Source organism: Streptomyces sp. NPDC059003, assembly GCF_042740445.1.
Taxonomy (GTDB): Bacteria; Actinomycetota; Actinomycetes; order Streptomycetales; family Streptomycetaceae; genus Streptomyces.
The window spans coordinates 1-57671 of the sequence record NZ_JBHYJH010000010.1 but is presented as its reverse complement, the minus strand read 5'-3'; the positions used below and the strand labels follow the sequence as shown (position 1 = coordinate 57671).

The window sequence follows — 57671 nt, the reverse complement described above, 5'->3', positions numbered from 1 at the left end:
CGGGATCTGCACCGCCTCTACGCGGCAGGCGGGGACGCGTCCGCGGCACCCCGGAGTCCCGAGTACCGCGACTTCCTGGTGTGGCTGTCCGGACAGGACCGGGACGCCGCCGCCCAGGCGTGGGCCGAGGAGCTCGCGGGAGTGACGGAGCCGACGCTCCTCGCTCCCGTCGTCACGGCGGGGACGGCCGGGGCCGCTCCCGCAGCCGTGGAGCCCACGTCCGAGGTGCCCGACCCGACGGATCCCACGCCCAACGGTTTCGGCGAGATCAAGGTGCCCCTGACCGACGACACCGTACGCGCCCTGTCCCGGCAGGCCGACGCCCTCGATGTCACGCCGGACACCCTGGTGCAGGGAGCCTGGGCGCTCCTCCTCGGCGGCCTGACCGGGCGGCAGGACGTGGTCTTCGGCGTGACCGTGCCCGGACGCCCGGACGCGGTGGCGGACGCCGACGCGATGGCCGGACTCTTCGTCAACACGCTCCCCGCGCGGGTGCGCCTCGCGCCCACGGACACCGTCGCGGACGTACTGCGCGGTCTGCGGGAGCGGCGACAGGCGCTGCACGACCGATGTTGCGGCCTCACCGACATCCACCGGGCCATGGGCACGAGCCAGCTCTTCGACACCCTGGTGACGTCCGAGAGCTACACGGCGGAGCACGGCGACACCAGCGGCTCAGGCTTCGAGGTCACCGGTGTCCGCCCGTTCGTGGGCACCCACTACCCGCTCACCGTGGCCGTCACCGCCGCGCCGCACCTCCACGTGACCCTGCAGCACCGGCCCCACCTCGTCGGCCGCGAGGCCGCCCAGGACGTCGCGGAGCGGCTCGCGCACCTCCTGCGACAGATCGCCGCCGACTCCGGCACCACCGTCGGCCGCCTCGACCTGCTCACGCCCGCCGAGCGCGCGCACCTCCTCAACCAGCACGACGACAGCACCCCGCCGGTCGAACCGGACACCTTCCCCGGCCTGTTCGAGCAGCGGGCCGGCACGGCGCCCGACGCGGTGACGCTCGAATACGGCGACCAGTCGCTGACGTACGCGGACGTGGACGCCCGCGCCAACCGGCTCGCGCGCGAACTGCTGCGGCGCGGCGTGACCGCGGAGACCGCGGTGGCCGTGTCGCTGCGCCGCTCGCCCGACCTGGTGGTGGCGCTGCTCGCCGTGATGAAGGCCGGCGGCGTCTATCTGCCCGTGGACTCCGGGTATCCGGCGGACCGGATCGGCTACATGCTGGCCGACTCCGGCGCCCTGCTCGTCGTGGCGGACGCCGCCACCGCGGCGGAACTGCCCGACCTGACCGTGCCCGTCCTGCGCCTCGACGACCCGGCCGTCACCGAGACGGTGGCCCGGCACGACAGCGGCCCGGTGACCGACGAGGAGCGCGGCGGCCCCCTGCGCGTCGCGCAGACCGCGTACGTCATGTACACCTCGGGCTCGACCGGGCGCCCCAAGGGCGTGGCCGTCACCCACTGCGGCGTCGCCGCACTCACCGCGACCCAGCTCGACCGCCTCGGCCTGACCGCGGACAGCCGCGTGCTGTGGTTCGCGTCGCCGAGCTTCGACGCCTCGGTCCACGAGCTGTGCACGGCGCTGTTCACGGACGCCACGCTGGTCCTCGTCCCGGAGGAGCACCTGGTGCCGGGCGCCCCCCTGACCGGCACGCTCACCGAGCGGCGCATCACGCACTCCTTCCTGCCGCCCGCCGTGCTCGGCACGCTGCCGACCGGCTCGCTGCCCACCGTGACCAACCTGGTGGTCGGCGGCGACGCGGTCACCCCCGAGCTCGTGGCGGCCTGGTCCACGGACCGGGAGATGGTCAACGCCTACGGCCCGACCGAGGCCACGGTGTTCGTGACCTTCAGCGACCCGCTGATGTCCGACGGCCGCACGCCGCCCCTCGGCCGCCCCGTCGCCCACACCGACCTGTACGTCCTCGACGACGCGCTGCGCCCCGTCCCCACGGGCGCGGCGGGCGACCTCTACCTGGCGGGCGACTCCCTGGCGCGCGGCTACCTGGGCCGCCCGGGCCTGACCTCCGAACGCTTCGTGGCCTGCCCGTACGGCGAGCCCGGCCGCCGCATGTACCGCACCGGCGACGTCGTCACCCGGGGCCGCGGCGGGCGGCTCTCCTTCCACGGACGCGCCGACGACCAGGTCAAGATCCGCGGTCAGCGCGTCGAACTCGGCGAAGTGCAGGCCGCGCTGAGCGAGCACCCGGCCGTGGCCCAGGCCGTCGTCGTCAGCGACGAGCACGACGGCGGCCGCCGCCTCGTCGGCTATGTGGTGCCCGAGCCGGGCGTCACCGCGCCGGCCTCCCGGGACCTGCGCGCGTTCGTCGCCGCACGGCTGCCCGCCGCCATGGTGCCGTCGGTGGTCGTGCCCCTCACCGAGGTGCCGCTGAACCCGAACGGCAAGCTCGACCGGCGGGCGCTGCCCGCACCCGACCGCGCCGGCGCGGGCACGGGACGGGCGCCGCGCACCGCACGCGAGGAAGTCCTGTGCGCGCTGTTCGCCGAGGTGCTCGGGGTCGAGAGCGTCGGGATCGACGACGGCTTCCTCGACCTGGGCGGACATTCGCTCCTGGTCACGCGCCTGGTGAACCGGATGCGTGCGACGTTGGGCGTGGACGTCCCGATCGGGGCGGTCTTCGAGGCGCCCACCGTCGCGGGCCTCGCCGAGCACATGGGCACGGACGCCCGGGCGGCGCGCGCCGCGCTGCGCCGGGCCGATGTCCGGCCCGCGCGCGTGCCCCTGTCGTTCGCCCAGCACCGCCTGTGGTTCCTGCACCGCTACGAAGGCCTGTCGGCCACGTACAACCTGTCGTACGTCCTGCCCCTGAACGGCGAACTGGACGTGGCGGCCCTCGCGTCGGCGGTGCGGGACGTCGTGGTGCGGCACGAGAGCCTGCGCACGCTGTTCGTCGCCGACGACCACGGCGTCGCCGCGCAGGCCGTCGTGGCGGAGCACGACCTGGTCCTCGACGTGCCGGTGCGGGACGTGGCGCCGCAGGCCGTGGCCGCCGCCGTGGCGGAGGAGGCCGCGTACCGGTTCGACCTGTCGGCGGAACTGCCGCTGCGCGCGTGCGTCCTGCGCCACGGCCCGGACGAGCACGTGCTTGTGCTCCTGATCCACCACATCGCGGCCGACGGCGAATCCATGGGCCCCCTGGCCCGCGACCTGACCACCGCCTACACCGCCCGACAGCGGGGCGAGGCGCCGCAGTGGGACGAACTGCCGGTCCAGTACGTCGACTACACGCTCTGGCAGCGGCGGCTGCTCGGCGACGAGAACGACCCGGAAAGCCTCCTCGCCGACCAACTGGCCTACTGGCGCGACGAGTTGGCCGACGTGCGCCAACCCCTGCCGCTCCCGCTCGACCGGCCGCGTCCCCCCGTGGCGGGCCACCGGGGCGACACCGTCGAGTTTGTCCTCGACCCGGACCTCTTGGCGGCCGTCGACGAGGTGGCGCGCGCCCAGGGCGCCACCGTGCCGATGGTGCTCCAGTCCGCCCTCGCGGTGCTGCTGCACCTGATGAGCGGCGCCGACGACCTGACCGTGGGCGTGCCGATCGCCGGACGGACCGACGAGGAGCTCCGCGACCTCGTCGGGTTCTTCGTCAACACCTGGGTGCTGCGGGCCGACCTGTCGGGCAACCCGTCCTTCGAGGACGTGGTGCGGCAGGTGCGGGACAAGGCCGTGCGCGCGTACGACCACCAGGACATCCCCTTCGAGCGCCTCGTGGAGGCGCTGAACCCGGAGCGGTCCACCGCCTACCACCCGCTGTTCCAGGTGATGTTCGGCTGGCGCGGCACCGGCGACCAGGTCTTCGACGTGCCGGGGCTCCGGTCGGCCTTCGACCTCGTCCCGACCGGCACCGCGAAGTTCGACCTCGCGTTCGCCCTCGCCGACACCCCCGGGCGGGGCGTCGTGGGCGGCGTGGAGTACGCCACCGACCTGTTCGACCGGAGCACCGCCGAGGCCCTCGCGGACCGGTACGTGCGCCTCGTACGGGAGTTGACGACGACCCCGCGGGCGCGCCTGCGCACCGTGGAGGTGCTGGCGCCCGCGGAGCGCGACCGGCTCCTGCACACCTTCAACGCCACGGACGCCACCACACCGGACCTGACGATCCCCGCGCTCTTCGAACAGCGCGCCGCAGCGACCCCCGACGCCCCCGCGGTGGTGCACGGCGCCACCTCGCTGACGTACCGGGAGCTGAACGCCCGCGCCAACCGGCTCGCCCGCACCCTGGTGGCGCGCGGCCTCGGCCCCGACGCCCTCGTGGCCGTCGCCCTGCCGCACTCGGCCGACCTGGTCGTGGCGCTCCTCGGCGTACTGAAGGCCGGTGCGGGCTATGTGCCCGTCGACCCCCGCTACCCGAGCGGCCGCGTGGGACTCGTCCTTGCGGACGCGGACCCGCGGCTCGTCCTGACCGACACGGCGACGCGCGGCACGCTCCCCGCACACGGAACCGAAGAGGTCCTCCTCGACCGCACGGACCTCACCACCGGCGACGGCTCCGACCTGACGGACGCGGACCGCACCGCCCCCCTGTCGCCGCGGCACCTCGCCTACGTGATGCACACCTCCGGCTCCACCGGCACCCCCAAGGGCGTCGCGGTCACCCACCAGGGCGTGGTGAGCTTCGCCCTCGACCGCTGCTTCCCCGGCGACGCCCACGAGCGCGTCCTGTTCCACTCGACGCAGGCCTTCGACACCTCCACGTACGAGCTGTACGTGCCGCTCCTGTCCGGCGGCGCCATCGTGGTGAGTCCGACGGGCTCCTACGCACCGGCCGACCTGGCCGCGGTGATCACCGAACACCGGGTCACCGGCATCCTGATGACGGCCGGGCTCTTCCGGGCCGTCGCGGAGGAGCGGCCCGAGGCGTTCAGGGGCCTGCGCGAGGCCTGGTCGGGCGGCGACGTCGTGCCCCCGTCGGCGATCGCGCGCGTCCTGGCCGCCTGCCCGGGCATCACGGTCGTCAACGGCTACGGGCCCACGGAGACCACCGTGGCCGCGTCCGCCCACAAGATGCGCGAGGCGGTCGACACCGACGCGGTCGTGCCGATCGGGCGGCCCCTCGACAACACCCGCGCCTACGTCCTCGACACGGCGCTGCGGCCGGTGCCCACGGGAGTGCCGGGGGAGCTGTACGTCGCCGGCGACCAGCTGGCCCGCGGCTACCTGAACCGCACCGCGCTGACCGCGGAGCGCTTCGTCGCCTGCCCGTTCGGCGCGCCCGGAGAGCGCATGTACCGCACCGGCGACCTCGTGACCTGGACGCAGGACGGCGACCTCGTCTACCGGGGCCGCACGGACGCGCAGGTGAAGATCCGCGGGTTCCGGATCGAGCCCGGCGAGATCGAGGCCGCGCTGACCGCGCACCCCGGTGTGGCGCAGTCCGTCGTGGTCGTGCGGGACGGCGCGGGCGGCGCACGGCAGCTCGTGGCGTACGTCGTGCCCGTCGCCGACGGCGGCATCGCGGGCAGCGGCGACATCGACTTCCACGTCGGCGCGTCCGCCGCGGAGCTGCGCCGGTTCGTCGCGGACCGCCTTCCGGAGTTCATGGTCCCGGCGGCGTACGTCCTCCTCGACCGGCTGCCGCTGGCACCCAACGGCAAGCTCGACCTGGCGGCGCTGCCCGAGCCCGAGTTCGCCACCGGCACCTACCGGGCGCCCCGGACCCCGCAGGAACAGGTCCTCGCGGACGTGTACGCCGAGGTCCTCGGCCTGGACCGGGTCGGCGTCGACGACGACTTCTTCGCCTCCGGCGGCGACAGCATCCGCTCCATCCAGGTGGTCTCGCGCGCCCGCACGCGCGGCGTCGAGGTCACCGCGCGCCAGGTCTTCCAGCACCGGACGGTGGCCGAACTGGCCCGCCTCGCCCGCGCCGAACACAGCGACGACGCCGAGAGCGCGGTCCTCGCCGAGCTCGACGGCGGCGGCACCGGCCCGCTGCCGCTCACGCCCCTCGCCCGCCACATCCGCGAGCGCGGCGGCGACATCGACCGGTTCTCCATGTCGGTCCTGCTCGACCTGCCCGAGGGCATCGACCGGGCCGGTCTGATCGCCACGCTGGACGCGGTCGTCGACCGCCACGACGTGCTGCGCGCACGGCTCGTGGCCGACGGCGACGGCGGACTCTTCGTGGGCGCCCCGGGCTCGGTGGACACCGAGGCGCTGCTGCGCCGCGTGGACTGCGGGCCCGGGCGCGCCGCGGACGCCGGGCCGTGGGGCGAGCAAGGGCGGCGGGCGGTGGCGGTCGAGCGGGCCGCCGCGACGGACCTGCTCGACCCGGCGGCCGGGGTGATGGCGCGGTTCGTCTGGTTCGACCCGGGCCCGACCGGCGGCGCGGGACGGCTCCTGGTCGTCCTGCACCACCTGGTCGTGGACGGCGTGTCGTGGCGCATCCTGCTGCCGGACCTCGCGGCCGCGTGGGACGCGGTGCGCGCGGGCCGGACACCGCACCTGCCCGCCGTGGGCACCTCGTTCCGGCGGTGGGCGCACGCCCTCGTCGCGGAGGCGCAGAGCGAGCGCAGGGCGGCCGAGCTTCCCCAGTGGCTCGCGATCGTCGACGGGCCCGACCCGGCGCTCGGCGCCCGCCGGTTCGACCCCGCGGTGGACGTCCGCTCCACGGTGGACACCGTGCGCCTGCGGCTGCCCGCGGCGGTCACCGAAGCACTCCTGACGGCCGTGCCCAGGGCCTTCCACTGCGGCGTGAACGACGGCCTACTCACCGGCCTCGCCCTCGCCGTCGCCCGCTGGCGCCGCGCCCAGGGCGCCCACGCGTCCTCGCTCCTCGTCGGCCTCGAAGGCCACGGCCGCGCGGAAGCAGCGATTCCGGGCGCCGATCTGTCGCGCACCCTCGGCTGGTTCACCAGCATGTACCCCGTCCGCCTCGACGTGGCCGGATGCGACACCGACGAGGCCTTCGCGGGCGGTGCCGCGGCGGGCGGCGCGATCAAGGCCGTCAAGGAACAGCTCCTCGCCGTGCCCGACGACGGCATCGGCTACGGCCTCCTGCGCGAGCTCAACCCGGAGACCGCCGCCGTGCTGCGCGCACACCCCACCGGCCAGATCGGCTTCAACTACCTCGGCCGGTTCACCCCCACCGACATGCCGGAACAGCACCGCGGCCTCGGCTTCACCCAGGTCACCGGCCTGGGCGAGCTTGCCGGTGACACGGCGGGAGACATGCCCGCGCTCACCGCGCTGCAGATCGACTCGATGGTCGTCGACACCGCGGACGGGCCCTGCCTCGACGCGGAGTTCGAGTTCGCCACCGGCACGGTGTCCCGCGCGCAGGTGCAGGAGCTCGCCGACCTGTGGGCCGCCGCCCTGGACGGCCTGGCCCGGCACGCCGACCGGCCGGACGCGGGCGGCCTCACGCCCTCGGACGTGCCCCTCGTACCCGTCGGCCAGCGCGACATCGAAGCGTGGGAGCGCCGCTACCCGGGGCTCACGGAGGTATGGCCGCTCACCCCGCTCCAGTCCGGGCTGCTGTTCCACGCGCTGTACGCCGGCACGGAGCCGGACGCGTACCACGTGCAGTTCGTCCTGCGCCTGCGCGGGCAGGTGGAGGCCGCACGGATGCGGGCGGCCGGACAGGCGCTCCTCGACCGGTACGCGAACCTGCGGGCGGCGTTCGTCGCGGACGCCGACGGGGGCTCGGTGCAGGTCGTGGTGGACGGCGTCGAACTGCCGTGGCGCGAGGTCGACATGGCGGGAGAGGCGGGAGCCACCGGCGACGGCGGTACTGAGGGCGGCACTCAGGACAGTGCGGCCTCCGATTCCTCTGATGCTTTCGAGGCCTTCCTGGCCGAGGACCTGCGCGACCACTTCGACGTGGCGCGGCCGCCCCTGCTGCGCATGGCCCTGGTCAAGCGGGGCCCCGACCGCTTCGAGCTGGTCCTGACCGCCCATCACCTGCTGTTCGACGGCTGGTCGCTGCCGGTGGTCACCCAGGAACTGCTGCGGCTCTACGGGGCCGGGGGCGACGCCTCCGCGCTGCCGGGGGCACCCCGGTACCGGGACTTCCTGACGTGGCTGGCCGGACAGGACCAGGAGTCGGCGGCTCAGGCGTGGGCGGAAGAGCTGGCGGGAGTGACGGAGCCGACGCTCCTCGCCCCCGTCGTGACGGCAGGCCCGGGCGCGGCGGAGCCCGATCGCGGCTCGGCGCCGACGGGGCCCGATGCCGAAGGGTTCGGCCAGGTCGACGTGCCCGTCTCCGTGGAGCTCGCCCGCGGCCTCGCCGCGCGGGCCGCCGAGGTGGGCGTCACCCTGAACACCGTGGTCCAGGGCGCCTGGGCGCTGCTGGTCGGCGGCCTGACGGGCCGCGACGACGTGGTGTTCGGCGCCACGGTGTCCGGCCGCCCGGCCGCGGTGCCCGACGTCGACGCGATGGTCGGCCTGTTCATCAACACGCTGCCCGTGCGGGTCCGATGTCGGCCCGGCCAGAGTCTCGCGGAGGTCCTCACCGACCTCCAGGACCGCCAGGTGGCGCTGCTCGACCACCACCACTACGGCCTCGCCGAGATCCACCGGGCCACCGGCACGAGCGTGCTGTTCGACAGCCTCGTCGCCTTCGAGTCGTACCCGGTCGACCGGGAGGGCTTCGGCGAGGCGACCGCGGCCGCGGGCGTCGAGGTCACCGGAATCCGCCCGCAGTCCGGCTCGCACTACCCGCTCACCGTCCTCGCCTCGGCCGACCCCCACCTGCGCCTCGCGCTCCAGCACCAGCGGAACGTGCTCGACGCCGCCACGGTCGGCGGCATCGCGGACCGGTTCCAGCGGGTCCTCGCCCACCTCGCCGCCGGCACCGACGTGCCGGTGAGCACGGTGGAGGTACTGGCCCCCGAGGAGCGGGAGCGGGTCCTTCGTACGCTCAACGCCACGCACACGGCCGTGCCGGACGCGACGATCCCGGAACTCTTCCAGCGGCAGGCCGCGCGGACCCCGGACGCGGTCGCGGTGGTGTGCGGCGACGTCGCCCACACCTACGCCGATCTCGACGCCCGCAGCGACCGCCTCGCACGGGCCCTCGCCGGGCGCGGCGTCGGCCCCGAGAGCCTGGTGGCCCTCGCGCTGCCGCGCACCGCGCACCTGGTCGTGGGCGTCCTGGGCATCCTGAAGGCGGGCGGCGCGTACCTGCCGATCGACCCGGACCACCCGGGCACCCGCCTCGGCCACATCCTGGCCGACGCCGCGCCGCGCCTGCTGCTCACCGACGCCGACACCCTCCCGAAGCTGCCCGCGACGAACGCCCCGGTCCTTCTCCTCGACGAGGTGGACCTGGAAGCCGTACAGGCCGACACGGCGGTTCGCGAAGCCGACGAGACGGACCGCGAGGCCGAAGCCCGCGACCCGCGCCCGGAGCACCTGGCCTACGTGATCTACACGTCCGGCTCCACCGGCCGCCCCAAGGGCGTGGCCCTCACCCACGCCAACATCGTCAACGGCCTGGACGGTCTCGTCCGGCGGGTCGGCCTCGCACCCGGCCGGCGCATGCTGAGCGGCACGTCCATCGGCTTCGACGTCGCCGCCTTCGAGCTGTTCGCCACGCTCACCACCGGCGGGTGCGTCGAGCTCGTCCGCGACGTCCTCGCCCTGGCCGAACGCGACAGCTGGGACCTGGACGTCATCAGCTCGGTGCCCTCCGCCTTCGCCGAACTCGTCGCCGAGCTCGGCGACCGCGTCCGGCCGGCCTCGCTGGTCTTCGCCGGAGAGGCGCTGCCCGCGTCGCTGGTGGCCCGCGCCCGCGAGGCACTGCCGGGCGTCCGGGTCGTCAACGCCTACGGCCAGACCGAGTCGTTCTACGCGACGACGTTTGCGCTCCCCGCCGACCAGGAGTGGGACGGCCGGGCCAGTGCCCCGATCGGCACCCCCCTCGGCAACATGCGCGCCTACGTCCTCGGCCCCGGCCTGACCCCGCTGGCCGAGGGCGCCGTCGGCGAGCTGTACGTGGCGGGCGCCGTCAGCCGCGGCTACTTCGGCCGCCCGGACCTGACGGCGGCCCGCTTCGTGGCGGACCCCTTCGGCCCGGCCGGAGCCCGGATGTACCGCACGGGCGACCTGGCCCGCTGGAACGCCCGCGGCGAACTGGAGTACTTCGGCCGCGCCGACGAACAGGTCAAGATCCGCGGCCATCGCGTCGAACCCGGCGAGATCCAGGCCGCTCTCACCGCCCACGCACACGTCGACCAGGCGGCCGTGGTGGCCCAAGGTGCCGCCGAGAGCCGCCGGTTGATCGCCTACGTCGTCCCCGCCGACAGCGGCGTCGGCGGAGGTGCCGGTGGTGCCAGTGGCCCCGGCGGTACCGGTGGTGCCGACCTCGACCTCGCCGACCTGCGGGCGTTCGTCGCCGAGCGGCTGCCCGCGTACATGGTCCCCGCCGCCTTCGTCCCGCTGGACCGGCTGCCGCTGTCCCCCCACGGCAAGCTCGACCGCAAGGCGCTCCCGAGCCCCGAGCTCACCGCCACCACCGCCTACCGCGCACCCCGCAGCCCCCAGGAGGAGGCGCTGTGCGGGCTGTTCGCGGAGGTGCTCGGGGTCGAGAGCGTCGGCGCCGACGACGGGTTCTTCGACCTGGGCGGGCATTCGCTGCTCGCCACCCGTCTGGTGAACCGGATGCGTGCGACGCTGGGCGTGGACGTCCCGATCCAGGCGGTCTTCGACGCGCCCACCGCGGCGCGCCTCGCCGAGCGCGTCGGCACCCACCGCCGGTCCGCGCGCCCGGCGCTGCGCCGGGCCGACGTGCGGCCCGGGCGGATGCCGCTGTCCTTCGCCCAGCAGCGCGTCAAGTTCCTCGACGAGCTGGAGCCGCTGCCGACGTACCACCTGCCGTTCGTGGTCCGGCTCCGCGGGGATCTCGACGCGGTCGCGCTGGCGTCGGCCCTGCGGGACGTCGTGGTGCGGCACGAGAGCCTGCGCACGCTGTTCGTCGCCGACGAGCAGGGCGTCACGGCACAGGTCGTCGTGCCGGAGGAGGACGTCGCCCTCGACGTGCCCGTGCGGGACGTCACGCCGGACGGGGTGAGCGCCGCGGTGTCCGCGGAGGTGAGCCGCGGCTTCGACCTGTCCGTGGAGCTGCCGGTGCGGGCCCGCGTCCTGCGCTGTGCGCCCGACGAGCACGTCCTGCTGCTGCTCATGCACCACATCGCCACCGACGGCGAATCCATGGGCCCCCTGACCCGCGACCTGGCCACCGCCTACTCCGCCCGGCGGCAGGGCGAGGCACCGCAGTGGGACGAACTGCCCGTGCGGTACACCGACTACGCGCTCTGGCAGCGGGAGCTCCTCGGCGACGAGGACGACCCCGACAGCATCCTGGCGTCCCATCTGGCGTACTGGCGCAAGGAGCTGGACGGCGTGCCGCAGCCCCTGCGGCTCCCGCTCGACCGGCCGCGCCCGCCCGTGGCGGGCCACCGGGGCGACACCGTCGCCTTCGCCCTCGACGCCGACGTCCTGACCGCGGTCGAGGAGGTGGCACGCGCCCAGGGCGCCACCGTGCCGATGGTGCTCCAGTCCGCCCTCGCGGTGCTGCTGCACGTCATGGGCGGCGGCGACGACCTCCCCATCGGCTCGCCCGTCGCCGGACGCACCGACGACGCCCTGGCGGACCTCGTGGGCTTCTTCGTCAACACCTGGGTGCTGCGGGCCGACCTGTCGGCGGACCCGTCGTTCGAGGACCTGGTCCGGCAGGTGCGGGACAAGGCCCTGAACGCCTACGACCGCCAGGACGTGCCCTTCGAGCGGCTCGTCGAAGCGCTCAACCCGGAGCGGTCCACCGCCCACCACCCGCTGTTCCAGGTGGCGTTCTTCTGGCAGAAGAGCATCGGCGACCTCGCCCTGGACGGGGTGCGGGCCACGGAGGAACCGGTCGCGACCGGCACCGCCAAGTTCGACCTGCTCTTCCAGGTCGAAGAGGTCACCCAGGACAAGCGCCGGGCCGGGCAGGGGCTCTCCGGGCTCGTCGAGTACGCCACCGACCTGTTCGACCGCGCCACGGTCACCGCCCTGGCCGACCGGTTCGCGCGCCTCGTACGGGAACTCGCGACGCGTCCGCGGACGCGGCTGCACGCCGTGGACGCGCTGACGCCCGCCGAGCGGCACCTGCTGCACGACGTCAACGACACCGCCGCGCCCGCACCGCCGGTGACGGTCTCCGCGCTCTTCGAGTGGCGGGCCGCCGGGACGCCGGACGCCGTCGCGCTGGTGCGGGGCGCCGAGTCGCTGACCTACCGGGAGCTGAACACCCGCGCCAACCGGCTCGCCCGCGCCCTGGTGCGCCGCGGTGTCGGCCAGGAGTCGCCGGTGGCCGTGGCCGTGCCCCGGTCGCCGGAGTACGTGATGACGGTCCTCGCCGTCCTGAAGGCCGGGGGCGTGTACGTGCCGCTGGCCCACGACGACCCGGCGCAGCGCCTGGAGTCGATGCTGCGCGACGCCCGACCTGCGCTCCTCGTGACCACCTCCGGCGCCGCGGCCGGCCTGCCCGCGACCGACTGCCCCCGCCTGGTCCTCGACGACCCGGGCACCGCGGCGGCCGTGGCCCGCGAACCGGGCGACGACCTCGCGGACCCCGGACGGCCGGACCGGCTCGCGTACGTCATCTACACCTCGGGGTCCACCGGCGTGCCCAAGGGCACCGGGGTCAGCCACCGCGCCGTGGTGGACCTCGCGGCGGACCGGGACTGGGCGGGCGGCGCCCACGAACGGGTCCTCGTGCACTCCGCGTCGACGTTCGACGTCTCCGGCTACGACATGTGGGTGCCGCTCCTGGCCGGCGGCACCGCCGTGGTCGCCCCGCCCGGGAAGCTCGACGTCGACACGTTCGCCGCGCTCATCGCGGAGCACCGGGTGACCGCGGTGTGCATGTCCGCGGGCCTCTTCGCCGTGATCGCCGAGGAGCGCCCGGAGACCTTCGCGGGCGTGGGCGAGGCCCTGACCTGCGGCGAGCCGGTGCCCCCGGAGGCGGTGGCGCGCGTGCTGCGCGCCTGCCCCGGCACCACCGTCGTCAACGCGTACGGGCCGACGGAGGCGACGATCTTCGCCACCTGCCACCGGGTCGCCGACGCCGACCAGGTCGGTGCGGTGGTCCCCATCGGGCGGCCGATGGACAACACGCGCGCCTACGTCCTTGACGACCTGCTGCGGCCCGTCCTGCCCGGCGTGGAGGGCGAGTTGTACCTGGCGGGCTCGGGCCTGGCGCGTGGCTACGCGCACCGGCACGGGATCACCGCCGGGCGGTTCGTGGCCTGCCCGTTCGGCCCGCCCGGCGAGCGCATGTACCGGACCGGGGACGTCGTGACGTGGACGCCGGAGGGGGAGCTCGTGTTCAAGGCGCGCGCCGACGACCAGCTGAAGGTCCGCGGCTTCCGGGTCGAGCCCGGCGAGGTGGAGGCGGCCCTCATGGCGCATCCCGGGGTGGGCAGGGCGACCGTGGTCGCGCGGGACACTCCCGGCGCCGGAGGACAGCGCCTCGTCGCCTACGTCGTCCCGGCGGCGGACGGCGGGGGAGGGGAGGCCGGTGACGGGGCGCCCGCGCCCGATGAACTGCGCGCCCACGTGGCGCGGCACGTGCCGCCGTACATGGTGCCCGCCGCCTTCGTCACGCTCGACACCTTCCCGCTCACCCGCCACGGCAAGGTGGACCGCCGCGCCCTGCCGCAGCCGCCGAGCCCGGAGACCCGGCACGGGGCCGCGCTGACGCGGCCGAGCACGGCCAGCGAGCGGGCCGTCGCCGCGGTCTGGGCCGAACTGCTCGGCCGGGACGAGATCGACGTGCACGAGAAGTTCTTCGAGGCCGGCGGCACCTCCCTCTCGCTGCTCACCCTGAGCCGCCGCCTGACCGGACTCGGCGCACAGCAGGTGCCCCTGGGCGCCCTGTTCGAGCACACCACGATCGAGGCGATGGCCCGCCTGGTCGACGGCGGGACCGACCACGCAACCCCTGACGAAACGAGGTACGAGCTATGACGCACCCGAGCCGATCCGGCCGGGCACCCGTGGCGGTCACCGGCGTGGCCCGCGCCCGCCACGCGGTCGGGGCGTGCACCGGACCCGGCACCGAAGGGGGCCGCTGAATGCCTCCGGTGACGGCCATCAAGGCCATGGCCTGCTACCAGCCCGACAGCGTGCTGCCCGTGCCCGAACTGCCGGGCCTCGCCGGCCTCGACGACGCCGAGCGGGAGACCTGCGCACAGCTCGGCATCGACGAGGTCCGCGCCGACGACTCGCTGAGCGCCTTCGACCTCGCGGCCCGCGCCGCGAGCCGGGCCCTTGCGGAAGCACAGCTCGCCGCGGAGGACGTCGACGCGCTCGTCCTCATCGACGCCCGCGCGCCCGAGACGCTGATGACGTCGGCGGCCACCCGGCTCCAGGCGCTGCTCGGCGCGGACCGCGCGCTGACGTTCTCGGTGGGCGGCCTCGGCTGTGTCTCCCTCACCCCGGCGCTGCTCACGGCCCGCGGACTGCTCGCCGCCGACGGCGACCTGGAGCACGTCCTGGTCGTCCACGGCAGCAAGCCGCCGACCCCGCTGCGCTACCGGCACCCGGTGACGGTCAGCGGCGACGGCGGCGCCGCCGCGGTGATCGCGCGCGGCGGCCCGGTCCGGATCGTCGACGTCGTCCAGGAGACCAACGGCAGCCACTGGGACCTGTTCCGCGTCGACTACCGCGACCGGCCCACCCAGGAGTGGCGCGAGGAGTGCCGCGACATCCCCTCGTACTCCTTCCGCCTCGCCGTGGAGACCCGCAACCGCCTGCGCGCCCTGTACGCGCGCCTCCTCGAGCGCAACGACCTCGCGCCCGCGGACATCTCCCGCCACCTCAGCCACAACCTGTCCGAGGGCGCCTTCCGCTTCACCGAGGAGACCCTCGACGTCAAGATCAGTACGTCGTGCTTCGACAACCTGCGGCAGTACGGCCACCTCGGCCCGAACGACGTGCTCCTGAACCTGCGCACGGAGCTCGACCGCGGCGGCATCGAGGACGGGCAGTACGCCGTGCTGCTCAGCGCGAGCCCGGTCGCCGCGTGGAGCCTGCTGCTCGTACAGATCGGCGACGGCACCGCCGCGCCGCACTACCTGTGAGCACGGCCCGTCACGAACAGCACCACCCGTTGTGAACCACCCATGTGAACCACCGTTGTGAGGAGCAGGGCCCGAATGGAAACACCGAACCGCACGGACACGGCCACCGAGACGGACGTGACCCAGGAGCTCAGCGCATACCTGACCGGGAACCTCGGGCAGGAACTGGGCCCGGACGACGACTACTTCGCCCTCGGCCTGGTCAACTCCCTGTTCGCGATGGAGCTGGTGAACTTCGTCGAGCAGCGGTACGGCATCGAGGTCGACGTCGCCGACCTCGACCTGGACAACTTCCGCACCCTCGGCAGGCTGCGGGACTTCGTCCTGAGGAAGACCGCGACCCGCGGCACGGCGGCATGACGAGCGCCCTCGCACCGGACCCCACCACCCTGGGGGCGGACTTCGCCGACTCCGTCCGCGAGGACGCCGCGGGCTGGGACGCGCGCGGCGAACTGCCCGCCGACGTCAGGCTCGCGGCGGCGCGGGCCGGCCTGTTCGGCGCGGACCTGCCCGCCCGCTACGGCGGGCTCGGCGCCACGCCCGCCCAGCTCGGCGAGGCGTGCGCCCGCGTCGGCGGCGTGTGCAGCGCGCTGCGCGGCCTGGTCACCGTGCAGAGCATGGTGGGCGCGGCACTGCTGCGCTGGGGCACCGCCGAGCAGCGCGAGCGGTGGCTGCCGGCCCTGACCCGGGGCGAGGTGCTCGCCGCGTTCGCCGCGACGGAGTCGGAGGCGGGCAGCGACCTGGCCGCGGTCACCACGAGGGTCGACGAACAGGACGACGCGTACACCGTCACCGGCGAGAAGCGCTGGATCACCTTCGGCGAGGTCGCGGACGTCTTCCTGGTCCTCGGCCGTGCGGGCGGACGCCCGGCCGCGGTGCTCGTCGAGGCGGACCGGCCCGGCGTCGAGCGGGAGCCGGTGCGCGGCCAGCTCGGCATGCGCGCCGCCCAGTTGGCGCACGTGCGGTTCGACCGGGTGCGGGTGCCGCGCGAGAACGCGGTGGCGCCGCCCGGCTTCGGCCTGTCGCATGTGGTGGGCACCGCGCTCGACCACGGGCGGTTCACGGTCGCGTGGGGCTGCGTCGGGATGGCCGAGGCGTGCCTGCACGCGGCCGCGGCGCACGCCGTGCGGCGCGACCAGCAAGGCGTCGTCCTCGCCGAGCACCAGCTGGTGCGCTCGCTGTTGGGGCGCGCGGCGGTGGACAGCAGGGCGGCCCGCGAGCTGTGCCTGCGCGCGGCCCGGCTGCGCGAAGCGGGCGACCCGGACGCCATCGCGGAGACCGTCGCCGCCAAGTACGCGGCGGCGCGCGCTGCCACCTCCGTGTCCGCGGACGCCGTCCAGATCCTGGGCGCGGCGGGCTGCGCCCCGGACAGCCTGGTGGGCCGGTGCTACCGGGACGCCAAGGTCATGGAGATCATCGAGGGTTCGGCGCAGGTGTCCGAACTGCACATCGCCGACCACCTGCTGCGCGCCCACGGACACCGGCCGCGCGCACGGCGCCCGGAGCGAGAGGAAGGACCGCGATGAGCGGACGAGCGAGCGGGCAGCCGGGCGCGACGGCGGCGGACGACGCCGCGGCACCGACGGTGAAGTGCCTGGTCTGGGACCTCGACGACACCCTGTGGGACGGCGTCGTCCTCGAAGGCGACGCGCCCGTCCCCTTCGACGCGGCGGTGAAGACCCTGCACGCCCTGGACCAGCGGGGCATCCTGCACGCGGTGGCCAGCCGCGGCGAGTACGACGTCGCCGCGGCCCACCTGGCCGCGCACGGGCTCGACGACCTGTTCACCGTCCTGGAGGTGGGCTGGGGCGCCAAGTCCGGGGCCGTCGAACGGATCGCCGCCGAGCTGAACATCGGCATCGACACGGTCGCGTTCATCGACAACGACGCGGTGGAGCGGGCCGAGGTCGCCGCCGCGCACCCGTCCGTACGCTGCTATCCCGCGACCGAGGCCGAACAGCTCGTGGCGTACGAGGAGTTCACGCCGGAGTTCATCACGGACGAGTCCGCCCAGCGGCGCGGGCTCTACCGCACCGAGCGGCGGCGCAAGGCCGCGGAGACCGAGCACACGGGCCCGCCCGCGGAGTTCCTCGCCTCACTCGACCTGGTCCTCACCGTCCGGCGCGCGACCGAGGCCGACCTCGCCCGCGCCCACGAACTGACGGTGCGCACCCACCAGCTCAACACCACCGGCCGCACCTTCGGCCTGGACGAGCTGCGGCAGCTGTGCGCCGACCCGGGGCACGAGGTGATCGTCGCGAGCCTGGAGGACCGCTTCGGCTCCTACGGCACCATCGGGCTCGCGGTCACCGCGCTGCGGGACGACGCGACCGTGCTCGAACTGCTCCTCATGTCCTGCCGGGTGATGTCGCGCGGCGTCGGCGCGGTGCTCATCGACCACATCGTGGCCGAGACCCTCGCCGCGGGCCGCCGCCCGGTCGCGGAGTTCGTCGCCACCGACGTCAACCGGCAGATGCTGGTCACCCTGCGCTTCGGCGGCTTCGCGGTGGTCGAGGACAGCGGCGGCCGGACGACCCTCGCCATCGACCCGGCGAACCCGCCGCGTCCCCGCACGCACCCGGTGCGGGTGGTCACCGGATGACCGGCGCACACCACCGCGACCCGGACCGGGACGCCCACGGCCCACGCGACGCCCACGACAACCGCACCCACGACGCGCACGACGCGCACACGGAGACCCTCATGCACCAGGACAGCGCCGACACCGGCGTCATCGGCGTGGTCGGCGCCGGAACGATGGGCGTCGGCATCGCCCAGTGCCTCGCCGAGGCCGGGCACCACGTGGTGGCCGTCGACCCCGAGGAGAGCGCGCTCGCCGGCGCACCGGCCCGGCTCCGCACCGGCATCAGGCTCGCCACGATGTTCCGCAAGGGGCCCGGCGCCGTGCCCATGGCCCAGGCCCTGGAGGCGGTCACCTGGACCACGCGGCTGGCGGACCTCGCCTCCGCACGGTTCGTCCTCGACTGCGCGCCGGAGCGCATCCCGCTGAAGGAGAAGCTGTTCCGCGAACTCGACGACGTGTGCCCGCCCCAGGCGGTGTTCGCGACGGTCACCTCGGCGATCCCGGTGGACCGGCTCGCCGCGCAGACGGCGCGGCCGGGGCAGGTCATCGGCACGCACTTCATGAACCCGGCGCCCCTGAAGGACACCGTCGAGGTCATCCGCGGCCCGCGGACCACCGACGCCACCCTGGACACCACCCTCGCCCTCCTCGCGGACCTCGGCAAGAAGGGCATCGTCGTCGCGGACGCGCCCGGCTTCGTCTCCAACCGGGTCCTGATGCTCACGGTCAACGAAGCCGCCACCGTGGTGCAGCAGGGCACCGCCGACCCGGTCGCCGTCGACCGCATCTTCCAGGAGTGCTTCGGGCACACCATGGGCCCGCTCGCCACCGGCGACCTGATCGGTCTGGACACCATCGTCGACACCCTGTACGTCCTGCTCGAATGCACCGGGGACGAGCGCTTCCAGCCCTGCGAGAAGCTGCGCCAGCTGGTCGCCGACGGCCACGTGGGCCGCAAGAGCGGACAGGGCTTCCACCGCTATGCGTGAGCGGCCGGCCGGCGACGCAATCGGAGAGAACGACGGAAAGTGGGGGAACGAGCTGTGACGCGCTCTGACAACGGGCCGGCAGTGGCTGGGCACGAGCCGGTGGCGGCTGAGCACGGGTCCACGGTGGCCGAGTACGAGCCGGTGGCGGCCGAGCAGAAGCCGCCGGCCGCTGCGCACGAGCCGGTGGCGATCGTCGGAGTGGCGCTCGCGCTGCCGGACGCCGGCGACCTGGACGCCCTGCACGAGAACCTGGCCGAGAGCCGCGTCAGCGTCGGTCCGCCGACCCGGGACCGGATCCACCACACCGGCGCGTCCGCCGACGCCGACTACGTCGCTCTCGGGTATCTGGACCGCATCGACCTGTTCGACCACCAGTTCTTCGGCCTGTCGCTGCGGGAAGCGGAGTTGATGGATCCGCACCAGCGGATCGCCCTCCAGCTGGCCCACCGCGCCATCGAGAACGCGGGCTACGCCCCGGCGGCGCTGCGCGGCTCGAACACCGCCGTCGTCCTCAGCGCGCCCACACCCGGCTACGCGAGCCTGTACACGGACGACGACCCGCAGCAGCTCCTCGGCTCCCTGCCGTCCGCCACGGCCGCGCGCGTCTCCTACTTCTTCGACTTCACCGGCCCCACGTCCGTGGTGGACACCGCGTGCAGCGGCAGCCTCACCGCGCTCGCCACGGCCGTGGAGAACCTGCGTGCCGGCCGCGCCGACCTCGCGGTCGCGGGCGGTCTGAACGTCTTCTCGGTGCCGGTGACCCGGCAGGCCCACCAGCCGCTCCAGGGCCTGGAGTCGCCGGACGGCGTCTGCCGCCCCTTCGACGCCGAGGCCAACGGCACGACGGCCGGTGAGGGCGGCGGGCTCGTGCTGCTCAAGCGGCTCTCCGACGCGCTGTCCGACGGGGACCACATCCACGGGGTGCTCACCGGGATCGCCGTCAACCACAACGGGTTCCGGGCGACCAACATGGGTGCGCCGAGCGCCCAGGGCCAGGCCCAGGTGATCGTGGAGGCCTGGCGGCAGGCCGGCGCCGACGCGATCGACCTCGTCGAGTGCCACGGCTCCGCCACACCGCTCGGCGACGTGGTGGAGGCAGGCGGCCTGCAGCTCGCGTTCGCGGACGCGGGCCTCGCAGGACCGTGCGGAATCGGCGGGATCAAGGGCAATGTCGGCCATCTCGACCAGGCCGCGGGCATGGCGGGCCTCTTCAAGGTGCTCGCGGGACTGCGCCACGGAGTGCGGTATCCGAACCCCAACTTCCGCTCGCCGAACCCGCTGATCGACGTGTCGGGACCCGTCCAGGTGGAGGCCGCGCTCACGCCGTGGACGCCGACGTCGGGCGTCCGCCGGGCCGGACTGAGCTCCTTCGGCCTGACCGGCACCAACGTCCACGCGGTGATCGAGCAGCCCCCGAACGACCGCGCCGAAGGGGCCACTCCCGAGGCGGACGGCACCACCACCGAACTCGTCACCCTGTCGGCTAAGTCGGCGTCCGCCCTGTCCGCCTCCGCCGCACGCGTCGCCGCGTTCCTCGAACAGACGGATCTCGACCTGCCCGCCGTCGCGCACGTGCTCAACCGGGGCCGCGACGACCACGCGTTCCGCTGGTCCGGTGTCGCCCAGGACACCGGAGAGCTCGCCGCGTCCCTGCGCAAGGCCGAGTTCGCCGCGGCACCCCGTTCCGCCAAGGTCGTGCTGCTGTTCTCCGGCGACGGCGAGCTGGGCGACGCCACGTGGGACCGGCTCTCCGCGTCGTTCGCCGGGCTCGACGGCGTGGGCGGGACCGGTTCGGCGGGCGAGCGCCTTGCCGACCGGCTGTGTGCCGCGTACGAACTGGTGCGGTCCCTGGGCGTGAGCGAACTCCAGATGGTGGGTTCGGGCGTCGGCAACCTCGCGGTGCGGCGGCTGCGCGGTCAGGACGTGGACGCCCGTGAGGCGCCGATCACCGACGAGGTCAACGAGGCGGGCCTGCGGCGGGCGGTGGCGGAGTTCACCGACCAGGGCGCGATCATGGTCGAACTGGGCGCCGACGGGACCCTGTCACGCGCGATCAACCGCGTGGCCCCGGACCTGCCGGTGGTGCGGCTGTTCTCCGACCCGTCCCGGGACGGCGTGCTCCGGGCCCTGGGCGAGCTGTACGCGCTGGGCGTGGACATCGAGTGGGACCGCTTCTACGCGGGGCGGCACCTGTCGCGCGTCGAAGTGCCGACGTACCCGTTCGAGGAGGTCTCCTGCTGGTGCCTGCCGCCGGGCGGCCCCGCACCGGTCGCGGCACCGAGCGGCACACGGGACACCGCGCCCGCGCTCTCGGCCAGGGCGCCCGAACTGGAGCTCGCGGACGTGTGGCGGCAGGTCCTGAACGCCGAGGACGTGAGCCCGGACGCGAACTACTTCGAGCTGGGCGGCACGTCCATCGCGGGCATCTCGGTGATCCGGGAGGTCGAGCGGCGGTTCGGGGTGCGCCTGACGTTCGCGGACCTGTACCGATGTCCGACCATCCGCGACCTCGCGGCCCTGGTCGAATCGGCCCGCGTCGCGCCCGAGGCGGACAGCTGGACGATCCCGGCGATACCGCGCGGCGGCCGGCTGCCGCTGTCCTTCAACCAGGAACAGCTGTGGTACCTGGACAAGCTCAACCCGAACAGCCCGCTCTACAACCTCCCGACCAGGGCCCGCTACAGCGGCCCGTTCGACCTCGACGCCTTCCGGGACGCCCTCGGTGACCTGATGCGGCGGCACGAGATCCTGCGCTCCCGCATCCTCGACGAGGACGGCGCCCCGTACGTGCTCGCGGACCTCACCGAACCCGAGGTGGAGGTCATCGATCTCGGCGGCCGACCGGACACGGACCTGGCCCGGGTGATCGAGGAGACCCAGACCCGGCCGTTCGACCTGACCCAGGGCCCGCTGCTGCGCACCACGGTCGTCCGGCTCGCCGACGATGAGCACATGGTGCTCTACACCTGGCACCACATCATCTTCGACGGCTGGGTACCGGCCGTCTTCTACCGCGAGATCGCCGAGCTCTACACGGCCCGGCGCGAGGGCCGGGCGCCGGACCTGCCCGAACTCCCCATCCAGTACGCGGACTACGCCGCCTGGCAGCGGTCCTGGCTCGACGACGACCGGATGGCGAGCGGCCTGGAGTTCTGGCGCGGCCAACTGCGCGACCTGACCCCGACGGAACTTCCGCTCGACCGCCCGCGCCCCCTGGCCCAGTCCTACGTCGGCGACCTGCTGACCTTCGAGCTGCGCCCGGACGTCGTGCGGGACCTGCGGGACTTCAGCGTGCGCGAGAACGTGACGACGTTCGTCACCATGCTCGCCGTGGTCGACGCGCTGCTGCACCTGTGGGCCGGACAGCGGGACGTGGTGGTCGGTGTGGCCACCTCCGGCCGCACGAACCCCGCCACGCACGGTCTCATCGGCTACTTCAACAACGTCCTGCCCTTCAGGACCCCGGTCGCGCCGGGCCTGAGCTTCCGTGACCTCGTCCACCGGTGCATGAGCACCGTCACCGGCGTCCTCGACCACGAGGAGATGCCGTTCGGCAAGCTCGTCGCCGCGCTCGGCGGCCACCGCGACCCGTCGCGGCACCCCGTGTTCACCGTGGCGTACACGCACCAGAACAACGAGGCGCCCACCGAGGAACTCGCGGGGATGACGGTCTCCCACGACGCCGACGACATCGCCGGGATCGCCCCCGGCACGGCCAAGTGCGATCTGACCTTCGGGGTGTTCGACCAGGACGGCGGCCCGATGGAGGGCTTCCTGGAGTACGCGGTCGACCTCTTCGACGCCGCCACCATGCGGCGCGTCGCCGACATGTTCCAGGAGATCGCCGCCGCCGCGATGGCCGACCCCGACCGTCCGCTGCGCGACCTCCTCGCCATGAACTCCGCGGACTCCGTGGGTTCCGCGGATGCGGCAGGCTCGGCCGAGGCGACGGCCCACGACACCGTCAACGACACCGCGGCCCCGATCCCCGAGATCTCGCTCCCCGAACTGTTCGAGCGGCAGGTCGCGATCACCCCGGACGCCGTCGCCGTCGCCTCCGGCGCCGAGCGGCTCACCTACCGCGAACTCCACACCCGGGCCGACCGCCTCGCGCGCGCACTCAGCGCGCGGGAGATCGGGCCGGAATCGGTGGTGGCGGTCGCCATGGAGCGCTCACCGCGCTACGTGGAAGCCATCCTGGCCGTGGTGCGGACCGGCGGCGCCTACCTGCCCGTCGACCCCGGCCAGCCCGCCGAGCGGATCCGGCTCCTGATCGACGACGCCCGGCCCGCACTGGTGCTCACCGACGGCTCGGGCACCCTGCCCGACCTGCCCTGCCCCGTGATGGACGTACAGACACCGGCTCAGGACTCACCGCAGGACGTCTCCGCGGCCGAGCACCGGCCGCACCGCTACCACCCGGAGCAGCTGGCGTACGTGATGTACACGTCCGGCTCGACCGGGGCGCCGAAGGGCGTCGGCATCACCCACCGGGACGTCGTCGCCTTCGCCGTCGACCGCAGGTGGACCGCCGCCACGCAGGACCGGGTCCTGTGCCACACGCCCCTGACCTTCGACCCCTCGGTGTACGAGCTGTGGGTGCCCCTGCTGCGCGGCGGCCGCGTGGTGATGGCCCCTCCGGGCCGGCTGAGCGCCGACACCCTGGCCAGGCTCGTCGCCGACGAGGGCATCACGTCGGTCTTCCTGACCACCGGCCTGTTCAACGTCCTGGTGGAGGAGGACGTGACGTGCATGGCGGGCGTGCGCGAGGTGTGGACCGGCGGCGAGCGCGCGCAGCCCTCGACGTTCCGCAAGGCACTGGAGGCCTGCCCGCGCACCACGTTCAAGCACGGCTACGGGCCGACCGAGACGACGGTCTGCGCGATCGCCCGCTCCACGGACGCCGACGAGGACATCGACGCCGACATCCCCATCGGGCGGCCGATGGACAACATGCGCGCCTACGTCCTGGACGAGGCGCTGCGCCCGGTGCCCTCCGGCACCGCGGGTGAGCTCTACCTCGCGGGCGAGGGGCTCGCGCGCGGGTACCGCGGCCGGCAGCAGGCGACGGCGGAGCGGTTCGTGGCCTGTCCGTTCGGGCTTCCGGGCGAGCGGATGTACCGCACGGGCGACGTCGTGCGCTGGACCCCGGACGGCGAGCTGGTCTTCCAGGGCCGCGCCGACGACCAGGTCAAGATCCGCGGATTCCGGATCGAACTGGGCGAGATCCAGACCGTTCTGAGCGCCCACCCGGCGGCCGTCGAGGCCGCGGTGGTGGCCCGCGAGGACCAGGACAAGGGCAAGTACCTCCTGGGCTACGTGGTCACGCGCGACGGCGTCACGGCGGAGGAGTTCCGCGCGTTCCTCTCGGGACGCCTGCCGGAGTTCATGGTGCCGTCGGCGATCGTGGTGCTCGACCGGATGCCGTGGACGCCGACCGGGAAGCTCGACAAGGCCGCCCTGCCCGAGCCCGAGGCCGCCGCCCTGGCGTACCGGGCGCCCCGCGACGAGTCCGAGAAGGTCCTGTGCGGGCTCTTCGCGGACATCCTCGGCGTGGAGCGGGTCGGCATCGACGACGGCTTCTTCCAGCTCGGCGGGCACTCGCTCCTCGCGACCCGCCTCGTCAGCCGGATCCGCACCGCGCTGAACGCCGAAGTCCCCATCCAGGCGGTCTTCGAGGCGCCCACCGTCGCCGAGCTGGCCCAGCGTCTCCAGGCCGGAAACCCGGTCCGGCCGCCCCTGCGGCGAGCCGCGCGCCGGCCCGACCGGGTGCCGCTGTCGTTCGCCCAGCGCCGGCTGTGGTTCCTCGACCGGTTCGAAGGAGCGTCGGCCGCCTGGAACATCCCGCTGACCCTCCGGCTGACCGGCACGCTCGACGTGGCGGCGCTGGCGCAGGCCGTGCGGGACGTCGTGGGACGGCACGAGAGCCTGCGCACCGTGGTCGCCGAGGAGGACGGCGTGCCCTTCCAGCGGGTGCTGCCCGCGGACGAGGTCCCGCTCGACCTGCCGGTCGTGGACGTGGCGCCGGACGCCCTGGCCGGCGCCCTGGCGGTGGCCGTGGGCCGGCCGTTCGACCTGTCCGCGGAGATCCCGGTGCGGACCTCACTGTTCCGCTCCGGCCCGGACGAGCACGTCCTGGTCCTTCTCGTGCACCACATCGCGGCCGACGGAGAGTCGGCGGCACCGCTGGCACGCGACCTGAGCGCCGCCTACGCCGCCCGGTGCGGCGGCACCCGCCCGCAGTGGGCCGAACTGCCCGTGCAGTACACGGACTTCACCCTGTGGCAGCGGGACCTGCTGGCCGACGGGAACGGCCTCCTGGCACGCCAGGTCGCCTACTGGCGCACCGAGCTGGCCGGAGTACGGCCCGTGCGGCTTCCCGTCGACCGCCCGCGGCCGCCGGTGGCCAGCCACCGCGGTGACGCCGTGGAACTCCGCCTCGATCCCGGCCTGCTCGACGCCGTGGGCGAGCTGGCCCGCGCGCGGGGCGCGACCGTCCCGATGGTGTTGCAGGCGGCCCTCGCCGTGCTGCTCCACCAGCTCGGCGGCGGCGAGGACATCACGATCGGCTCGCCCATCGCGGGCCGGGTGGACGCCGCACTCGCCGACTCCGTCGGGTTCTTCCTCAACACCTGGGTCCTGCGGGCCGACCTGTCGGGCAACCCGTCGTTCGAGACCGTCGTGGACCGCGTGCGGGGCAAGGCCCTGGCCGCGTACGACCAGCAGGACGTCCCGTTCGAGAAGCTCGTGGAGATCCTCAACCCGGAACGCTCCACCGCCTACGCCCCGCTGTTCCAGGTCCTGTTCGGCTGGCGGACGGCGGCGGGCCCCGGCTTCACCCTGGCCGGGCTCGACGCCGCGCTCGAACCGGTGCCGACCACGACGGCCAGGACCGACCTGTTCTTCAACCTGACCGACATCCCGGGCCAGGGCGTCCACGGCCTCCTGGAGTACGCCACCGACCTGTTCGACCGCGCCACCGCCGAGGCCGTCGTCGCCCGCTACGAAGCCGTCCTGCGGCAGGTGGTGGCCGACCCCCGGCGCCGCACCGTGGACGTGCTGATGCCGGGCGAGCGCGCGCGCCTGCTCGGGGAGAGCACCACCCCCGTGACCGAGACGCCCGACGTGACGGTGCCGGAGCTCTTCGAACGGCAGGCCGCGACCGCGCCGGACGCCATCGCGGTGTCGTACGACGGTGCCTCGCTGACCTACGGCGAGCTGAACGCGCGCGCCAACCGACTGGCCCGCGCGCTGGCGGAACGGGGCGCGCGGCCGGAGGCGCTGGTGGGCCTCGCGCTGCCGCGGTCGCTCGACCTCGTCGTCGCCATGCTGGGCATCTGGAAGTCCGGTGCCGGCTACGTCCCGATCGATCCGCGACACCCCAGCGGCCGAGCCGACGCCGTGCGGTCCGAAGCGCGACCGGAGTTCGTCCTGACGGACCTGGACGGCCTCGACCTCACGGCCGGCGACGGCGGGAACCTCGACAGCGGAGTGCGGCCCGGGAACACCGCGTACGTGATGTACACCTCGGGCTCGACGGGCGTGCCCAAGGGCGCGGTGATCACCCACGGGTGCGTGGTCCACGACGTGGCGCGGCTGGTCGAGCTGATCGGCCTGCGGCCGGGCCGGCGGGTCCTCGCGTCGACGTCGGTGGCCTTCGACGTGTCGGTCTTCGAGGTCCTGGCCGCACTGAGCACGGGCGCCACCCTCGAAGTGGTCCAGGACGTCGTCGAGTGCGGCGCCTGGTCGGGCGACGTCGTCAGCGCGGTGCCGTCGGTCCTGGCCCAGGTCGGCGACGCGATCACGGCCGACACCGTGGTGCTCGCCGGTGAACCCCTGACGGCAGGCCTGGTCGACCGGGTGCGGGCGGCGCTGCCCGCGGCACGCCTGATCAACGCCTACGGGCAGAGCGAGTCCTTCTACGCCACCGCGTTCCGGCTTCCCGAGAAGACGGAACCGGGCGTGGTGCCGATCGGTACGCCGCTGGGGAACGTGCGCGCGTACGTGCTGGGCCCCGGCCTCGGCCTGGTGCCGTCCGGCGTGGTCGGGGAGCTGTACGTGGCCGGTGAGGTGGGCCGCGGCTATCTCGGCCGGGCGGGCATGACCGCGGAGCGGTTCGTGGCGGACCCGTTCGGTCCCGCCGGATCGCGGATGTACCGCACGGGCGACCTGGCCCGCTGGAACCGCGACGGCGAGCTGGAGTGCGTGGGCCGCGCCGACGCGCAGCTGAAGGTGCACGGCGTGCGGATCGAACCGGGCGAAGTGGAGGCCGCGCTCCTGGCGTGCCCGGGCGTGGCCCAGGCGGCGGTGGCGGCGGTCGAAGGGGACCGGGGCCCACGCCTCGTCGGGTACGTCGTGGCGGCCACGGGATCCGGATACGACGTCGACCTCGGCGTCGACGTCGCCGCCGTACGGCGGTCCGTGGCCGAGCGGTTGCCGGAATTCATGGTGCCGTCGCAGGTCGTGACCCTGGACCGGCTTCCGCTGACGCCCAGCGGGAAGGTGGACCGGGGCGCGCTGCCGGACCCGGGCTTCACCGCGGCGGCGTACCGGGCCCCGGGCACGCCCGTCGAAGAGGTCCTCGCAGAGGTGTACGCCGAAGTCCTCGGCCGGGAATGGATCGGTGCCGACGACGACTTCTTCGCCGTCGGCGGGGACAGCATCCGGTCCATCCAGGTGGTGTCGCGGGCGCGGGCGCTGGGCGTCGGGATCACTCCCCAGCAGATCTTCGCCTGCCGCACCGTGGCCGAACTGGCCGCCGTGGCGAGCACGGGCGACGACGGTGTGGTCCTCGCCGAACTCGACGGCGGTGGGGCAGGCTGGATGCCGCTGCCTCCGATCGCACGGCACGTGGGCAGCCGGTTCCCGCGGTTCTCGATGGCGGCGACGGTGCACCTTCCGCCGGACATCGACGAGAGGCTGCTGGTCGCGACGCTGAGCGCCGTGATCGACCACCAGGACGTGCTGCGCTCGCGGCTCCTGCCCGACGACGGCGGCCTCGTGGTGGGCGCGCCGGGCACGGTCGACGTCGCCGGACTGCTGCGGCGGGCCGGCGGGGAGCGGGATGCCGCGGCGGAGCTGGACGCGGCCGTGGGCCGGCTGGACCCGGAGGCCGGGGTGATGGCCCAGTTCGTGTGGTTCGCCACCGCCACCGCCACCGACGCCGAGGCCGACACCGCCACCGGCGCTGACGCCGCGACAGCGGGCCGGTTGCTGATCGTGCTGCACCACCTCGTGGCCGACGGGGTGTCGTGGCGGATCCTGCTGCCGGACCTGGCCGCCGCATGGGCGCAGGTGCGCGAGGGCAGGACCCCCGCGCTGCCGCCGGTGGGGACGTCCGCCCGGCGCTGGGCGCACGCCCTCGCGGCCGAAGCGGAAACCCCGGCCAGGGCGGCGGAGCTGCCGTACTGGAAGGACGTCCTCGACGGCCCCGACCCGATGCTCGGATCCCGCAGGCTGGACCCCGGCGTCGACACCGTGGCCACCCTGGACAGCATCCAGGTGGACCTGCCCGACGAGGCGACGGAGGCCCTGCTGTCCACGCTCCCGGCGACGTTCCGGTGCGGGACACAGGACGGCCTGCTCACCGGTCTCGCGCTGGCACTGGCCCAGTGGCGCGGCGAGCGCGGCGTGGCCGAGTCGTCCTGCCTGATCGCCCTGGAAGGACACGGCCGCGAGGAGGCCGTGGTGCCCGGATCGGATCTGTCGCGCACCGTCGGCTGGTTCACCAGCGTGTTCCCGGCGCGCCTCGACGTCGCCGGGTGCGCCCTGGACGAGGCGTTCGCGGGCGGACCCGCCGCCGGTGGCGCGCTGAAGACGGTCAAGGAGCAGCTGCGGTCCGTCCCGGACAAGGGCATCGGCTACGGGCTGCTGCGCTACCTGAACCCCGAGACGGGCGCGGACCTGGGTGCGTACGCCGCACCGCAGATCTCGTTCAACTACCTGGGCCGGTTCTCCCAGGCCGACATGCCCGGGGACCTGAGGGGCCTCGGCTGGACCCCGGTCGCCGACGCGGACAGCATGGACATCACCCCCGACGCCGACATGCCCGCGCTGGCGGAGATACAGGTCAGCGTGGTCGTCGTCGACGGCGACGACGGCCCGCGGCCCCAGGCCACGCTGTACTTCGCCACGGGTGTGCTGGACCGCTCCGACGTGGCGGACCTGGCACGGTACTGGTGCGACGCGCTGACGGGCCTGGCCCGGCACGCGAAGCGGCCGGGCGCGGGCGGCCTGACGCCGTCGGACCTCCCGTTGGCGGCCATGACCCAGCACGACATCGAGACGTGGGAGCGCCGCTACGGACGCCTGGCCGACGTCTGGCCCCTCACGCACGAGCAGTCCTCGATGCTCCGGCACACCATGCGCCCCGGCCAGGCGCACGACCCCTACCACGTGCAGATGGCCTTCCAGGTCACCGGGCAGGTGGACGCGGCGCGGCTGCGCGCCGCGGGCCAGGCGCTCCTCGACCGCCACGCCACCTTGCGGGTGGCGGTGGCCAGGTGTGCCACCGGCGAGCCCGTCCAGGTCGTGATCGACGGCGTCGCACTGCCGTGGCACGAGAGCGACCTGAGCGGACTCGGCGAGGAGGAGCGGACCCGCGCACTCCAGGAGCTGCGCCTCAAGGACCAGGCGGCCCACTTCGACCCGGCGACACCGCCCCTGGTGCGGATGACGCTGGTACGCCTGGGACAGGACCGCTCGGAACTCCTCCTGACGGCCAGTCATCTGGTGTTCGACGGCTGGTCCGTTCCGCTGCTGCTGCAGGATCTGCTGCGGTTGTACGGCGCGGGCGCCGACCCGTCCGTCCTGCCGAAGGTGCGTCCGTACAAGGACTTCCTGGTGTGGCTGACGGAGCAGGACCGCGAGGCCGCGGAACGCGTGTGGGCGGACGAACTCGACGGCCACCGGCCGACCTTGCTCGCCGCGCCGTCCGATGCCGACCCCGTCGGCGTCGACACGGTCGAGGTCCCCGTGAGCGCGGAGACCGCGGAAGCGCTGTCCCGGCGGGCCGCGGAGCTGAGCGTGACCCTGAACACGGTCGTGCAGGGCGCGTGGGCCTCGGTCCTCGCGGACGTGACCGGGCGCGACGACGTGGTGTTCGGCGCGACGGTGTCCGGCCGGCCCGCGGAGGTCGTCGGGGTGGACACGATGGTGGGCCTGTTCGTGAACACCGTGCCCGTCCGCGTACGCCGCTCCCCGGACCGGACCTGGGACGAGCTCCTCACCGAACTCCACGGTCGGCAGGGGCGGTTGCTCGAACACCATCAGTTCGGGCACGCCGACGGCCGCCAGGCCGACACCCAGGTCGTCTTCCAGTCCTTCCCGATGGGCCGGGCGGGCATCAGCGAGGCGAACACCGCCGCCGGAATCGCGATCACCGGCGTCACCACGGTCAACGGCACCCGCTACCCGCTGGTCGTCGGCGTGACCGTCGACCCGCGGCTGAGCGTGACCCTGTCCTACCAGCGCCACCTGTTCGACCACGACACCGTGGCCGAGCTGGCGGAACGGCTGTCGGGAACGTTCGCGCGGCTCGGAGGGCGGTGACCTCTTCCTCCGTCCCTGACCCCGTCTCTGCCCCGGCTGCCCGTCGCAGCCGGGCCAGAGACGGGGGATAACCCCAGTACACACCCGGGGCTTGAGTCCATGGTCCGCCCCGCAGTGCGCTGATTGGCTTGTCCGCGGCAAGGAGAACAGACCTCGCCGACAGGACGGCCGACCCCATGAGGGTGGCCTGGGCAGCAGGAGGACGAACGATGCACGTGCACCGGCGAGCGGGCCGTTGGATGAGGGAGCGCCGGACGGGTGCCGCGGCCCTGGCCACGGTCGTTGTCGCGGCCGCGGTCGCGGCGCTGCCGCACGTGAGCGCCGCCGACTCGGGCGCGAGCGACCACGGCCGCTACGGCCGCGGCACGCTCCAGGCGGACGTACGCGCGGTGCGGGCGGCGGCCGGAGACGCCCGCGTCCTGGCCGAGGTGAACACGGGCCACGGTGCCCTGCGCGCCCGGTCGGGCAGCGGAAAGCAAGCGGTGCCCTGGAAGGCCCAGTTCCGCGTGGCGAGTACGACCAAGACGTTCACGGCCACCGCCGCGCTGCAACTGGTCGCCGACGGCAAGCTGTCGTTGACGGACACGGTCGAGAAGTGGCTGCCCGGCGTCGTGTCGAGCCACGGCAACGACGGATCGAAGATCACGGTCCGGGACCTGCTCCAGCAGACCAGCGGCCTGTTCGACTACGTGGACGACCCGGATCTCGCCCGCTCCCTCACCGAGGACTTCGACAAGCACCGCTACGACGCGACGCCGCCGCAGGAGTGGGTGAAGGTGGCGATGCGGCACCGCCCGCTCTTCACGCCCGACCCCAAGAGCCCCCGCTGGGCGTACTCCAACACCAACTACCTCCTCGCCGCGATGGTCATCGAGAAGGCGGGCGGGCTCAGCTGGCGGGAGCAGGTCGAGCACCGCATCATCGCCCCGCTCGGACTGCGGCACACCTACGTCGCGGGCGCGAACCCGTTCCTGCCCGGCCCCCACGCACGCGTGTACCTGCGCACCCCTGAGGGGACGCGCCTCGACGTCACCGAGCAGAGCCTGCAGCACACCGCCGACTCGGCCGTCGTGAGCACCACCGCGGACCTGAACACCTTCTTCCGCGCCCTGGCCACCGGCCGGCTCCTTCCGCCCGCCCAACTGGCCCAGATGCAGCACACCGTGGCCCGCACCGGCGACACGGAGGACCTCGCCGAGTGGCCCCGGGGCGGGTACGGCCTCGGGCTGCGCTGGGTCCCCCTGTCCTGCGGCGGCGGTTACTGGCATCACGAGGGCGACGGCTTCGGGTCCTACACCCGCACCGGCGTCACCCCGGACGGCAGCCGCTCCGTCGCCGTATCGATCACCAGCACCGGCAGCCGCCCCGACCCCACCGCCCTCAACACCGCCGCCCGCAAGCTCGTGGACCACGCCTTGTGCGCGGACGACCGCCGCTAGACCGGCCCGGCTGCTGACCCGACGTGCCCGACGCCGCGTCGGGGGCCGACCCGCTCGGCGATGCGCCGCCGGTAGTTCGGGCACTGGGAGATGTCCTCGTACGCGCAGTTCAGGCCGCCCTCGATGAGCTCCAACGAGGCACGGGCCGCCGCGATGGCCGAGCGGAGCTCCGCGGCCTCGTGACGCAGGGTCTCCTGCCGGGCGGCACGGTCGACGCTGACGGTCAGGCGCCGGATGGCGTCCAGACCGAGACCGGCCTCCTTGTACATGAGGATCACCGCCACGCGGTCGAGGTCGTCCGCGGTGTAGCGGCGGCGCCCGCCCGCGTCCCGTCCGGGATGCAGCAGGCCCACCGACTCCCAGTGCCGCAGGACGTGCGTGGCCAGGCCGAACCGTGCCGCGAGGGCACCGATGCTCATCGTGTCGGCGCCGCTGCTGTCACTTGACCTCATGCCGACATTAAGTCGCACCCTGGCGTCCATGTCCAAGAACCAGGAAGCGGTGCAAGAGCTCCGCGACACCGAGACCCTGTTGGCCGTCCTCGACGCGGCGGACCGGATGCCGGGCGCCGCCCGGCTGCGGGCCCGCTCCTACGAACTGCTGTCCTCCGTCCCGGACTCGACCGTCGTGGACGTCGGCTGCGGCGGCGGACGCGCCGTCGCCGAGCTGGCCGAACGCGGGGTCCACGCGGTGGGCGTGGACCCCGACCCGCGGATGCTGACGGCGGCCCGGGAACGGTGGCCGGCGGCCGAGTTCCGCGAGGCGGGCGCGGAGGACCTGCCGTTCGCCGACGGAAGCGTGCGCGGCTACCGCGCCGACAAGGTCTTCCACGTGCTGCAGGAGCCGGGGCGCGCGGTGGCGGAGGCGCGGCGCGTCCTCTGCCCGGGCGGCAGGATCGTCCTGGTCGGCCAGGACTGGGACGCCATCATGATCGACTCGGACGATCCGACGCTCACCCGCACCATCGTGCACGCCCGCGCCGACCTCCTGGGCACGCCCCGCGCCGGCCGCCAGTACCGCAACCTCCTCCTGGACGGCGGCTTCGACGACGTCACCGTCGAGGCACACACCACCGTGTTCACCGACCCCGCGATGCTCCCGCTGCTCACCAGGCTCGCGGAAGCGGCCTGCACGAGCGACGCCATCGCCCGAGCCCAGGCCGACGAGTGGCTCACCGCTCAACACCACCGAGCCGAGACCGACCGCTTCCTGATCGCCATCCCGTTCTTCGTGGCCGCGGCCTCGGCTTAGGAGCCGCCCGGCCACCCCCCGACACCCTCGTCCGTGGCCGGCCCACGACTTATCGGCTGAGGGGGGCGAAGCCCGCGGGGCACGCCCGGAGGCAGTGCCTTGCTCCTACGGCGCTTGCCCGGCAGCAACGGCTATGGCTGCCGCCCGACGGATGGCGGCCATAGCCGTTATCCCTGGCACAGGGTGTTCGAAGCGCTCCTTGACGGCGAAGGCCCGGCCAACGTCAAACCCCGAGTGAGTCGGGACGAACAGCTGGCCAACATCCGCTCCATCTACGGCCCCGAAAAGGAAGCCCCCGGCGCCTTGGTCATTGAGATCAAGCGCATGGTGGCTCAAGCCCGCCCTCGAATCCATGACCCTGCTGGTCGCGGCCGCCGTCGTCCACGACAAGAATTCGTGGAAACCACGGAGAGCGCCGTTCTTCACCACCTCAATGATGGGCCGCAGGTCTCCCTTGACTGCTGGGCACAGGAGAGCACTACCTCTGGAGGGCCTCGGCTTGCTCAGGCCGGCAGATCGAACTGCTTGAGCCAATCCGGATCGGCGTTTCCCACCGTCGCGACTAGGCCGCCGCAGAGCATCACCATGCACAGGGTGAAACTGATCGGGTCGTTCCCATAGCGCTCGATCGCCTCGTTGAGCGTCACATTCGGGGCATCCGGGTGCCCGATGAACCCTGCTGCCTGGACGAGGTCATCGTGTTTGATTCCCAGGCTGCCGGATACCCACCTGACGGCGTCGCGCGCCTGCTCCTCGGTGAGAGGAGTGGAAACTGCCCAGAAAGGTGAGCGACCCTCTGCCGACGCCGGCTGAATCCTGCCCGCAGCGGAGCCTGCGGTGTCCTTCAGGTGGTCCGGCAAGCTTTGACCAGCAATCGCAAGACAGCGAGGGCTGCTTCTGACGCCGAGTCGGCCTACAACGGCAGCACACACACCGCCACCGGCGCCGTGAACGGCTCGCCCGTGGGGGTGAGTTCGCCCGTGTCGGCGTCGACGTGGAAGACGCTCACCGAACCCGATCGCTGGTTGGCGGTGAACAGGAGGCGTTGGGACGGGGAGAGGGCGAGGTGGCGGGGGAAGTCGCCGGAGACCGGGACCGTGTCGAGGAGGCGGAGACGGGCGCCGGACGCCTCGACGGCGTAGCGGGCGAGGGTGTTGTCGCCCCGGTTGGCGAGGTACGCGAAGCGGCCGTCGCGGGTCACGACGAGCTGCGCCGGATAGCTGGTGACGCCGGGTTTCGTGCCCGTGGACTGCGGCTCGCCCGGCGTGAGGCGCCCGCTCGCCGGGTCGTACGCGCAGACCACGACCGTGTTGTCCACCTCGTTGGCGAGGTAGGCGTGGCGCCCCGACGGATGGAAGGTGAGGTGGCGTGGTCCGGCGCCGGGCCGTAGTGCCGCGTACGAGACCGGGCGCAGCCGTCCCGCCTTCGGGTCGAGGCGATAGGTGTAGACGGTGTCGGTGCCGAGGTCGACGGCGAGGATGTGGCGGCCGTCCGGGGTGGTGACGATCTGGTGGGCGTGCGGGCCCTCCTGCCCCGGACCCGGCGGCGGGGTGGAGTGCCGGACCAGGTCGGTGCGCTCGCCGAGCGCTCCGGACGCCTCGACGGGGTGCACGGCCACGCTGCCGGAGGTGTAGTTGGCGCTCAACAGCCAGCGCCCGCTGGGATGCACGGACACATGGCACGGCCCGGCGCCGCCGGTGTCCCGCGTGCCGAGCACCCGGTGGGCGCCGTCGGGGGAGAGCGCGATCGCGGTCACGCCGCCCTGTTGCCGCTCGTTCACGCAGTAGAGCGTCCGCCCCGACGGGTGCAGCGCCAGGTACGACGGGTCGGGCACCCCGACCAGCGTGCCGGTGCGGGTGACACGGCCCGACTCCTCGTCGTACGTGGCCAGGCCGATGCCCGTGCCGCCGCCGGGCTGTGAGGTGTACGTACCGAGGAAAAGGGGCCGGGCGCGCCGGGGGTGGCGCGGGGGCGTGGCCGCGGTGGCCAGGGGCGCCGAGACGGCCCCGGTGGTGATCGCGGTGGCCGTGGCGAGCGTCGTACCGATGAACCGCCGTCTGTCCATGGTGCACCTCACGTCCCAGTGGTGTCGGTGTGGCAGACACATTGACCCCAGAAGTCACACCAGGCAATACCCGCAACATGAGTTGCATGATGTGCAACGCGCGGACGGGGGTGCCGTCTCGGGCGAGCGTCAGCTGGTGAAGCCCATCCACCATGGGCTTCAGCCAATCCATGCGAAGCCTTGACGACTGTCGGCTGCTCCTTATAGAACTCCGTACTCAATGACGGCGTACGGTCCAGCGGAACCCGCGCCGTGCTCCCGACCGACCGACTGACCGGAGGAGGCAGGGCCATGCGGTGCTCGTCCGGCCTTCGGGTCAGCCTGGTGGCGCGTCGCCACGTCGACCTGGCGAGGATCGCCAGCGCGCTCTGTCTGCGCACTTCCTGAACACATCCCCTTCCCCGACCACGCCGGGGCCGCCCCGGCGACACCGGGCACGCGCGTCGCTGCGCCGTGCCCCGTTCAGGAGCGCACCATGTCGTCTTCCGCATCCCCTTCGGACTCCGCATCCCCTTCGGGCTCCGTGTCCTCTTCGGACTCTGTATCGCCTTCCGGCTCCGCGTCGCCTTCCGGCTCCGCGCTGTCCCGCCGTGCCTTCGGCACAGTCGTCGGGGCCTCGGCCGTCGCCGCGGCCGGTCTGCCCGCCGCCGAGGCGCACGCGGCGCCCGCCGCCACGGCGGAGCGGCCGTTCCGCGCCGCCGCCCCCGGACGGCACTCGCGACGGCCGAACATCCTGTTCATCCTCGCCGACGACTTGGGCTGGGCCGACCTGTCCTCCTACGGCTCGCCCCACATCAAGACCCCCCACCTGGACCGGCTCGCCCGGCAGGGCGTCCGGTTCACCGACGCGTACGCCGGGTCCGCCACCTGCTCGCCCACCCGGCTCAGCCTCTACACCGGCCGCTACCCCGGCCGGATCAGGGCCGGCCTCGACGAGCCGATCCTCGAGGACGCCACCGTCGGCCTCGACCCGACGCACCCCACGCTCGCCTCCCTGCTGCGGGACAGCGGCTACGCCACCGCGCTGATCGGCAAGTGGCACTGCGGCTTCCTGCCCGACTACTCCCCGACGAAGTCCGGCTGGGACGAGTTCTTCGGGAACTTCGCGGGCGCCCTGGAGTCCTACTCGAAACTCACCGGCGTCGGTGACTACGACCTCTACGAGGGCGACGTCCCGTACAAGGACCTGCGCTACTACACGCGCATCCTCACCGAACGGGCGGGCGAGTACATCCGGCGCGACCACGACCGGCCCTGGCTGCTCAACCTCAACTTCACCACTCCGCACTGGCCCTGGACCGCCGAGGGCGACGTCGAGGAGGCGGCGCGCCTCGAACGGCTGGTCAAGGCGGGCGGGCCCGAGGGCAGGCTGGCGCTCGTCCATCTGGACGGCGGCTCCCTCGACACGTACCGGCGGATGGTGGAGGGCCTGGACGGGGCGATCGGCAAGGTGCTCGCCGCGCTCAGGGCGTCGGGGCAGGAACGCGACACCGTCGTCGTGTTCTCCAGCGACAACGGCGGCGAACGCTTCTCGTACTCCTGGCCGCTGTCCGGCGCCAAGTCCCAGCTCCAGGAGGGCGGCATCCGCGTACCGACGATCGTCCGCTGGCCCGCCCGCATCGACCCGGGGCAGGTCAGCCACGTCCCCGTCGTGACCCCGGACTGGACCGCCACCCTCCTCGACATCGCGGGCACCCGCCCTGGACCGACCCACCCCTTGGACGGCGCCAGCCTCACCGGCTACCTGCTGCGTGGCGAGAAGCCGCCCGCACGCGACCTGTTCTGGCGGGTACGCGGCGAGCGTGCGCTGCGCCGCGGCGCGTGGAAGTACCACCGCGCCACCAAGGCCAAGCACCCGCTCCTCAACGGCAAGGACCTGCTCTTCAACGTGGAGCAGGACCCCCGGGAGTGGAGCGACCGCTCGTCCCGGCACCCCGCCCTGCTCGCCGAGTTGAAGGCGGAGTGGGAGCGGATCGACGCCGGGCTGCTGCCCTACCCCGCGTAGCCGCGCGCCCCGCCCGCGCGCTACGGGGCCTCAGGAGGCGGACGGCTCGATCTCCCCGGCGAAGACGATGATCTGGTCGATGAGGCTCCGCCGCAGATGGACGACGTCCGTGCCCGCCAGGCGCGGGCCGCCGTCCGGCGTGGTGAAGACCCACTGGTAGCGGGCCCACTCGTCCGGCATGTCCACCGCCGAGCAGCGCACCATCGTGCCGGTCCCCGCCGGGTGGCGCCGGATGTCGAGCACGAACCGCTCGACCGCCTCGATGCCCTCACTGCGGCCCAGCGGCCCCCAGAAGACCACGTCCGAAGTGAGGGCCTGGGAGAGCAGATCGGTCACATAGGCGTCGGCCGAGGCGTTGAACGCGGAGATGAACGTGTCGATCGCGGACCGCGCGGTCTCTTCCTGCATGCACCAGTAATACCAGGCGCATCGCGGACCACGCTCGTCCGTGCTTGTCCGTGAGCCGACTGCCGGTCGCGCCGCGGTCGATGGACGAGTTCAGGCGGCCGCGGTGCGGGACTCCCGGCGATAGCCGCCGGGGGCCCGGCCGTACTCGCGCTTGAAGGCTTTGGCGAAGGCGTACTCCGAGCCGTAGCCCGTGCGGGCGGCGACCGTGGTGAGGGGGGCCTCGGACTCGCGCAGGAGGCGGGCCGCGGTTGTCATGCGCCAGCGCGTCAGATAGGCCATGGGCGGTTCGCCGACCAGCGTCGTGAAGCGGCGGGCGAAGGCCGCGCGGGACAGGCCCGCGCGGTGGGCCAGGGACTCGACGGTCCACTGCGCGGCCGGTTCCGCGTGGATCGCGGTGAGGGCCGGGGCCACCGCCGAGTCGCCGAGGGCGGCCGCCCAGCCCGTGGCGGTCGCCGGCGGCTGGTCCTCGAGCCAGGCCCGCAGGATGTACAGGAGCAGCGAGTCGATCAGCGCGGGCACGATGCCGGCCGACCCGATGCGGGGGTTCTCCAGCTCCGCGCCCAGGAGGTGGACGGCGGCGCTCAGTTCGGGGTGGCGGCCGTTCCCCGTGGAGAGGTGGACGATCTCGGGGAGCTGGTGCACCAGGGGGTGCGGACGGCCCTGGTCCAGGTGGTAGTTGCCGCACAGCAGGCTGGTGCGCGGGCCGTCGCCGCCGAGCGTCACCGTGCCGATCGGCGAGCCCGGGCTGAACTGGTCGGGCCGCTCGACCTCGGCCGGGGTGGACGGGTGGTCGGCGAGGACGTGACCGCGGCCGTCGCGCAGGAACACGACGTCGCCGGGGCTGAGGGCGAGGGGGCGGAGGTGGGGCGCGGCGTCCGTGACGTCCCCGGCCTTCGAGCCCCTCGCGTCCCCCGGGACCTGCGTGTCCCGCGCGTCCGTCGCGACCCCCGCGTCCTCCAACGGCACCAGCCAGCACGTCCCGTGCAGCACCACATGGAACCCGGCACCGGCGACGGAGGGGAGGCGCAGGCCCCACGGGGCACGCCCCTCGGTGCGCACGGAATTCGGCTGCCCCGTCCGCATCGAGCTCAGCGCCTCGGTGAGGATGTCCAACGCCCCGCCCCTTCGCACTCGTGTCAGATCCGGTCGTACGCCGTGCCTGATCCGGTCATGTGTCGTGCACGATTCAGCCGTACGTCGTGCACGATCCGGCCGTCCACGATACGACCCCCGCCGGGTCACGCGACCGTCAGGACGACCTTGCCCTGGGTCCGGCCCGTGGCGACGAGCTCATGGGCCCGGGCGGCGTCGGCGAGCTCGAACGTCTCGGTGACGTGCGGGCGGATGAGCCCGGCGTCGACGAGGCGGGCGATCTCTTCGAGCGACGCGTAGTCGGGCTCGACGGAGACCCCCGCGAAGCGGCGGCCCTCGGCCTCGACCCGCGCGGCCAGCTCCTGGTTCCAGTGCTCCATGATGCTCACCAGGGTCCCGCCCGGCTTCAGCACACTCAGCGAACGGACACCCTCGGAGCTGGAGTCGAAGACGACGTCGATGTCCTTGACGGCTTGTGTGAAGTCCGTGGTGCGGTAGTCGATGACCTCGTCCGCGCCCAGGCCGCGTACGAAGTCGTGCTTGGCGGCGCTCGCCAGCGCGATCACGTGCGCGCCGCGCGCCTTGGCTATCTGGACGGCGAAGTGCCCGACACCGCCCGCGGCACGGTGGATCAGGACCCGCCGGCCCTCGCCGACCCGGGCCGCGTCGACCAGGCCCTGCCACGCGGTGAGCGCGGCCAGGGGGAGCGCGGCGGCGTGCACGTGGTCGAGCGTGGCAGGCTTGCGGGCCACCTGGCGGGACGGGGCGGCGACGTACTCGGCGTATCCGGTGGCGGCGCGCGGGAAGAACGGCATGCCGAACACCTCGTCGCCCGGCTTGAACCGGGCACCGGGCCCCGCCTCCTCGACGACACCGGAGATGTCCCAGCCCACACCGAACGGCGGCTCACCGAGCAGCGGGTAGGCGCCGGACCTGACGGCCACGTCGACCGGGTTCACGCCGCTGGCGTGCACCCGGATCAGCACCTCGCCGCCGAGCGGGGCGGGCCGGTCGGTCTCGACGGTCTCCAGGACTTCCGGTCCGCCGAAGGACTTCTGGACGACAGCGCGCATGGTGGGTCTCCCTGCGGGATACGGGGGACAGGTCCCGCGGAGGTGCTCCGCGGCCCCTGCCCGGGGCGGTTGATGTGCTCAACTCTAGGAAGATCGAACGAGCCGCTGAATATCCTTCAGTCTCCAGAAGATGTCCCATCGTCTTGCATGTGGGGCGTGCGAGCCATCTCGGCCGTGCGAGGCCGTCGGCGTGGTCCTTCCGCCGTGCGGCGGAGGCGCATGGTTCGCAGGGGCGACGCGGCGGGGCTTCGCGGCGGCGAGGCTCGGGAGCGCGGGGCGTGTGGACGCCCTGGCCGCGTACGTATTCACGCCCCCGGAGGACGATGTGACGCTCCCCGTCGACGCCGCCGACAAGGTCGGCACCCCAGGCAAGGCCGACACCCCTGGCAACGTTGGCGCCCCTGGCAAGGCCGACACCCCCAGCCGGGTCGACGCCCCCGGCAAGGCGGCGGCCCCCAACCGCCGGACCCCACCCGTCCGTTCGCCGGGATCGCCCTGGTGGAGGCGCTGGCCCACCTGGGTGCCGCGTGCCGCCGCAGCCTCGCTCGTCGTCTGCGCCGCCGTCCAGGCGCTGTGGGCGGCGACCGGCACCGGCGTACCGCTGGCGGGGGAGCGCTACTACCCGCCCGCCCTGCTGCTCCTGACGGCCGTCCTCGCCCTCGTCGCCGCGGGGGTCGCCCTCGCCACGACGCGGGCGCTCGCCCGGCGCGGGCGGATCGCGGTCCGGGTGGCGTTCGTCGTGCTGATCCCCGCGCTCGGGTGGGGCATGCCGGGCCTGCCGGTGTCCTTCGTGACGATCGCCTCCGGCTCCGGCGTGGACAGCGTCACCGGTCTGGTGAACCTCGTCCTGACGACCGCTGGCGCCGCCCTGCTCACCCTGGTCGCCGTGGCGTACCGGCGGCGCCTGAGCGGCCGTTGCCCCCGGTGCGGGCAGCGGCACACCGGCGGGAGCGAGGGCCCTCTGGCCCACCCGGCCGCGTCCACCGCGTCGCGCCGGACGCGTGTGGCCGCGTACCTCCTGATGTGCGGACTGCTGCCGTGGGCCGGGGTGAAGACGATCTGGCTGTGCGGCGGCGACGCGATCAGCGTGCGCGGGGAAGCCTGGCAGGACGAGGTCGAATCCAAGGCGACCGGCGCCTCCAGGGCCCTGGCCTCGGTGGGCGTGGACGTCACCGTCCTGGGCGGGCTGCTCGGCATCTTCCTGCTCCTCGGGCTGCTCCACCGCTGGGGGCAGGTCTTCCCGCGCTGGACCCTGTTCCTCGCCGGGCGCCGCGTGCCGCGCCTGCTGCCGCTGATCCCGGCCTGGCTCACCGGGGCGGGACTCGCCCTGTACGGCACGCTGCTCACGATCGGGTCCGCGCTCATGGCGATCGGTGTCGTGCCGAAGCCGGAGCCGGACGGGGTGTTCACGACGGGTGCGGGCCTCGCCTGGATGGTGGCGTTCGGCGGTTTCGCGTTCGGCGGGCTCGGCTGGGGGCTGCTCATCGGCGCACGCTCGTACGCCGCCCGCACCCGGCCCCGCTGCATTCCGGCCGAATCGGACGCGACCGAGCCACGCCACCACGGCAGTTGACCACCCAGCGGCACGGCTCGGCTACCTTGTGCGAGTGAATCTTGTCGCCCGCGCAGACGTGCGGGCGCAGGCGTGAGCACATACGAGCACACATACGAGCACACATGCCGAGCTCACCTACGAGCCCATATGTGAGCGCATACGTGAACGCATACGTGAGGAGCCGCTGAGTGGACCACAGCCGTGTGATCCGGATTCGTACGACCCTGGCCGCGATGGGTGTGACCGCCGCCGTCCTGACCACCGTGGCGGCCGCCCCCGCCGCGACGGCATCCGCGGAGCCGGGGCCGTCGAAATCCACGAAGGCCTCGAAGGCCTCGAAGGCGTCGACGCCCCAGGCCGGCGCGTCCGCCTCGAACTCGGCGTCGAAGCCCGAGCCGTGCACCGGCGCGTTCCAGGACGACGCCCGGCTCGGCCCCCAGTGGCTGCCGAAGAAGTGGCAGCGCCCCGTCGGGCCGCTCCTGAAGGGCTGGAAGCGCACCGGAGGGCTCACGCCGTCCGCCTTCCTGAAGAAGTACTGGCAGGGCCCGGCGGACACCGGCAGCTGGAAGTACCCGCCGAACGACGGCTTCGCGACGGTCAACGGCCAGGTGGACAAGCACCCCGAGAAGCTGGACAAGGGCGAGCGCCTCGACCGCTTCGGCTCGGAGTTCGGCTCCTTCCTCGCGCCCGAGGGCGACTCCTACGCCAAGCGCGCGCTGCCCCCGCAGAACCTCAACACCCGCGACGCCGCGTACGCCTGCGACTATCGCGTGTACAAGGTCGCCAAGCCGTTCTCCGTCTGGCAGGGCGGCATCGCGCCCTGGTTCGAACAGCCCGGCGGCGGCCAGCAGATCAAGCTCGACCCGGTGTTCCTCGACCCGGGCGAGGGCCAGCGCCTGAACGTGAAGTGGCTGCTCGACCACGGCTACCTCACGCCGGCCGGCGCCTGACCTGACGGAGGGGAGTCCCGTGGACGCCCACGAACTGCGGTCCGCGCTGCGCGCTGCGGGCGTGGCCGACGGCTACTACTGGATCGAGGGTGTCCACGAACCGGCGCCCACGCCCCCGGACTTCGTGTACCTGCGCGGCGACGGGCAGGGGGCGTGGGAGGTCGGCACGTACGAACGGGGGCGGCACGAGCCGCTGGCGCGGGGCTTGGCCGAGGCGGAGGCGTGCGACCGGGTGCTGCGGCTGCTGACGTGACGTGGCGTCATGTGGCCGTGCGCGTCCCGAGGCCGGCTACAGCGGGAACGAGAGCAGCCGCACCGCACCGGCCGGCCACCGCGCCCCCTCGTGCAGGGGCGTCCACATGGTCCGCAGCGGCATGACCACGGGGCCGTCGGCCTGCTCGACGTGGACGTCCTGGTCGAGCGCCCGCCAGCCGAGCCGCTCGTAGAGGGCGACCAGCGGCGGACGGCAGAAGAGCAGCGCGTGCCGCGGCCCCATCGTCCGGGCGTGGTCCAGGGCCGCCGTCATGACGGTCCGCGCGAGCCCCCGCCCCCGCACATCCGGCGCGACCGCCACCCCGCCGACGCCCACCACCTCGGTGCGGATCTCGCCGATCGCTATGGGGACCCTCAGTAGTCCGGTGTGCGCCACGAGGCGGGCCTCCGCGCGGACGCCGAAGTGCTCCTCCTTCGGCAGCCAGGTCAGCCCCGTGTCCGCGACGCCGAAGGGGTCGGGGCCGTCGCCGAGGATCGCCTTCTGGTCGTCGGGCGTGTACTCGGCGAGCCGTACCGCCGTGAGTGGTGCTGAGACGTGATCAGTCATCCCGGAATGATCTCGCCCGGCGCGATCATGGACAACCGTCCGCTGGACAGCCCTTGCGGCCACTTGCAGTCATACGTGTACATAATTCCGCCCGGAAGCGTGACACCCCGGCGAGGACGTCCGGCGGAGCCCGCTTGATCACCACACTCGGGACTACGGCCTGCCCGGCACGCAGTCGAGGGCGGGCCGTGACCGTGTATCCGTTCGTCGGAGGTGAGCATGGCCGGATTCCTGGACCGGGCCAAGGAGCAGGCGCAGAGCGCGCTCCAGCAGGGCAAGCAGAAGGTGGACGAGGTCCAAGCGCAACGAGCGGGCAACGACCTGCTCAAGAAGCTGGGCGCGGCGTACTACGCCGAGAAGCGGGGCAGCGGCTCCGACCGGGCCACCCAGGACGCGCTGAGTGCCCTGGAGGCCCATATCGCCACGCACGGGGACGGGTTCCTGCGCGGCTGAGGCGGGGCTGAACACCGCCACGGGGGCGGCCGACCACTGCGACAGTGGTCGGCCGCCCCCGCGTGGTGTGCGCTTCAGCCGTTGAGCGGGATGAGGCCGCGCTCGTATGCCTTCACCAGGCGCTGCGGTACGAGGTGGGTGACGCCGTCGACCGTCACGGGGACCAACTGGGACGTGCTGGCTTTCCACTGGGCGCGGCGGTGACGCGTGTTGCTGCGGGACATCTTCCGCTTGGGAACGGCCATCAGGTCCTCCGGGGGTGGGTGGCGGGTGAAGGGGCAGGGAAGACGCTATATGAAAATGGATCCCATTAGCAAAAGCGGGTGTCACGCGGTGAGCGCCACGGCTGCCGCCCACGCGATGTACGCGGCGTTCACCAGGAGCCGCGCGATCACGCCCCACGGGCTGTTGAGCAGGCCGGAGCGCGTCCGCGTGTGGCAGGCGGCGTCGACGTGGGAGGCCTGGAAGGTCGTGAGCAGGGCAGTCGCCGCCCACCCGCCCGCCGTGCGGGTGCCGGGTGAGCAGAGGAGGACGGCGGTGGCCAGTTCCGCGAGGGCGCTGCCGGTGACGAAGATGGCGGGGTGCGGAAGCCAGGTGGGGACCAGGGAGCGGAAATAGGCGGGGAACGCGAAGTGCGCGACGGCTGTGGCGGCCAGGAAGAGTGCGAGGGCCAGGGCGGCGATGGTCGACATGCGCCGATGGTCGGGGCGCGGCCGTGTCGGCGTATTGAACAGAACGAGCGGGGCGGGACGGCGTTCGTCGCGGGGGACGGCATCACCGTCTTCGCCGAGCCGGGTGCGTACGCGGTGTCGGCGCACCGCCATCCGGTGTGGAAGGCCGTGCTGCCGCGGAGCGGCGAGGTGAGCGTGGACGGCGCGACCGGCGCGGCCGGCGCCGGGGTGCTCGTGCCACCGCAGTACGCGCACACCTGCGCCGCCTCGTCGGGCTTCGTTGCCGTCTTCCTCGACCCGTGGTGCGTACGGGCCGATCCCTCGGGGCCTACGTGGCTGGGTGCGCGGACGGCGCGGCGACTGCTCGACGCGCTGGGGCACGGTGGCCTGGGGGTGGACGTCGAGGCACTGCGCCGCGAACTCGCTGCCGCCGCCGGACCTCCGGCCACCGTCGATCCCCGTGTCGTATGTGCGGTGCGGGGGAGCGCGAGGGCGGCACGCCTGGACACACTCGCCGCGGACGTGGGGCTCTCCCCGGCACGGCTGCGGGCCCTCGTCCGGACGGAGGTGGGCATTCCGCTCGGCGCGCTGCGCCGGTGGCAGCGGCTGCGCACCGCTGTCGGCGCGCTCGTCGCCGACGGCGGAGCCATCGCGGCCGCGGCGTCCGACGCGGGCTTCGCGGACCAGGCGCATCTGACCCGCACGGTACGGACGCTGGCGGGCCGCACTCCCGGCTCGCTCCTGACGCGCTGAACCCGAGCTGCCGGACTTCGGGCGGCACTCTGCCCAGCCCGGCATGGATATGGGCGAGACGCTCCAGATTGCCCCTCATTCGCGACAGACCGAATCACGTCGACCTGCGCTCTCCGAAGGCGAACTCTGGTGGCCCGGGAGCGATTTCCGTCGCGGCGGTGACGGCCCGCACTGGGTCGGCCGACCCGGCGCGCTCGACACCCGGGCAAAGCCCCTGGGTCGTACGGAAGCCCCGTACGCGATCCATGAATCGAAACGAGGAGACGCATGCGCGCAGGCAAGAGATGGGCGGCAGTCACCGCTCTGGCCACGATGGCAGCTTCAGCCGGGCTGCTGTTCGGATCGTCCCCGGCCTCGGCCGACACCAACTGCTCGTCCGGCTATCACTGCGTGTTCTACCAGGGCCTCAACGACTCGGCCCGCCACTCGTACTTCAACAGTGACACCGACTTCCGCAACGACACCTTCAACCAGCTCACCGGCCGTGTGGGCGGCGGTCAGACCGTGCACAACAACGTGGTGTCCGCCAGCAACTCGAGCAACAGCGGGTACGAGAGCCACTTCTACACCGGGATCGGCGGCGACTGGGGCGGGTTCCTGTTCTGCGTCAACCCCGGCCACGAGGTCAACTACATCAACCCGACTCTTCGGGACAGGGCCAGCTCGCTCCAGGTGCGGAGCCAGACCAGCATCAACTGCTACTGAGTCAACGCCCCCCGGCACCACCGGTCATCGCAGCCTGACTACGGACCACGGAGAGAAGATCTGCCATGCCCCCGCTGAAAGTGGGCCGCGGGGCGGGTGTCACCGCTCTGGCGCTCGCCCTCCTCGTCCTCACCGGGACCCTTGTCTGGGCGCTGCACGACAGCGCGCCGCCGCCCGCCCGACAGTCCGGACAGCAGTCGGGACAGGAGTCGGGACAGCAGTCCGGTCCTGCGCCTGCCGTGCTGCGTTCCCGGCTCCCGCTGTATCCCCTGCTGCACACACCGACCGCCACCTCCCGCCGCGTCCACGAAGCCCAACAACGCCTGATCGCTCGCTGTATGGCCGAGCGGGGCTTCCGCTACGAGGCGCCTCCCGTCGGCGCCAAGGCCGCGGCAGACGCCGGCTCAGGACCGGCACAGTTCGGCATCGAGACCCTCAACCCACCGGGCTCCGCCGACCGGCCCGGCGTGCAGCGCGCGGAGCGACCCCGTGGAGAGGCATTCGGCCGGGCGCTCTACGGTGATCCGCAACGCAGGATCTCCGCCCGCAACAAGGAGATCAGTGTGAACCAGCCCGCCACGGGTTGCCTGGCCGACGCCCAGAAACGGCTTCTGGGCGAGGGCGGGCCGCGACGCGATCTCACCCTGCGGCTGCGGCTCGACCAGGGGGAGCGCGACGCGCTGCGCACGCTGGGAAAGGATTCCGCGTTCCGCGGAGCGACGGCTCGCTGGCGTTCCTGCATGCGGCACGCGGGGTTCAGCACCGCGAAAGACCCACAGCGGCTCGCAGCGACCCTGCGTCCCGACACCCCTCTCACCGAACAACCCGCGGCCCGCGCCGACGTCACCTGCAAGCACGCCACCGGCTACCTGAAGCGCGCGTACGACAGGCTCGCCCTGCTGCAGCAGCGCTGGCTCGACGCCAACCCGCAGCCTGCGGCCGCATGGCGCTCGCTGCGTCAGCGGGAGAGCGAGGCCGCTGCCAAGGTGCTGAAGGACGGGTGATGTGTGAGACGTTCACGGCCTCTGGTGTGCGGTGTTGAGGAGGGCGATGCCCAGCGCGGTGAGGCTGTGGAGGACCGCATTGTGGTGTCGGACGGTGCTGATGAGACCGGCTGCGCGCAGCGTGGTCGCGTGTTCACTGGCGCTCGGGGGCGTGACGCCCGTGAGCGCGGCGAGTTCCTTGGTGGAGCGGCCGGGGTGTTCGGCGATGGTGGCCAAGATGGTGGCCCGGGTGCGGCCCAGGAGTGCTGCCAGTGCGGTGTTGGTTGCGGACGGGCCTGACGGTGACGGTGGGGACGGTGCGATGAACAGGGGCGGTGTGTTCTGCGCGTGGTGATCGCTTCCGACGGGGAAGCTCATCACGGGTTGGGGCTCGGCTTCGGGGTCGATGGCGGGTCCCGCGACTCCGAAGACTGTGGGGACGAGCAGCAGTCCGCGCCCTTCGAGATGCAGGTCCTCGTCGTGTCCCGAGACCATGGCGACCTCCAGGAGGGGCGGGTTCCAGCGGACGCGCCGCGGGTTCAGGGAGGCCAACACCTCTTCTATGCCACCGGTCAGGGCTTGTCGCATCCGCAGATCCTGGTCGGCGGTGGTGGTGTGGGTGATCTGCTGCCAGCAGGGAGTCAGGAGAACGGCGCAGAGGTGCCGCAGGCTGTCGTGGACCTGCCGTAGTAGATCGGGGTCATCGGGCAGGTGCCGTGCCCACGGAGGGATGGGCTGCCACTGCGCTACGAGTTCCAGGTCCCGGCGGATCTGTGGCCGGGATGTGCGACGCACCTGTTCCAGTAGCTCTTGGGTGCTCCCGGCGCCGGTGGGGACCAGGAAGTCCGGTGCCCAGCCGTGGGGTGGGATGAGGTCGAGGACCATGCGGGCGGCGGAGTCCGGCCCCGTCAGGTCGTTGAGGGCCTGGCGCCTCCAGGCGTGAAAGTGCATCGGGAGTCGGCCCGGCCGGAGCATCCGCACCGCCGCACTCAGTTCCAGCAGGGGGTGTGGGGTCTGCGCCATACGCGTCCGCGCCAGGTCTTCCACCGTGAAATGGATGCGGTAGACCACGCTCTGCTCCCCCCGGACACCATAGTCTGGGGCGATCTTCCGGGAATGTCGCTGCTCGGGCCAGGGTGAATCAGGTCGCTCGTCGTACGCGTGGTGGAAAGAGCGGAAATACACGTGGAGGAAAGCCGAGTGCGGGCTCCGGAAGAGTGCGGGCTACGAACTCTTCCTCTGCACGCCCGCAGTAATTCCCCTAGTCAGGCATCACTGATGCCGGTGCTCATCAGGTGCCGGAGCGTACGGGCCGCGCTGATGACGGCTCAAGGATTGTGTGAGACAGCACAGGTCACCGTTTGACCCTCACGTCGCGTCAGGCTGCACGCTGTTCGCGACGAAAGGGCGAGCACCATGAGTTACACCGTCGGACAGGTCGCTGGCTTTGCCGGGGTCACCGTCCGTACCCTGCACCACTACGACCGGGCCGGGCTGCTCACGCCCAGCGAGCGCAGCTCCGGCGGCTACCGCCTCTACAGCGACGCGGACCTGGCCCGGCTCCAGCAGATCCTCTTCTACCGGGAACTCGGCTTCGCGCTCGACGAGATCGCCGAGATCCTCGCGGAGCCGGGGGCCGACGCGCTCGATCAGCTGCGGGCCCGGCGCGACGCGCTGCGTGGGCAGATCGCCAAGCTGGAGCGGCTCGTCGAGGTCGCCGAGCGCGCCATGGAGGTGCAGCGGACCGGCGTGCGGCTGAGCCCGCGCGAGCGGTTCGAGGTGTTCGGCGAGATCACGTTCGACCTGAGCTACGCCACCGAGGCCGAGCTCAAATGGCAGGACAGCGCGGGACACAAGGAGGCCATGGTCCGCGCGGCCGGGCACTCCAAGGAGGACTGGGCGCGCATCATGACCGAGGCCGCGGCCTGGCGGGAGGAAGTGCTCGCGGCCTTCGACGCCGACGAGCGCGCCGACGGGGACCGGGCGACCGCGCTCGCGGAGCGGCACCGGCAGCACATCGGACGCTGGTTCACCGACTGCCCGCCCGACATGCATCTGCGGATCGCCGACGACTTCGTGGCCGACGCGCGGGCGTTCGCCCTGGTCGTCCCGCCCTCGCAGCAGCGGCCCGGGCTCGCCCGGTATCTGTGGGAGGCCGTGCGTGCCAATGCCGCGGCACACGGGTGCGGTGAGACCGATGCCAGCGCAAAGGCTCACCCTAAACCTGAGGTTGAGAGTGGCGATCGGGTCGAGGGCGGAATGGCCCGTCCCTACACCGGAGGAACCCGATGAAGATCCTCATCACGGCGGCCGGTTCGTACGGCGACATCGCCCCGTACACCGGCCTCGGCGCCCACCTGCGAGCCGCGGGGCACGAGGTCGCGCTCGCCACCCACGACACTTTCGCGCCCCTCGTACGGAACGCAGGTCTGGGGTTCCGGGCACTGCCCGCCGAGCAGGGCGGTCGTGACTCCGCGACCGGGCGGCGTGCGCTGATGCGAACGGCGAGCGCCTTCGTACGCGACGTGGGCGCCGGAGTCGTCGAGGCCGCCGAGGACGGGGTGGAGCTCCTCGTCCTGTCCACGACCACGGCACCGCTCGGCTGGCAGCTGGCGGAGGCCCTGGACGTCCCCACGATCGGCGCCTACCTTCAGCCCGCGCATCCGACCCGGGACTTCGCGCCGGTGGTGAGCGGCGCGCGGTCGCTGGGCGGCCTGGGCAACCGCGTCGCGGGCCGCTTCGCGCTGCGCATGGTCGACCGCGTCTACGCCGACGCGATCCGGGACCTGCGCGCCCGCCTCGGCCTGCCCACCGCCACGCCCGCCGCCGTCCGGGCCCGACAGGAAGCGGCCGGGTGGCCGGTCCTGCACGGCTTCAGCGCGGCCGTCGTGCGGCGCCCCGCCGACTGGCGGCCCGGTCTCGACGTCGTCGGCAACTGGTGGCCGCACCACGCCGCCGACGAACGGCTGCCGCCGGCCGTCGAGGACTTCCTGGCCGCAGGAGACCCGCCGGTCTTCGTCGGCTTCGGCAGCATGGCCGCGGGCGAGGGCGAGCGCCTGAGCGAACTCGCCGTGGCCGCGCTGCGCCGGGCGGGTCTGCGTGGCGTCCTGCAGTCCGGCCGGGCGGGCCTCGACGCCTCGGGCGACGGGATCCTCACGGTCGGCGAAGTGCCGCACGCCCTGCTCTTCCCGCGCATGGCGGCCGTCGTGCACCACGCGGGCGCGGGCACCACGGCGGCGGGGCTGCGCGCCGGGGTGCCCGCCGTCCCCGTGCCGGTCACTGCCGACCAGCCTTTCTGGGCGGCCCGCCTGATCGCGCTCGGGGCCGCGCCCGCCGCCATCCCGTTCAAGGAGCTCACCGCGGCCCGCCTCGCCGACGCCCTCACCTGGGCGGTCCGCGAGCCGACGTACACCTCCGCAGCCGCGGCCGTCGCCCGCGCCATGGTGACGGAGGACGGCGCGGGGGAGGTGCTCAAGGCCGTGGAGCGGATCGGGTGAGCCGGAGAGCGGGGCGCGGTGGGGGCGGAAGGGACACGCACGTACGTCTGGAGCGGGGCGCAGCCGGAGGGGAGCTCCCTCGTAGCGGGCTCGGCCGGACGAGTCAGGGTCTGCCCGCAGGCGGCACCTCCTCCTCCCGCGGCACCGGCCCCGGCGGCGTCCCGTCGCCGAACGGGCGCCCGCCGAGCTCCTCGCGGTGATGCGGTGTCAGCCACCCGGAGAGGTCGGGGCCGAGCGGCACGATCGCGGTCGGGTTGATGCCCGTGTGGACCTGGTAGTAGTGCCGCTTGATGTGGTCGAAGTCGACCGTGTCGCCGAAGCCCGGCGTCTGGAACAGGTCGCGGGCGTACGCCCACAGCACCGGGTCCTCGGACAGCTTCCACCGGTTGCACTTGAAGTGGCCGTGGTACACCGCGTCGAAGCGCACCAGTGTCGTGAAGAGCCGGATGTCGGCCTCCGTGATGCTGTCGCCGACCAGATAGCGGCGGCCGGCGAGCCGCTGCGACGTCTCCTCCAGGCGCCGGAACACATCCCGGCACGCCTCCTCGTACGTCCGCTGGTCGGAGGCGAAGCCCGCTCGGTACACGCCGTTGTTGACGTCGCGGTAGATGCCCTCCATGACCGCGTCGAGTTCGTCGCGCAGCGGCTCGGGGTACAGGTCGGGCGCGCCGGGGCGGTGCAGGGCGGTCCACTCCGTGGCGAGGTCGAGGGTCAGCTGTTGGTAGTCGTTGGTGACCAGCTTGCCGCTCGGCACGTCCACGACGGCCGGGACGCTCACGCCGCCCGGATAGCCGGTCTCCCGCGCGTCGTACGCCTCACTGAGGAAGCGGATGCCGAGCACCGGGTCGCGGTCGTCCGGGTCGAGCGTGAAGCGCCAGCTGCGGTCGTCCTGGATCGGGTCGGTGATCGCGAGGGACAGCGCGCCTTCGAGGCCGAGCAGCCGCCGCGAGATGACGGCGCGGCTCGCCCAGGGGCAGGCGCGGTTCACCACCAGGCGGTATCTCCCCGCCTCCACCGGCCAGCCGTCCCGGCCGTCCGCCGTGATCCGGTCGGCGAAGTGACTCTTGGAGCGCTTGAACGGCTTCTTGCCGTACGCGGCGTTGCTCCGCGCGGTGTCCTGGGACCCCGCGTCAGCCGCCGTCCCCGAGCCCGGCACGGCGCTCTCGCCCGTCGCGCTCATCGAACGGCCTCCTGAGCCGCCTCGGCTTCCGCGGGTGCCGGTCCTTGCGCCGGAGCCGGGGGTGGCAACAAATAGATCCTGTCGAGCAGCTCGGCCTCGTTGCCCGCGAGTCCCGCGCGGCGCAGCGCCTCGTCGGCCTCGGCGATCGGGGCGGCGAGCAGCGCCATGGTCTGTGGTGTGACCGGGTCGGACAGGGCGGCGCGTGCGGTGTGCAGCAGCCGCAGGCAGGCCTGGGCGGCGGCCAGTTCGGGGTACGTCGTGCCGGTCATTCGGTTGGCTCCTTAGCCCGTGGTCAACAATGAGTGAAGGTGCAACCTCCACTCTTGCGCACGGGTCTGACAATTGCCCCTCAACCGGCCGCCATTCGTTCCGGGTTCAACCGGCCCGCCCCGTCCGGGCGCCGCGGTCAGCGGCCCCGGCGGGACAGCCGAAGGCGAAGCCCCTGCGGCATGACCGTCAGGCGCTCGACGACCCGCAGCCGGTAGCCGGGCTCGGCCAGCAGGTCGTAGCGGCGCAGCAGCAGCGCAAGCACCAGCGTCGCCTCGTGCAGCGCGAACTGGCGGCCGATGCACGCCCGCGCGCCGGTGCCGAACGGCTTGAAGACGTGCGGCGGCCGCGCCCGCACCGCGGCGGGGGCGAACCGGTCGGGGTCGAACACCTCAGGCCGCGGACCCCACGCCTCCGGATCCCGGTGCAGCAGCACCGCAAGGACGAACGCCCACGCGCCGCGCCGCATCGGATGCCTCCCGCCGAGCACCGTGTCCTGCCGCGCCTCACGCGCGAACCCCGGCGCGGTGGGCCACAGGCGCAGCGACTCGTCGAGCACGCGGCGCACGTACCGCAACTTCGCCACCTGCTCGTACGCGGGCGCCTCCGCGTCACCCCACACCTCGTCCACCTCCTCCCGCGCGCGGGCGAGGACGTCGGGGCGGCCGGCCAGATAGTGCAGCGCGAACGACAGGGCGCCGGAGGTCGTCTCGTGCCCCGCCACGAGGAACGTGATGACCTGGCGCCGGATGTTCTCCGCGGACAGGCGCTCACCGGTGTCCGGATGGGCGACGTCCAGCATCCGGTCGAGGAGGTCGCCGCGCGCTCCCGAGGCGTCCGCCGCACGCCGGGCGGCGACGACCTCGTCGACGGTCCGGTTGAGGTACGCCGTGTGGACGGCGTTGCGCCGCTCGGCACCGCGCAGCAGCAGGGGTGCCAGCGCGGGCGGCACCACGTTGCGGCGCTGCGCGTGGCTGAGAGTGCCGACCATGGCGGTCACGAAGGGGTGCGGCCGGGAGCGCGCGAAGGAGCTGAAGTCGTACCCGAACCCGGTGCGGGCGATGGTCTCCAGGGTCAGCTTCGTCATGTCGCCGGGCACGTCCACGGCCCGCCCCGCCGCCTCCTGGGCGTCCCAGTGCGCCATGAGCTGCCGGGCGACGTCGAGCATCAGCGGGTGGTAGCCCGCCATCGCCTCGCGGCTGAAGCCGGGCGCGAGGATGTCGTGCGCGAGCTGCCAGTTGGGTTCGTGGTTGTACGCCGTGAACAGGCCGTCGCCCGCCAGGGGCCGCAGATTGGCGATGCCGAGACCCACGTGCTTGGCGAACCGCGCCTCGTCGGCCAGCTCGGCCGCGAGCCGCGCGCCGCCCACGAAGACGACCTCCCTGCCGAAGGCCTTGCGCCGGAAGATCGGGCCCAGCCGCGCCCCGAAGCGCATCGAGTCCTGTACGGGCGTGCGCAGGTTGACGCCGAGGACGTCACCGGCGAGCGGGACGCGGCGCGGCGGGTGGGGGATGCGGTGCAGCTGGGGCCAGCCCAGCTCCGCGCCCCGGAAGCCCTTGGGCAAGGTCCCGGCACCGTCCGGTTGCCGCGTCAACTGCGCCATGTCCGCCATCTCCCTTGCGTACAGGGCCCGTTGGGCCTTCTTATACGTGGATTCAATAGGCGCCGCCAGTCTGGTCCCGCTGTTGAACCGACGTCAAGTAAGGCGACCGAAGTCCAGTAAAGTGCTCGCATGGCCGCGAACCCGCACGAGCGCACGCGCCGCAGACTGAGCACCGAGGAGCGCAAGGAACAACTCCTCACCGTGGGATCGCGGCTCTTCGCGCAGAACCCCTACGACGAGGTGTGGATCGAACAGGTCGCCGAGATCGCGGGCGTCTCACGCGGGCTCCTGTACCACTACTTCCCGACCAAGGGCCACTTCTTCGCCGCCGTCGTCAAGCGCGAGAGCCAGCACATGCTCCGCCTGACCGCGGCCGTGCCCGGACTGCCGGTGCGCGCACAGCTCGGCGCGGGCCTCGACGCCTTCCTGGGCTACGTCGAGACCCATGCCGAGGGCTTCCGCGCCTTCCACCGCGGGGAGGCCGCCGGTGACCCGGTGGTCCGCGCGGTGTACCGCGAGGCGCTCGCCGGTCAGGAGCGGCAGCTCCTCGCGGCCCTCGCCACCGACCCCGAGACCGCACACCTCAGCGACGACCTGCCCGCGCTGCGCCTCGCCGTGCGCGGCTGGCTCGCGTTCATGGTCGCCGTCTGCCTGGAGTGGCTCGCGGAGCCGGAGCTGAGCCGCGCTCAGGTCCGCGATCTGTGCGCGCGGGCGCTGCTCGGGGCGATCCTGCCTTAGGGCCTGCCCGACGAGCCATCGCTTCGGCCCGTCAGCCGAGCCCTGGTCCGTCGGCCAAAGCCCCGGTCCGTCGGACAAGCCCTGGCTCGTCGGGCAGGCCCCCGGTCTCAGGCGGCCATCGCAAGGGTCGTGGGCCGGGTCGTGAAGGTGCCGCGCGCGGGCGGTATCACGCGCCCGTCGGGCAGCAGTTCACCGGTGTCGTCGAAGACGATCGTGCCGTTGCACAGCAGGCTCCACCCCTGTTCGGGGTGGGCACTGACGACCAGGGCGGCGTCGCGGTCGGGTCCCTCGGCGGACGGGCACGGCGGCTGGTGGGCACACATGGGACACCTCCGGGTGAGGGTCGCGCCCGGCGCGGCCCGGTCTGCTCGGCTTCCTCGGACTCCTGGGGGCTCTTCAGCCTCTTCGGAGTCTTCGGCGTGCTCGGGGTCTGCGGATGTCGTCTGCGGTGGTTCCCTGGAAGGTGCCGGGTCCAACGGCCCCTCCTAGTACCTCTTATGACTCCGCGGAGCCCGCCGACTCATCGCTCCGGGGGCTCATGAAGGCGGACCGATTCACGCCGGAAGGAACCCGGCCTCGAAGTGCTCCGCCAGTGCGCGCCGCGCGCCCCCGCTGTCGTCGGCCAGGCGCTCGGCGGCCCACAGGAAGAAGTCGTCGGCGACCGTGTCGATCCAGTGGTACGCCGGGTCGAAGGGGCCGGGATCCGGCGCCGGGTACCGCAGTTCGAGCTCCGGACCACGCACTCCGAAGACGGTGAAAAGACGGTGCCCGTCCGCTTCGGAGGCCTGCCGGACGGACACGGTGGAGCAGTCCCACCGCCGCGGCCCGTGCTGCAGCCAGAGGACCCCGCTGTCGGGTCCTTCGGCGTACAGGGCGGCTGCGACGACCGGTTCGCCCTCTCCGGGAGAGGCGGTGAACAGGTGCACGAAGCCGTGACAGCGGCCGGACGCGGGTTCCAGGAGTCCGGTCTCGGGGGCGAGGGACCACACCCGGCCGTGCTGGTCGTAGTCCTGCAGCACCACCGCGGGCGGAGAGGCGTCGGGCATCCCTGGGGGCGCCAGCGGGCCCCGCGGGCTGCCGTACTTCTTCATGGTGCGGGCCTCCCGTTCCCTCACGGCTCGGGCGGCATGCCGGCCCGCGTGATGTCCTCGGCCTCATCCTCCCCGCGGTCGAGCGGTTGGTGGTAGCGGATACGGATCTCCTGCGCCTCCGTCCGCTTCTCGGGGGTCGTCCGCCGGGCTGCGGGGATCCTTGCCGCCCTCGCCGCGCCCGGACACCGTGAGGGCCAGGAAGCCCATGGCCGCGAGGACTTCGAACCCGGCGGCGACGAGCAGGGCCCCGGGCAGGGACCACGTGGCGAGGGGGCCGCCGAGGCCCGCGCCGATCGCGTACCCGGTGATCTTGAGGCTGGCGCCGGTGGTGAAGATCTGGCCGCGCAGCCGCTCCGGCGCCTCGCGGTGCCGTACCGCGAACAGCGCGGTGAGCTGTGGTCCCGTACCGGCCCCCGCGATCACCATCGCGACGAACAGGGGGATCGGCGCGGTGGTCGCGGCGAGGGCGAGGGCGACCGTGAGCAGGAGGGTGCTTGCGAGCACGGTCGCGTCGGGGCGCAGCAGGTCCGGGCGCCGTGCCAGGAGGGCGTTCGCGGTGAGGGACGCGGCGGCGAGGGCGGTCAGCAGGAAGGTGCCGGAGGTCGACGAGCCGAACGCCGCGTCGCCGAGGAGCGGGCTGCACGTCACGAGCATGCCGACGCCGACGTACGACAGGACGGAGGTGAGGGTCGCGCGGGCCAGGCGGCGGGCGCGCGCGATGGCGGCGAAACCGGCGACCAGGTCGGCGGCCACCGAACTCCGTTCGCGCTCGCGGGTCGCCGCCGGATTCCGCGGCAGCGTCCAGGCCACCGGCAGCGCGAGGACGATCAGCGCGACGGACGCCACGACCCCGGCGCGGGCCCCGGCCGCGAGCGCGACCAGGCCCGCGAGGACGGGGCCCGTGAGGCTCGCGACGTTGTAGGTCAGGGCGTCCAGGGCGTTGGCGCGCGGCAGCCCCTCGGACCCGGCCACACGCGGGAGTTGGGAGGTCCAGCCACCGGCAAGGGCGGGGCCGAGGAGACCGCCGACGACGGCCGTCGCGAGGACGGCGGGGAAGGGGAGGCGGCCGAGGCTCACCAGGAGGACGACGAGCACGGCGGAGTAGACGCCGAGCGCGCCCGCGAGGAGCCGCCCCGGACGCGCCGACCGGTCGAGCAGCGCCCCGAAGACGGGACCGCCCACAGCCGCGGAGACCGTGATCCCCGACAGCAGCGCCGACGCGGTGGACGCGGACCCCGTGACCGCCAGACCCACCAGGAGCAGAGCGGGGCCTGACATCTCGTCACCGGTCCGCGCGGCGGCGGCCCCGCCGAGATAGCACGCCATCCCGTAACGCTTCACCATGGGCAGCACGTTACACGGTAACGGCGAGGGTGGGCATGGGCGTTACACTCGTCGGCGTGGAACCCACCAAGGACGACTGGTCGAGCCGTCACTCCGTACTGCGGACCGCACAGCGCGCCGCGGACCTCGTCAACGTCCTCACGGACCCCGGCGCGCGGACGGTCGGACCGGAGGCGGTCGAAGCGGTCCTGCACGAGTTCGGCGAGAGCGGTCCGCTGGAGGTGTCGGCGGCGGACGTGGCCGAGATGGCGGAGGCGGCCGTGTCCCTGCGCGAGGTCTTCACCGCCCCCGACGTCGACGCGGCGGCGGTCCGCCTGAACCGGCTGCTGGCCGAGGGCTGCGGCCCGGTCCGGCTCACCGCGCACGGCGGCGGCACGCCCTGGCACGTCCACCTCGACAGCGACGACTCGGCGCCCTGGGCGGAGTGGTTCCTTGCGTCGTCCTGCATGGCGCTCACGGTGCTCGTGTGGGACCGTCAGCGCCCTCCCGGCGGCCTGTGCGCGTCACCGAGCTGCGCGAACGTGTACGTCACCGGCGGCAGCGGCGCGGCCCGCCGGTACTGCTCGCGCCGGTGCGCGACGCGGGAGCGGGTGGCGTCCCACCGGCGGGCCAAGGAGGCCGGTCAGGGGACGAGGGCAGAACGCTCGGGGCCGTGAGACGCGTTCGGGCCGGCCGGTCGTGCCGGCCCGCCCGAACACGTCCCTCACGGCGGCGTCGGATCACTTGACGGCGCTGGATGCCTTCCAGCCCACACGGCGCAGGCGGAGCTCCAGCTGGCAGCCGCCGGAGCGCCCGTCGGCGTCGATGCTCACGGTCACGGGGTTGCCCGCGGACGCCGTGCGGTACTGGCCGCGCGGGAGCGCCCCGGGGCACTGTCCTGCGTCGCCGTCGGCCCAGTACTGCACGTCGAGGGCCACGTCGTTGCGTCCGGCCAGGGTGAGCGTGAGGTTGCACCAGCCGGGACGGCCGTCGGTGTCGACCCGGATGTTGGGGCCGAGGGCCTGGAACTGGGTGATGGGCAGCGCGTAGGTGCCCTGGTTGCCGCACTGGCCCCCGTCGCCCCCGGGGGAGGGTGCCCAGGAGTACGTGGCGGACAGGCCCGACAGCACGTTGGACTGGTCGTAGATGCCGAGCGACAACTGACAGCCGCCCGGCCGGTTGTCCGTGTCGAAGCGGATCGGCGTGGTCCAGTCCGGTGCGGCCTTCCACTGTTGCTGCGGCCCGGCGCACTGGCCCGCGTCGCCGTCGGGGTAGTACTGGATGCCCATTTCCGGCGGGGCCTGCTCGCTGCCGGCCGAGGCGCCGGCCGAGCCTGCCACCAGCATGACGCCGGCTCCCAGGGCGCAGGCCAGCGCCTTCATTCTTGTGCGGGGCGTCGGCTTCCTCATCTGGCACTCCCATGGCTGGTCGGGTGATGGGGGTGGCGCCTGGTGCTTCGGCGGCCGTCAGCCGCCACGGCAGGGCGCGGCGGCTGACGGCGGCATGATGTGAAGTTGGTGTGACCAAAGCG

The 57671-nt window shown here is 73.3% G+C and carries 39 protein-coding genes and 1 pseudogene (1 of these 40 running past the window's edge); 23 read left to right on the top strand and 17 right to left on the bottom strand.

Annotation, left to right across the window (positions count from 1 at the left end):
• The 8 genes from ACFWZ5_RS07350 to ACFWZ5_RS07315 form a co-directional block, all read left to right on the top strand.
• Positions 1–13980, top strand: partial view of an amino acid adenylation domain-containing protein gene (locus tag ACFWZ5_RS07350; protein WP_384788358.1) — the 3' portion only. The gene continues 1065 nt to the left of window position 1, outside the view; only the last 13980 of its 15045 coding nucleotides appear in the window; its start codon lies off the left edge, out of view; it ends in the stop codon at positions 13978–13980.
• A 107-nt stretch (positions 13981–14087) separates the two neighbouring features.
• Positions 14088–15095 (top strand): 3-oxoacyl-[acyl-carrier-protein] synthase III C-terminal domain-containing protein, encoded by a 1008-nt coding sequence (locus tag ACFWZ5_RS07345; protein ID WP_384788361.1) that lies wholly within the window; start codon positions 14088–14090, stop codon positions 15093–15095.
• A 75-nt stretch (positions 15096–15170) separates the two neighbouring features.
• Positions 15171–15455 (top strand): acyl carrier protein, encoded by a 285-nt coding sequence (locus ACFWZ5_RS07340; RefSeq protein ID WP_384788365.1) that lies wholly within the window; start codon positions 15171–15173, stop codon positions 15453–15455.
• A complete protein-coding gene (locus ACFWZ5_RS07335; RefSeq protein ID WP_384788368.1) occupies positions 15452–16621 on the top strand; it encodes an acyl-CoA dehydrogenase family protein in 1170 nt (389 codons plus the stop codon). The genes ACFWZ5_RS07340 and ACFWZ5_RS07335 overlap by 4 nt, the downstream gene beginning before the upstream one ends.
• Positions 16618–17697, top strand: a complete 1080-nt coding sequence (locus ACFWZ5_RS07330; RefSeq protein ID WP_384788371.1) for an HAD-IIIC family phosphatase — start codon at positions 16618–16620, stop codon at positions 17695–17697. Before ACFWZ5_RS07335 ends, ACFWZ5_RS07330 begins: the two co-directional genes overlap by 4 nt.
• Positions 17694–18668, top strand: coding sequence for a 3-hydroxyacyl-CoA dehydrogenase family protein (locus ACFWZ5_RS07325; protein WP_384788374.1), 975 nt, complete (start codon positions 17694–17696; stop codon positions 18666–18668). Before ACFWZ5_RS07330 ends, ACFWZ5_RS07325 begins: the two co-directional genes overlap by 4 nt.
• An 81-nt stretch (positions 18669–18749) precedes the next feature.
• Positions 18750–30218: an amino acid adenylation domain-containing protein gene (locus ACFWZ5_RS07320; RefSeq protein WP_384788376.1), complete on the top strand. Its 11469-nt coding sequence runs from the start codon at positions 18750–18752 to the stop codon at positions 30216–30218.
• Positions 30219–30427: 209 nt separating this feature from the next.
• Positions 30428–31657 carry a serine hydrolase domain-containing protein gene (locus ACFWZ5_RS07315; protein WP_384788379.1) on the top strand — a complete coding sequence of 410 codons (1230 nt, stop codon included), beginning with the start codon at positions 30428–30430 and terminating at the stop codon, positions 31655–31657.
• Here ACFWZ5_RS07315 and ACFWZ5_RS07310 read toward each other — a convergent pair.
• Positions 31654–32109: a MerR family transcriptional regulator gene (locus ACFWZ5_RS07310; RefSeq protein ID WP_384788382.1), complete on the bottom strand. Its 456-nt coding sequence runs from the start codon at positions 32107–32109 to the stop codon at positions 31654–31656. The genes ACFWZ5_RS07315 and ACFWZ5_RS07310 overlap by 4 nt on opposite strands.
• A 28-nt stretch (positions 32110–32137) precedes the next feature.
• On the opposite strand from ACFWZ5_RS07310, the gene ACFWZ5_RS07305 reads away from it, so the two are divergent.
• The gene (locus tag ACFWZ5_RS07305) at positions 32138–32908 is read left to right on the top strand and encodes a methyltransferase domain-containing protein (protein WP_384788385.1); all 771 of its coding nucleotides are present in this window, start codon (positions 32138–32140) and stop codon (positions 32906–32908) included.
• A 186-nt stretch (positions 32909–33094) separates the two neighbouring features.
• A pseudogene (locus ACFWZ5_RS07300) lies at positions 33095–33232 on the top strand (RNA-binding protein); the annotation flags it as partial.
• Positions 33233–33411: 179 nt separating this feature from the next.
• On the opposite strand, the gene ACFWZ5_RS07295 reads toward ACFWZ5_RS07300, so the two are convergent.
• Positions 33412–33768, bottom strand: coding sequence for a hypothetical protein (locus tag ACFWZ5_RS07295; RefSeq protein ID WP_384788388.1), 357 nt, complete (start codon positions 33766–33768; stop codon positions 33412–33414).
• Positions 33769–33821: 53 nt separating this feature from the next.
• A complete protein-coding gene (locus ACFWZ5_RS07290) occupies positions 33822–34973 on the bottom strand; it encodes a lactonase family protein (protein WP_384788391.1) in 1152 nt (383 codons plus the stop codon).
• 291 nt (positions 34974–35264) lie between these two features.
• Here ACFWZ5_RS07290 and ACFWZ5_RS07285 point away from each other — a divergent pair, with 291 nt between their 5' ends.
• Both ACFWZ5_RS07285 and ACFWZ5_RS07280 read left to right on the top strand, forming a co-directional pair.
• Positions 35265–35360, top strand: coding sequence for a putative leader peptide (locus ACFWZ5_RS07285; RefSeq protein ID WP_384788393.1), 96 nt, complete (start codon positions 35265–35267; stop codon positions 35358–35360).
• A gap of 88 nt (positions 35361–35448) precedes the next feature.
• Entirely contained in the window at positions 35449–36978 is a 1530-nt protein-coding gene (locus ACFWZ5_RS07280) for a sulfatase (protein WP_384788396.1), read from the top strand.
• A 30-nt stretch (positions 36979–37008) separates the two neighbouring features.
• Here the strand turns inward: ACFWZ5_RS07280 and ACFWZ5_RS07275 are convergent, their stop codons facing one another.
• The 3 genes from ACFWZ5_RS07275 to ACFWZ5_RS07265 form a co-directional block, all read right to left on the bottom strand.
• Positions 37009–37386, bottom strand: coding sequence for a nuclear transport factor 2 family protein (locus tag ACFWZ5_RS07275; protein ID WP_384788399.1), 378 nt, complete (start codon positions 37384–37386; stop codon positions 37009–37011).
• Positions 37387–37476: 90 nt separating this feature from the next.
• The gene (locus tag ACFWZ5_RS07270) at positions 37477–38499 is read right to left on the bottom strand and encodes an AraC family transcriptional regulator (protein ID WP_384788402.1); all 1023 of its coding nucleotides are present in this window, start codon (positions 38497–38499) and stop codon (positions 37477–37479) included.
• Between the two features lie 125 nt (positions 38500–38624).
• Positions 38625–39551 (bottom strand): NADP-dependent oxidoreductase, encoded by a 927-nt coding sequence (locus tag ACFWZ5_RS07265; RefSeq protein WP_384788405.1) that lies wholly within the window; start codon positions 39549–39551, stop codon positions 38625–38627.
• Between the two features lie 280 nt (positions 39552–39831).
• On the opposite strand from ACFWZ5_RS07265, the gene ACFWZ5_RS07260 reads away from it, so the two are divergent.
• The 3 genes from ACFWZ5_RS07260 to ACFWZ5_RS07250 all read left to right on the top strand — a co-directional run bounded on the left by ACFWZ5_RS07260 (position 39832) and on the right by ACFWZ5_RS07250 (position 42309).
• On the top strand, positions 39832–41124 hold the full coding sequence (locus tag ACFWZ5_RS07260; RefSeq protein ID WP_384788408.1) for a hypothetical protein: 1293 nt from the start codon (positions 39832–39834) through the stop codon (positions 41122–41124).
• A 185-nt stretch (positions 41125–41309) separates the two neighbouring features.
• Positions 41310–42056: a TNT domain-containing protein gene (locus tag ACFWZ5_RS07255; protein ID WP_384788428.1), complete on the top strand. Its 747-nt coding sequence runs from the start codon at positions 41310–41312 to the stop codon at positions 42054–42056.
• Between the two features lie 19 nt (positions 42057–42075).
• Positions 42076–42309, top strand: a complete 234-nt coding sequence (locus tag ACFWZ5_RS07250; RefSeq protein WP_384788411.1) for a hypothetical protein — start codon at positions 42076–42078, stop codon at positions 42307–42309.
• Between the two features lie 36 nt (positions 42310–42345).
• On the opposite strand, the gene ACFWZ5_RS07245 is transcribed toward ACFWZ5_RS07250, so the two are convergent.
• Positions 42346–42876 (bottom strand): GNAT family N-acetyltransferase, encoded by a 531-nt coding sequence (locus tag ACFWZ5_RS07245; RefSeq protein WP_384788415.1) that lies wholly within the window; start codon positions 42874–42876, stop codon positions 42346–42348.
• A 219-nt stretch (positions 42877–43095) separates the two neighbouring features.
• Here ACFWZ5_RS07245 and ACFWZ5_RS07240 point away from each other — a divergent pair, with 219 nt between their 5' ends.
• A complete protein-coding gene (locus ACFWZ5_RS07240; protein WP_384788418.1) occupies positions 43096–43329 on the top strand; it encodes a hypothetical protein in 234 nt (77 codons plus the stop codon).
• Between the two features lie 74 nt (positions 43330–43403).
• Here the strand turns inward: ACFWZ5_RS07240 and rpmF are convergent, their stop codons facing one another.
• Positions 43404–43574 carry a 50S ribosomal protein L32 gene (gene rpmF / locus ACFWZ5_RS07235; protein WP_384800559.1) on the bottom strand — a complete coding sequence of 57 codons (171 nt, stop codon included), beginning with the start codon at positions 43572–43574 and terminating at the stop codon, positions 43404–43406.
• Between the two features lie 81 nt (positions 43575–43655).
• A complete protein-coding gene (locus tag ACFWZ5_RS07230) occupies positions 43656–44021 on the bottom strand; it encodes a hypothetical protein (protein ID WP_384800556.1) in 366 nt (121 codons plus the stop codon).
• 6 nt (positions 44022–44027) lie between these two features.
• Here ACFWZ5_RS07230 and ACFWZ5_RS07225 point away from each other — a divergent pair, with 6 nt between their 5' ends.
• The 3 genes from ACFWZ5_RS07225 (at position 44028) to ACFWZ5_RS07215 (ending at position 46462) form a co-directional block, all read left to right on the top strand.
• Complete coding sequence (locus ACFWZ5_RS07225; protein ID WP_384800553.1) at positions 44028–44753, top strand: helix-turn-helix domain-containing protein; 726 nt, start codon at positions 44028–44030, stop codon at positions 44751–44753.
• A 267-nt stretch (positions 44754–45020) separates the two neighbouring features.
• Positions 45021–45458 carry a hypothetical protein gene (locus ACFWZ5_RS07220; RefSeq protein ID WP_384800550.1) on the top strand — a complete coding sequence of 146 codons (438 nt, stop codon included), beginning with the start codon at positions 45021–45023 and terminating at the stop codon, positions 45456–45458.
• A 65-nt stretch (positions 45459–45523) separates the two neighbouring features.
• On the top strand, positions 45524–46462 hold the full coding sequence (locus tag ACFWZ5_RS07215; RefSeq protein ID WP_384800547.1) for a hypothetical protein: 939 nt from the start codon (positions 45524–45526) through the stop codon (positions 46460–46462).
• Between the two features lie 12 nt (positions 46463–46474).
• Here the strand turns inward: ACFWZ5_RS07215 and ACFWZ5_RS07210 are convergent, their stop codons facing one another.
• Positions 46475–47512 carry a winged helix-turn-helix domain-containing protein gene (locus ACFWZ5_RS07210; RefSeq protein ID WP_384800544.1) on the bottom strand — a complete coding sequence of 346 codons (1038 nt, stop codon included), beginning with the start codon at positions 47510–47512 and terminating at the stop codon, positions 46475–46477.
• Between the two features lie 345 nt (positions 47513–47857).
• Between ACFWZ5_RS07210 and ACFWZ5_RS07205 the strand changes: the two genes are divergently transcribed.
• Complete coding sequence (locus ACFWZ5_RS07205) at positions 47858–48733, top strand: MerR family transcriptional regulator (protein WP_384800541.1); 876 nt, start codon at positions 47858–47860, stop codon at positions 48731–48733.
• Positions 48730–49938: a glycosyltransferase gene (locus tag ACFWZ5_RS07200; protein WP_384800538.1), complete on the top strand. Its 1209-nt coding sequence runs from the start codon at positions 48730–48732 to the stop codon at positions 49936–49938. Before ACFWZ5_RS07205 ends, ACFWZ5_RS07200 begins: the two co-directional genes overlap by 4 nt.
• Positions 49939–50041: 103 nt before the next feature.
• On the opposite strand, the gene ACFWZ5_RS07195 is transcribed toward ACFWZ5_RS07200, so the two are convergent.
• The 3 genes from ACFWZ5_RS07195 to ACFWZ5_RS07185 form a co-directional block, all read right to left on the bottom strand.
• Positions 50042–51118, bottom strand: coding sequence for a glutathione S-transferase family protein (locus ACFWZ5_RS07195; RefSeq protein WP_384800535.1), 1077 nt, complete (start codon positions 51116–51118; stop codon positions 50042–50044).
• Positions 51115–51387 carry a hypothetical protein gene (locus ACFWZ5_RS07190; protein WP_384800532.1) on the bottom strand — a complete coding sequence of 91 codons (273 nt, stop codon included), beginning with the start codon at positions 51385–51387 and terminating at the stop codon, positions 51115–51117. Before ACFWZ5_RS07190 ends, ACFWZ5_RS07195 begins: the two co-directional genes overlap by 4 nt.
• A gap of 137 nt (positions 51388–51524) precedes the next feature.
• Positions 51525–52988, bottom strand: coding sequence for a cytochrome P450 (locus ACFWZ5_RS07185; RefSeq protein ID WP_384800529.1), 1464 nt, complete (start codon positions 52986–52988; stop codon positions 51525–51527).
• Between the two features lie 129 nt (positions 52989–53117).
• Between ACFWZ5_RS07185 and ACFWZ5_RS07180 the strand changes: the two genes are divergently transcribed.
• The gene (locus tag ACFWZ5_RS07180; protein WP_384800526.1) at positions 53118–53726 is read left to right on the top strand and encodes a TetR/AcrR family transcriptional regulator; all 609 of its coding nucleotides are present in this window, start codon (positions 53118–53120) and stop codon (positions 53724–53726) included.
• A 107-nt stretch (positions 53727–53833) separates the two neighbouring features.
• On the opposite strand, the gene ACFWZ5_RS07175 is transcribed toward ACFWZ5_RS07180, so the two are convergent.
• From ACFWZ5_RS07175 to ACFWZ5_RS07165, 3 genes are all read right to left on the bottom strand, one after another.
• Entirely contained in the window at positions 53834–54049 is a 216-nt protein-coding gene (locus tag ACFWZ5_RS07175) for a DUF5999 family protein (RefSeq protein WP_384800523.1), read from the bottom strand.
• 231 nt (positions 54050–54280) lie between these two features.
• Entirely contained in the window at positions 54281–54841 is a 561-nt protein-coding gene (locus ACFWZ5_RS07170; RefSeq protein WP_384890503.1) for a hypothetical protein, read from the bottom strand.
• Between the two features lie 39 nt (positions 54842–54880).
• Complete coding sequence (locus ACFWZ5_RS07165; protein WP_384800517.1) at positions 54881–56161, bottom strand: MFS transporter; 1281 nt, start codon at positions 56159–56161, stop codon at positions 54881–54883.
• Between the two features lie 35 nt (positions 56162–56196).
• On the opposite strand from ACFWZ5_RS07165, the gene ACFWZ5_RS07160 reads away from it, so the two are divergent.
• Positions 56197–56817, top strand: a complete 621-nt coding sequence (locus tag ACFWZ5_RS07160) for a CGNR zinc finger domain-containing protein (RefSeq protein WP_384800514.1) — start codon at positions 56197–56199, stop codon at positions 56815–56817.
• A 63-nt stretch (positions 56818–56880) separates the two neighbouring features.
• Here the strand turns inward: ACFWZ5_RS07160 and ACFWZ5_RS07155 are convergent, their stop codons facing one another.
• Entirely contained in the window at positions 56881–57549 is a 669-nt protein-coding gene (locus ACFWZ5_RS07155; protein ID WP_384800511.1) for a hypothetical protein, read from the bottom strand.
• Positions 57550–57671 lie beyond the last annotated feature (122 nt).

What these genes read in the sequence shown, in the direction of transcription:
- ACFWZ5_RS07345 (WP_384788361.1), top strand. Translation starts at nt 14,088, where the DNA reads ATGCCTCCGGTGACGGCCATCAAGGCCATGGCCTGCTACCAGCCCGAC.
- ACFWZ5_RS07340 (WP_384788365.1), top strand. Translation starts at nt 15,171, where the DNA reads ATGGAAACACCGAACCGCACGGACACGGCCACCGAGACGGACGTGACC.
- ACFWZ5_RS07335 (WP_384788368.1), top strand. Translation starts at nt 15,452, where the DNA reads ATGACGAGCGCCCTCGCACCGGACCCCACCACCCTGGGGGCGGACTTC.
- ACFWZ5_RS07330 (WP_384788371.1), top strand. Translation starts at nt 16,618, where the DNA reads ATGAGCGGACGAGCGAGCGGGCAGCCGGGCGCGACGGCGGCGGACGAC.
- ACFWZ5_RS07325 (WP_384788374.1), top strand. Translation starts at nt 17,694, where the DNA reads ATGACCGGCGCACACCACCGCGACCCGGACCGGGACGCCCACGGCCCA.
- ACFWZ5_RS07315 (WP_384788379.1), top strand. Translation starts at nt 30,428, where the DNA reads ATGCACGTGCACCGGCGAGCGGGCCGTTGGATGAGGGAGCGCCGGACG.
- ACFWZ5_RS07310 (WP_384788382.1), bottom strand. Translation starts at nt 32,109, where the DNA reads ATGAGGTCAAGTGACAGCAGCGGCGCCGACACGATGAGCATCGGTGCC.
- ACFWZ5_RS07305 (WP_384788385.1), top strand. Translation starts at nt 32,138, where the DNA reads ATGTCCAAGAACCAGGAAGCGGTGCAAGAGCTCCGCGACACCGAGACC.
- ACFWZ5_RS07290 (WP_384788391.1), bottom strand. Translation starts at nt 34,973, where the DNA reads ATGGACAGACGGCGGTTCATCGGTACGACGCTCGCCACGGCCACCGCG.
- ACFWZ5_RS07285 (WP_384788393.1), top strand. Translation starts at nt 35,265, where the DNA reads ATGCGGTGCTCGTCCGGCCTTCGGGTCAGCCTGGTGGCGCGTCGCCAC.
- ACFWZ5_RS07280 (WP_384788396.1), top strand. Translation starts at nt 35,449, where the DNA reads ATGTCGTCTTCCGCATCCCCTTCGGACTCCGCATCCCCTTCGGGCTCC.
- ACFWZ5_RS07275 (WP_384788399.1), bottom strand. Translation starts at nt 37,386, where the DNA reads ATGCAGGAAGAGACCGCGCGGTCCGCGATCGACACGTTCATCTCCGCG.
- ACFWZ5_RS07265 (WP_384788405.1), bottom strand. Translation starts at nt 39,551, where the DNA reads ATGCGCGCTGTCGTCCAGAAGTCCTTCGGCGGACCGGAAGTCCTGGAG.
- ACFWZ5_RS07245 (WP_384788415.1), bottom strand. Translation starts at nt 42,876, where the DNA reads ATGACTGATCACGTCTCAGCACCACTCACGGCGGTACGGCTCGCCGAG.
- ACFWZ5_RS07240 (WP_384788418.1), top strand. Translation starts at nt 43,096, where the DNA reads ATGGCCGGATTCCTGGACCGGGCCAAGGAGCAGGCGCAGAGCGCGCTC.
- rpmF (WP_384800559.1), bottom strand. Translation starts at nt 43,574, where the DNA reads ATGGCCGTTCCCAAGCGGAAGATGTCCCGCAGCAACACGCGTCACCGC.
- ACFWZ5_RS07230 (WP_384800556.1), bottom strand. Translation starts at nt 44,021, where the DNA reads ATGTCGACCATCGCCGCCCTGGCCCTCGCACTCTTCCTGGCCGCCACA.
- ACFWZ5_RS07225 (WP_384800553.1), top strand. Translation starts at nt 44,028, where the DNA reads ATGGTCGGGGCGCGGCCGTGTCGGCGTATTGAACAGAACGAGCGGGGC.
- ACFWZ5_RS07220 (WP_384800550.1), top strand. Translation starts at nt 45,021, where the DNA reads ATGCGCGCAGGCAAGAGATGGGCGGCAGTCACCGCTCTGGCCACGATG.
- ACFWZ5_RS07215 (WP_384800547.1), top strand. Translation starts at nt 45,524, where the DNA reads ATGCCCCCGCTGAAAGTGGGCCGCGGGGCGGGTGTCACCGCTCTGGCG.
- ACFWZ5_RS07205 (WP_384800541.1), top strand. Translation starts at nt 47,858, where the DNA reads ATGAGTTACACCGTCGGACAGGTCGCTGGCTTTGCCGGGGTCACCGTC.
- ACFWZ5_RS07200 (WP_384800538.1), top strand. Translation starts at nt 48,730, where the DNA reads ATGAAGATCCTCATCACGGCGGCCGGTTCGTACGGCGACATCGCCCCG.
- ACFWZ5_RS07195 (WP_384800535.1), bottom strand. Translation starts at nt 51,118, where the DNA reads ATGAGCGCGACGGGCGAGAGCGCCGTGCCGGGCTCGGGGACGGCGGCT.
- ACFWZ5_RS07190 (WP_384800532.1), bottom strand. Translation starts at nt 51,387, where the DNA reads ATGACCGGCACGACGTACCCCGAACTGGCCGCCGCCCAGGCCTGCCTG.
- ACFWZ5_RS07185 (WP_384800529.1), bottom strand. Translation starts at nt 52,988, where the DNA reads ATGGCGCAGTTGACGCGGCAACCGGACGGTGCCGGGACCTTGCCCAAG.
- ACFWZ5_RS07180 (WP_384800526.1), top strand. Translation starts at nt 53,118, where the DNA reads ATGGCCGCGAACCCGCACGAGCGCACGCGCCGCAGACTGAGCACCGAG.
- ACFWZ5_RS07175 (WP_384800523.1), bottom strand. Translation starts at nt 54,049, where the DNA reads ATGTGTGCCCACCAGCCGCCGTGCCCGTCCGCCGAGGGACCCGACCGC.
- ACFWZ5_RS07165 (WP_384800517.1), bottom strand. Translation starts at nt 56,161, where the DNA reads ATGGTGAAGCGTTACGGGATGGCGTGCTATCTCGGCGGGGCCGCCGCC.
- ACFWZ5_RS07160 (WP_384800514.1), top strand. Translation starts at nt 56,197, where the DNA reads ATGGGCGTTACACTCGTCGGCGTGGAACCCACCAAGGACGACTGGTCG.
- ACFWZ5_RS07155 (WP_384800511.1), bottom strand. Translation starts at nt 57,549, where the DNA reads ATGAGGAAGCCGACGCCCCGCACAAGAATGAAGGCGCTGGCCTGCGCC.